Annotated in this window: 52 protein-coding genes (1 of these 52 running past the window's edge); 21 read left to right on the top strand and 31 right to left on the bottom strand. The window is 69.4% G+C overall.

Annotated elements, in window-relative coordinates:
* Both VNE60_13260 and VNE60_13255 read left to right on the top strand, forming a co-directional pair.
* Positions 1–1056, top strand: partial view of an amidohydrolase family protein gene (locus VNE60_13260; GenBank protein ID HVB32488.1) — the end only. Its footprint begins 2394 nt before the window's first position; the window shows 1056 of its 3450 coding nt (coding positions 2395–3450); its start codon lies off the left edge, out of view; its stop codon occupies positions 1054–1056.
* Entirely contained in the window at positions 1056–1784 is a 729-nt protein-coding gene (locus VNE60_13255) for a peptidylprolyl isomerase (protein ID HVB32487.1), read from the top strand. Before VNE60_13260 ends, VNE60_13255 begins: the two co-directional genes overlap by 1 nt.
* A gap of 12 nt (positions 1785–1796) precedes the next feature.
* Here the strand turns inward: VNE60_13255 and zwf are convergent, their stop codons facing one another.
* The 4 genes from zwf to VNE60_13235 are packed head-to-tail and all read right to left on the bottom strand — an operon-like array spanning position 1797 to position 6745.
* The gene (gene zwf, locus VNE60_13250) at positions 1797–3398 is read right to left on the bottom strand and encodes a glucose-6-phosphate dehydrogenase (protein ID HVB32486.1); all 1602 of its coding nucleotides are present in this window, start codon (positions 3396–3398) and stop codon (positions 1797–1799) included.
* The gene (gnd, locus tag VNE60_13245) at positions 3395–4309 is read right to left on the bottom strand and encodes a decarboxylating 6-phosphogluconate dehydrogenase (GenBank protein ID HVB32485.1); all 915 of its coding nucleotides are present in this window, start codon (positions 4307–4309) and stop codon (positions 3395–3397) included. The genes zwf and gnd overlap by 4 nt, the downstream gene beginning before the upstream one ends.
* Before the next feature lie 26 nt (positions 4310–4335).
* Positions 4336–4968, bottom strand: coding sequence for a cyclase family protein (locus VNE60_13240; protein ID HVB32484.1), 633 nt, complete (start codon positions 4966–4968; stop codon positions 4336–4338).
* A gap of 1 nt (position 4969) precedes the next feature.
* A complete protein-coding gene (locus tag VNE60_13235) occupies positions 4970–6745 on the bottom strand; it encodes an acyl-CoA dehydrogenase family protein (GenBank protein ID HVB32483.1) in 1776 nt (591 codons plus the stop codon).
* A 138-nt stretch (positions 6746–6883) separates the two neighbouring features.
* Here VNE60_13235 and VNE60_13230 point away from each other — a divergent pair, with 138 nt between their 5' ends.
* The 4 genes from VNE60_13230 to VNE60_13215 are packed head-to-tail and all read left to right on the top strand — an operon-like array spanning position 6884 to position 10923.
* Positions 6884–8608 carry a HAMP domain-containing sensor histidine kinase gene (locus VNE60_13230; protein ID HVB32482.1) on the top strand — a complete coding sequence of 575 codons (1725 nt, stop codon included), beginning with the start codon at positions 6884–6886 and terminating at the stop codon, positions 8606–8608.
* Positions 8605–9291 carry a response regulator transcription factor gene (locus VNE60_13225; protein ID HVB32481.1) on the top strand — a complete coding sequence of 229 codons (687 nt, stop codon included), beginning with the start codon at positions 8605–8607 and terminating at the stop codon, positions 9289–9291. The genes VNE60_13230 and VNE60_13225 overlap by 4 nt, the downstream gene beginning before the upstream one ends.
* Positions 9292–9334: 43 nt before the next feature.
* Entirely contained in the window at positions 9335–10099 is a 765-nt protein-coding gene (locus tag VNE60_13220) for a hypothetical protein (protein ID HVB32480.1), read from the top strand.
* Positions 10090–10923, top strand: a complete 834-nt coding sequence (locus VNE60_13215; GenBank protein ID HVB32479.1) for a hypothetical protein — start codon at positions 10090–10092, stop codon at positions 10921–10923. Before VNE60_13220 ends, VNE60_13215 begins: the two co-directional genes overlap by 10 nt.
* Positions 10924–10948: 25 nt before the next feature.
* Here VNE60_13215 and VNE60_13210 read toward each other — a convergent pair whose 3' ends face one another.
* Positions 10949–12997, bottom strand: a complete 2049-nt coding sequence (locus tag VNE60_13210) for a thioredoxin domain-containing protein (protein ID HVB32478.1) — start codon at positions 12995–12997, stop codon at positions 10949–10951.
* A gap of 185 nt (positions 12998–13182) precedes the next feature.
* Here VNE60_13210 and VNE60_13205 point away from each other — a divergent pair, with 185 nt between their 5' ends.
* Both VNE60_13205 and VNE60_13200 read left to right on the top strand, forming a co-directional pair.
* Complete coding sequence (locus VNE60_13205) at positions 13183–14433, top strand: hypothetical protein (protein ID HVB32477.1); 1251 nt, start codon at positions 13183–13185, stop codon at positions 14431–14433.
* Positions 14430–15980 carry a glycosyltransferase family 39 protein gene (locus tag VNE60_13200; protein ID HVB32476.1) on the top strand — a complete coding sequence of 517 codons (1551 nt, stop codon included), beginning with the start codon at positions 14430–14432 and terminating at the stop codon, positions 15978–15980. The genes VNE60_13205 and VNE60_13200 overlap by 4 nt, the downstream gene beginning before the upstream one ends.
* Before the next feature lie 29 nt (positions 15981–16009).
* On the opposite strand, the gene VNE60_13195 is transcribed toward VNE60_13200, so the two are convergent.
* Both VNE60_13195 and VNE60_13190 read right to left on the bottom strand, forming a co-directional pair.
* Positions 16010–16507, bottom strand: a complete 498-nt coding sequence (locus tag VNE60_13195) for a MarR family transcriptional regulator (GenBank protein HVB32475.1) — start codon at positions 16505–16507, stop codon at positions 16010–16012.
* A 6-nt stretch (positions 16508–16513) separates the two neighbouring features.
* A complete protein-coding gene (locus VNE60_13190; GenBank protein HVB32474.1) occupies positions 16514–17410 on the bottom strand; it encodes an MBL fold metallo-hydrolase in 897 nt (298 codons plus the stop codon).
* A 150-nt stretch (positions 17411–17560) separates the two neighbouring features.
* Here VNE60_13190 and VNE60_13185 point away from each other — a divergent pair, with 150 nt between their 5' ends.
* On the top strand, positions 17561–18943 hold the full coding sequence (locus VNE60_13185) for a dipeptidase (GenBank protein ID HVB32473.1): 1383 nt from the start codon (positions 17561–17563) through the stop codon (positions 18941–18943).
* A gap of 36 nt (positions 18944–18979) precedes the next feature.
* On the opposite strand, the gene rho is transcribed toward VNE60_13185, so the two are convergent.
* Entirely contained in the window at positions 18980–20464 is a 1485-nt protein-coding gene (rho, locus tag VNE60_13180; protein ID HVB32472.1) for a transcription termination factor Rho, read from the bottom strand.
* A 542-nt stretch (positions 20465–21006) separates the two neighbouring features.
* Here rho and VNE60_13175 point away from each other — a divergent pair.
* The gene (locus VNE60_13175; protein ID HVB32471.1) at positions 21007–21600 is read left to right on the top strand and encodes a hypothetical protein; all 594 of its coding nucleotides are present in this window, start codon (positions 21007–21009) and stop codon (positions 21598–21600) included.
* Positions 21597–21968: a carboxymuconolactone decarboxylase family protein gene (locus VNE60_13170; GenBank protein ID HVB32470.1), complete on the top strand. Its 372-nt coding sequence runs from the start codon at positions 21597–21599 to the stop codon at positions 21966–21968. Before VNE60_13175 ends, VNE60_13170 begins: the two co-directional genes overlap by 4 nt.
* 68 nt (positions 21969–22036) lie before the next feature.
* On the opposite strand, the gene VNE60_13165 is transcribed toward VNE60_13170, so the two are convergent.
* The 3 genes from VNE60_13165 to VNE60_13155 form a co-directional block, all read right to left on the bottom strand.
* Complete coding sequence (locus VNE60_13165; protein HVB32469.1) at positions 22037–22429, bottom strand: response regulator; 393 nt, start codon at positions 22427–22429, stop codon at positions 22037–22039.
* Positions 22430–22464: 35 nt separating this feature from the next.
* Entirely contained in the window at positions 22465–23169 is a 705-nt protein-coding gene (locus VNE60_13160; GenBank protein HVB32468.1) for a helix-turn-helix domain-containing protein, read from the bottom strand.
* A 435-nt stretch (positions 23170–23604) separates the two neighbouring features.
* Positions 23605–24837 carry a hypothetical protein gene (locus tag VNE60_13155; GenBank protein ID HVB32467.1) on the bottom strand — a complete coding sequence of 411 codons (1233 nt, stop codon included), beginning with the start codon at positions 24835–24837 and terminating at the stop codon, positions 23605–23607.
* A 235-nt stretch (positions 24838–25072) separates the two neighbouring features.
* Between VNE60_13155 and VNE60_13150 the strand changes: the two genes are divergently transcribed.
* Positions 25073–25819, top strand: a complete 747-nt coding sequence (locus VNE60_13150) for a YIP1 family protein (protein ID HVB32466.1) — start codon at positions 25073–25075, stop codon at positions 25817–25819.
* A 75-nt stretch (positions 25820–25894) separates the two neighbouring features.
* On the opposite strand, the gene VNE60_13145 is transcribed toward VNE60_13150, so the two are convergent.
* From VNE60_13145 to VNE60_13135, 3 genes are all read right to left on the bottom strand, one after another.
* Entirely contained in the window at positions 25895–27022 is a 1128-nt protein-coding gene (locus VNE60_13145) for a hypothetical protein (GenBank protein HVB32465.1), read from the bottom strand.
* 82 nt (positions 27023–27104) lie between these two features.
* Positions 27105–27950, bottom strand: coding sequence for an AraC family transcriptional regulator (locus VNE60_13140; protein ID HVB32464.1), 846 nt, complete (start codon positions 27948–27950; stop codon positions 27105–27107).
* 20 nt (positions 27951–27970) lie between these two features.
* Positions 27971–28813: a polysaccharide deacetylase family protein gene (locus tag VNE60_13135; protein ID HVB32463.1), complete on the bottom strand. Its 843-nt coding sequence runs from the start codon at positions 28811–28813 to the stop codon at positions 27971–27973.
* 303 nt (positions 28814–29116) lie between these two features.
* On the opposite strand from VNE60_13135, the gene VNE60_13130 reads away from it, so the two are divergent.
* The gene (locus tag VNE60_13130) at positions 29117–31249 is read left to right on the top strand and encodes a PBP1A family penicillin-binding protein (GenBank protein HVB32462.1); all 2133 of its coding nucleotides are present in this window, start codon (positions 29117–29119) and stop codon (positions 31247–31249) included.
* A gap of 136 nt (positions 31250–31385) precedes the next feature.
* On the opposite strand, the gene VNE60_13125 is transcribed toward VNE60_13130, so the two are convergent.
* Together VNE60_13125 and VNE60_13120 are read right to left on the bottom strand one after the other, a co-directional pair.
* Entirely contained in the window at positions 31386–32645 is a 1260-nt protein-coding gene (locus tag VNE60_13125; GenBank protein ID HVB32461.1) for a DUF1501 domain-containing protein, read from the bottom strand.
* Between the two features lie 11 nt (positions 32646–32656).
* Positions 32657–34549, bottom strand: coding sequence for a DUF1800 domain-containing protein (locus VNE60_13120; GenBank protein ID HVB32460.1), 1893 nt, complete (start codon positions 34547–34549; stop codon positions 32657–32659).
* Positions 34550–34761: 212 nt separating this feature from the next.
* Here VNE60_13120 and VNE60_13115 point away from each other — a divergent pair, with 212 nt between their 5' ends.
* From VNE60_13115 to VNE60_13085, 7 genes are all read left to right on the top strand, one after another.
* Positions 34762–37794, top strand: a complete 3033-nt coding sequence (locus tag VNE60_13115) for an AAA family ATPase (GenBank protein ID HVB32459.1) — start codon at positions 34762–34764, stop codon at positions 37792–37794.
* A gap of 203 nt (positions 37795–37997) precedes the next feature.
* Entirely contained in the window at positions 37998–38606 is a 609-nt protein-coding gene (locus VNE60_13110; protein HVB32458.1) for a hypothetical protein, read from the top strand.
* A gap of 257 nt (positions 38607–38863) precedes the next feature.
* Positions 38864–39421: a hypothetical protein gene (locus tag VNE60_13105; protein HVB32457.1), complete on the top strand. Its 558-nt coding sequence runs from the start codon at positions 38864–38866 to the stop codon at positions 39419–39421.
* A gap of 235 nt (positions 39422–39656) precedes the next feature.
* Positions 39657–39827 (top strand): hypothetical protein, encoded by a 171-nt coding sequence (locus VNE60_13100; protein ID HVB32456.1) that lies wholly within the window; start codon positions 39657–39659, stop codon positions 39825–39827.
* Positions 39828–39845: 18 nt separating this feature from the next.
* Positions 39846–41948, top strand: a complete 2103-nt coding sequence (locus VNE60_13095) for an elongation factor G (GenBank protein HVB32455.1) — start codon at positions 39846–39848, stop codon at positions 41946–41948.
* 39 nt (positions 41949–41987) lie between these two features.
* Entirely contained in the window at positions 41988–42392 is a 405-nt protein-coding gene (locus VNE60_13090; GenBank protein HVB32454.1) for a hypothetical protein, read from the top strand.
* 17 nt (positions 42393–42409) lie between these two features.
* Positions 42410–42811, top strand: coding sequence for a hypothetical protein (locus tag VNE60_13085; protein HVB32453.1), 402 nt, complete (start codon positions 42410–42412; stop codon positions 42809–42811).
* A 57-nt stretch (positions 42812–42868) separates the two neighbouring features.
* Here the strand turns inward: VNE60_13085 and VNE60_13080 are convergent, their stop codons facing one another.
* The 6 genes from VNE60_13080 to VNE60_13055 all read right to left on the bottom strand — a co-directional run bounded on the left by VNE60_13080 (position 42869) and on the right by VNE60_13055 (position 49479).
* Positions 42869–44041 (bottom strand): KamA family radical SAM protein, encoded by a 1173-nt coding sequence (locus VNE60_13080; protein ID HVB32452.1) that lies wholly within the window; start codon positions 44039–44041, stop codon positions 42869–42871.
* A gap of 5 nt (positions 44042–44046) precedes the next feature.
* Positions 44047–44559, bottom strand: coding sequence for a GNAT family N-acetyltransferase (locus VNE60_13075; GenBank protein HVB32451.1), 513 nt, complete (start codon positions 44557–44559; stop codon positions 44047–44049).
* A complete protein-coding gene (locus VNE60_13070) occupies positions 44559–45626 on the bottom strand; it encodes a hypothetical protein (protein ID HVB32450.1) in 1068 nt (355 codons plus the stop codon). The genes VNE60_13075 and VNE60_13070 overlap by 1 nt, the downstream gene beginning before the upstream one ends.
* Entirely contained in the window at positions 45623–46624 is a 1002-nt protein-coding gene (locus VNE60_13065; GenBank protein HVB32449.1) for a hypothetical protein, read from the bottom strand. Before VNE60_13065 ends, VNE60_13070 begins: the two co-directional genes overlap by 4 nt.
* A 298-nt stretch (positions 46625–46922) precedes the next feature.
* The gene (thyX, locus tag VNE60_13060) at positions 46923–47690 is read right to left on the bottom strand and encodes an FAD-dependent thymidylate synthase (protein HVB32448.1); all 768 of its coding nucleotides are present in this window, start codon (positions 47688–47690) and stop codon (positions 46923–46925) included.
* A gap of 145 nt (positions 47691–47835) precedes the next feature.
* Complete coding sequence (locus VNE60_13055) at positions 47836–49479, bottom strand: FAD-binding oxidoreductase (protein HVB32447.1); 1644 nt, start codon at positions 49477–49479, stop codon at positions 47836–47838.
* 80 nt (positions 49480–49559) lie between these two features.
* On the opposite strand from VNE60_13055, the gene VNE60_13050 reads away from it, so the two are divergent.
* Complete coding sequence (locus tag VNE60_13050; GenBank protein ID HVB32446.1) at positions 49560–50669, top strand: phytoene/squalene synthase family protein; 1110 nt, start codon at positions 49560–49562, stop codon at positions 50667–50669.
* Here the strand turns inward: VNE60_13050 and VNE60_13045 are convergent.
* From VNE60_13045 to VNE60_13005, 9 genes are read right to left on the bottom strand one after another with little or no spacing between them, the layout of a single operon-like run.
* Positions 50663–51475, bottom strand: coding sequence for a hypothetical protein (locus VNE60_13045; GenBank protein HVB32445.1), 813 nt, complete (start codon positions 51473–51475; stop codon positions 50663–50665). The genes VNE60_13050 and VNE60_13045 overlap by 7 nt on opposite strands.
* Positions 51476–51503: 28 nt before the next feature.
* Positions 51504–52595: a hypothetical protein gene (locus VNE60_13040; protein HVB32444.1), complete on the bottom strand. Its 1092-nt coding sequence runs from the start codon at positions 52593–52595 to the stop codon at positions 51504–51506.
* On the bottom strand, positions 52592–53194 hold the full coding sequence (locus VNE60_13035) for a zinc ribbon domain-containing protein (protein ID HVB32443.1): 603 nt from the start codon (positions 53192–53194) through the stop codon (positions 52592–52594). Before VNE60_13035 ends, VNE60_13040 begins: the two co-directional genes overlap by 4 nt.
* Before the next feature lie 11 nt (positions 53195–53205).
* Positions 53206–53847 carry a ribonuclease H gene (locus tag VNE60_13030; GenBank protein ID HVB32442.1) on the bottom strand — a complete coding sequence of 214 codons (642 nt, stop codon included), beginning with the start codon at positions 53845–53847 and terminating at the stop codon, positions 53206–53208.
* Positions 53844–54062, bottom strand: coding sequence for a hypothetical protein (locus VNE60_13025; GenBank protein ID HVB32441.1), 219 nt, complete (start codon positions 54060–54062; stop codon positions 53844–53846). The genes VNE60_13030 and VNE60_13025 overlap by 4 nt, the downstream gene beginning before the upstream one ends.
* Entirely contained in the window at positions 54050–55234 is a 1185-nt protein-coding gene (locus VNE60_13020) for an ArgE/DapE family deacylase (GenBank protein HVB32440.1), read from the bottom strand. Before VNE60_13020 ends, VNE60_13025 begins: the two co-directional genes overlap by 13 nt.
* Positions 55207–56166, bottom strand: a complete 960-nt coding sequence (locus VNE60_13015) for a hypothetical protein (GenBank protein HVB32439.1) — start codon at positions 56164–56166, stop codon at positions 55207–55209. The genes VNE60_13020 and VNE60_13015 overlap by 28 nt, the downstream gene beginning before the upstream one ends.
* 19 nt (positions 56167–56185) lie before the next feature.
* The gene (locus VNE60_13010; GenBank protein ID HVB32438.1) at positions 56186–56656 is read right to left on the bottom strand and encodes an SgcJ/EcaC family oxidoreductase; all 471 of its coding nucleotides are present in this window, start codon (positions 56654–56656) and stop codon (positions 56186–56188) included.
* A 16-nt stretch (positions 56657–56672) separates the two neighbouring features.
* On the bottom strand, positions 56673–57149 hold the full coding sequence (locus VNE60_13005) for a hypothetical protein (protein HVB32437.1): 477 nt from the start codon (positions 57147–57149) through the stop codon (positions 56673–56675).
* Positions 57150–57671 lie beyond the last annotated feature (522 nt).

Raw genomic sequence — 57671 nt, 5'->3', positions numbered from 1 at the left:
GTGTGGCAGTACCTGGCGATGCTCGCCTACGGCGTCACGACGACGCGCGATCCGCAGACCTCGACCACCGACGTCCTCACGTATGAGGATCAGGTGGAGACGGGAGCGATGGTGGGCCCGCGCATCTACTCCACGGGACCGGGCGTGTTCAGCTCCGAGCACATCAAGACCATGCAGGATGCCCGCGACGTGCTCAAGCGGTACGCGGAGTACTACGACACGCACACGCTCAAGATGTACATGTCGGGCAACCGTCTCACGCGGGAGTACATCATCATGGCGGCCAAGGAGCTTGGCCTGATGCCCACCACCGAGGGCGGCCTCGACTTCAAGCTCGAGATGACGCACGCCATGGACGGCTATCCGGGGGTGGAGCATGCGCTCCCGATCGCGCCGCTGTACGACGACGTGGTCAACTTCTGGGCCAAGAGCGGCACCACGAACACCCCGACGCTGATCGTCTCCTACGGGGCGCCGTTCGGCGAGAACTACTGGTTCACCAACACGAACGTGCACGACGACCCCAAGGTGCGCCACTTCCACCCGGAAAACGACATCGACGAGAAGACGCGCCGGCGTGGCAGCGGCGCCGGCGACAGCCCGGGGCCCGGCGGCTGGTTCCGGCCCGAGGAGTATGCGTTCCCGCTGCACGCCGCGTTCTCCAAGGGCGTGGTGGAGGCGGGCGGCCGCGTGGGCGTGGGCAGCCACGGCCAGTTCCAGGGGCTGGGCTACCAGTGGGAGATGTGGATGATCGCCATGGGCGGAATGCAGCCCTACGACGTCCTCCGCTGCGCTACCATTCTGGGAGCCGAGGGCATCGGGATGGAGAAGGACCTCGGAAGCCTCGAGCCGGGTAAGATGGCGGACCTGGTCGTGCTCGACGGGAATCCGCTGGACAACATCCGGAACACCAACACCATCGAGTACGTGATGAAAAACGGCAGGCTCTACGACGGCAACACGCTCGACGAGGTATACCCGCGGGTGCGCAAGCTCCCGCACTACCTCTGGCAGGACAAGGTGCCGCACGTGGAGGCTGGCTTGACCGGAAACTGATGCGACCCACGGCAGCATTGATGGTCTTCGCGGCGAGCGTGGCGGTGCTGGGGTGTTCGCACCGCTCGCCGCTGCTCGCGCCCACGCCCGAGGAGTTGCAGATCCCCGCGCCCGACAGCTTCCGCGTCGAGTTCCGGACCACGCGGGGGCCGTTCCTCGTCATGGCGCACCGCGACTGGTCGCCGTACGGCGCCGACCGGTTCTACTTCCTCGTGTCCAACGGCTATTACGACGACACGTACTTCTTCCGGGTCGTCAAGGGGTTCGTGGCCCAGTTCGGGATCTCCGGCAACCCGCTGGTGAACCAGGCCTGGCGCGGCCGGAACCTGCCCGACGATCCCGTGCTGCGCAGCAATCAGCGCGGCACGATCGCGTTCGCGCGCAGCGGCCCGCACTCGCGCGGCGTGCAGCTCTACATCAACGAGCGCGACAACGCGCGGCTCGATACGCTCAGCGGGTTCGGCTTCCCGCCCTTTGCGCAGGTCGTCCAGGGCATGGGCGTCGTGGACTCGCTGTACAGCGGCTACGGCGAGGGCCCGCCGCGCGGGAAAGGTCCGTCGCAGGATTCGCTCCAGACGGCGGGCAACGCGTACGTCGCGCGCCACTTCCCGCTGCTCGACCGGATCCTCACCGCCCGGGTCACCGAGACCTGGGGCGACACGCTCAGCGCCAGCATGTCGCTGCGGCGGGGGATGGGTCCCGTGCGCCGCCCGGATCGCGACCGATAACGGCCGTGCCCGCTACTCGCGCTCCGGCACGCGCCACACCGCGCCGTCCTGCGCGATGAGTTGATTGGCCGACGCCGGCCCCCACGATCCGGCTTCGTACGTCTCCATGCGCGCCGGCGGGTGCGCGGCCCAGTAGTCGAGGATCGGTTCCACCACCTTCCACGCCGCCTCCACCTCGTCGCTGCGCGTGAACAGCGTGGCGTCGCCGAGCATCACGTCGAGGAGGAGCGTCTCGTACGCCGACGGGTTCACGTCGCCGAACGCGTCGCGGTAGGCGAAGTCCATCGCCACCGGCGCCACCTCGATCTGCCGTGCCAACTGGTACGCCGCACCCGGCGTCTTCACCTGGAACGAGAGCGAGATGCCCTCGTCGGGCTGGATGCGCATCACGAGCGTGTTGGGCGCCATCAGCTTTCGGGTCTCGTGGCCGAACATCAGGTGCGGCGGTTCGCGGAACTGGACGGCGATCTCCGACACGCGCTCGGCCATCCGCTTGCCCGACCGCAGGAAGAAGGGCACGCCGTTCCAGCGCCAGTTGTCCAGGAACACCCGCAGCGCGGCATAGGTGGGCGTCACCGAATCGGGCGCCACGGTGGGCTCGTGGCGGTAGCCGGCCACGTCGGCGCCGCCCACCGAGCCGGCGCGGTACTGCGCGCGCACCGCCGACCGCTCCACATCGGCCGGCCCCATCCAACGCAGCGAGCGCAGCACCTTCACCTTCTCGTCGCGCACGGCATCGGCGCTCATCGTCACCGGCGGCTCCATGCAGGTGAGCGCCAGCAGCTGCATGATGTGGTTCTGGAACATGTCCCGGACCACGCCCGCCTCTTCATAGTACGCGCCGCGCTGCTCCACGCCCACCGTTTCGGCCACCGTGATCTGCACCTGCGCGATGGACTGGCGGTTCCACAGCGGCTCGAAGATCGCGTTGGCGAAGCGAAACACGAGAATGCTCTGCACCGTCTCCTTGCCCAGGTAGTGATCGATGCGGAACAGCTGGCATTCGTCGAACAGTTCGAGCACGAGCTCATTCAACGCCTGGGCGGTGGCCAGGTCGTGCCCGAACGGCTTCTCGATCACCACGCGGCGCCAGGGCCGCACCGCCGCGCTGCCCACCTTGGGCGCGAGCTGGCTCTCCGACAGGTGGCGGGCGATCTCCTCGAACACGCTCGGCGGCACGGCCATGTAGAACAGGCGATTGCGCGCCTCCTCGGCGCGCGGCGCTTCGAGCTCGGCCAGCCGGCCCCCGATCGCCTGGTACGTGCGGGCGTCGGCGAGATCGCCCGATACGAAGTGGAGCCGCGCGCTCAGCGCGCGCCACACGGCGTCGTCCACATCCTCGATCTCCTCGGACCGCTCGAGCTCGGCGCGCACCAGCGTGCGGAACGCCGCGTCGTCGTACGCCGCGTGGCCCACGCCCAGCAGCGCGAACGGCTCGGGCAACAGCCCGTCCTTGGCCAGCTGGTAGAGGGCCGGCATCAGTTTGCGGCGCGACAGGTCGCCCGAGGCGCCGAGCACGACCATCGTGCAGGGATCGGGGATGCGGCGCTCGGGTCCGATGGCGCGCAGCACCTGGCTGGGCCGGACCGCCACGTGCGTTGTCGGCGCCGTCATTCAGCCTTGATGGCGTGCCCGCCGAACTCGTTGCGCAGCGCGGCGATCACCTTGGCCGAGAAGCTGTCTTCCTGCCGCGAGCGGAATCGCATCAGCAACGACAGCGTGATCACCGGCGCCGGCACGTCGAGCTCCATCGCTTCGGCCACCGTCCACCGGCCCTCCCCGGAGTCGGCCACCCAGCCCTTGATGGCGCCGAGCGACGCGTCCTTGGAGAACGCCTGCACGGCCAGCTCGTTGAGCCACGACCGCACCACGCTCCCTTGCTGCCACACCGAGGCGATCTGCTCCAGATCGAGGCCCGGGAACGTCTTGGAGGCGTGCAGCACCTCGTACCCCTCGGCGTACGCCTGGAGCATGCCGTATTCGATGCCGTTGTGCACCATCTTCACGTAGTGACCGGCGCCCACCGGGCCCACGTGCGCGAAGCCGTCGGGCGGAGCCAGCGTCTTGAAGATCGGCTCGCAGTACGTGACGGCGCGGCGCGATCCGCCCACCATCAGGCAGTAGCCGTTTGCCAACCCCCAGATGCCGCCGCTCGTGCCGGCGTCGATGAATTCGATCCGGCGCTCCACCAGCGCCGCGCCGCGGCGCATCGAATCGTGGAAGTTGGAATTGCCGCCGTCGATGATCACGTCCCCATCGCCCAGATGCGGGAGCAGCTCGGCGATCGTGTCGTCCACCGGCGCGCCGGCCGGCACCATGATCCAGATCACGCGCGGCCCCTTGAGCTGCGCGCAGAGGTCTGCAAGGTCCTTGGCCGGCGCGGCGCCCAGCGCCGCGTACCGCTGGACGGCGTCGGCGCTCCGGTCATACACCACCACCGTGTGGCCGCCGTGCATCAATCGCTCCACCATGTTCCCGCCCATGCGGCCAAGGCCGATCATCGCCAATTGCATTGCACCAGTCACCGGAAAGAGAAGACCTGTCGAGTGGGTCAGGACGCGAGCAGCACGGCGCGCGCCGGCGCGCCGTCGAGCCCCACGAGTCGCAACGGCAGGCAGCGCAGCTCGTAGATCCCCGCCGGGGGCTCGCTGAGATCGAGCCCCTCGATGATGATTACCCCGCGCTCCAGCAACGTGCGATGTGTACGATGGTGGCCGGAGTGGAACTGCTCCACGGAGAGGTAGTCCACCCCCACGAGCTTGACGCCGTGATCCACCAGATACGCCGCCCCGTCGGGCGAGAGGTAGGTGAAATCGGGGTGGAAATCCCGCTCGCGGAGGAACGCCGAGTTGCGCGTGCGGATGAGCACGCGCGTGGCATGCGTCAGATCGTGCGGCCGCAGATGCTCCTCGGTCACGGCCATGACGTCCGGCGCCACCGCGATCAGGAGCGCCGGGCCCATCAATACGTCCAGCGGCAGCGTGTCCACGCCGGCGCCGTCGTCGAAGAAGTGGCGCGGCGCGTCGACGTGCGTGCCGGTATGCGACCCCAGCTCCAGCCGCGAGACGTTGGCGCTGGCGCCGTCGGCGATCGCCTGCTGCAGCGCGATGTGGATCTCCGGATTGCCCGGATACACCAGCCCGCCCGACTCCAGCGGCACCGAGATGTCGTAGATGTGTCGCATGTCACTCCGTCCGTTGGGGCCAATCCAGCAGCGGGTCGTCCACCGCGTAGCCGTGCGCTATCCGTATGGACCTCGCCACCGCGCGCCGCGTCTCATCCTGGATGGACAACAGCGCGTCGCGGGCGGCGCGAAACCGGAGGCCGGCCTCCACCGCGAACAGATCGCACAGGTCCACCTCGTGCGCGCACGCCGCGATCCCGCGCTCATCCACCAGGCGCTGCGTGCGCGACAGCACGGCCGCCGTGGCGAACAGCTCCACGGCCATGTCGGCCAGCCGCTCCAGCTCCTGCTGGCGGTCCACGATGTGCTCCCGGTACACGTCAAGCAGGCGCTGCCCGGCGTCGGCGAGCTCGCGCACGTGCCGCTCGAAATAGCGCCGGTGCCCCTCGAGCCGGGGATGCAGCACCACGTCCAGCGTGCCGGTGGCCCCCAGCCGGCTCTTGAGCCGCGACGCCGCGAAGCCGCTCACCAGGCCCAGGTGGCGGACCGGATGCTTGAGCGCCGCCGCGATCTCGCGCATCTGGCCAGCCGGTCCCTGGATGCCGTTGAGGGCGATGAACAGCCGCAGGATCTCATTCGTCCCCTCGAAGATCCGGTTGATCCGCGCATCGCGCAGCATGCGTTCGTAGGGATACGGCTTCACGAATCCCCGTCCGCCCGCCACCTGCACCATCTCGTCCGCGGCACGCCACAGGAGCTCGCTGGCGAACACCTTGCAGCACGCCGCCTCCAGCGCATCGTCGCCGTCCGGCGCGGCCGCCATCGCCGTCAGCACGCCCAGCATCGCGTCGGCGGCGTAGGTGTCGGCGGCGATCCGCGCCAGCTTGCGCTGCGTGATCTCGAACTCGATGATCGGCTTCCCGAACTGCACCCGCTCCTCGGCGAACGTCGTCATCTCGTGCAGCAGGTGCTTGGCGCCGGCCGTGCACCCGGCGGCCAGCGACAGGCGCCCGCCGTTGAGCACGCGCACCGCCACGGCGAATCCCTTGCCCACGGTGCCGAGCACATGGTCCAGCGGGACGGTGAGGTCCTCGTACAGCAACTCGGCCTGCGTGGACCCGCGGATGCCCAGCTTCTGCACCGTGCCCAGCACCGTGAAGCCCGGCATGTCGGGCCGGACGATGAACGCCGTGGGCCGCGAGACGCGGTCGCCGCCCCGCTCCACGGGGGTCTGCGCGAACGTCACGATCACGCCGGCGCGCTGCCCGTTCCCGATCCACTGCTTGTGCCCGTTGAGGATCCACGCCGTGCCGTCGCCCGACAGCTCGGCGCGGGTCCGGATGTTCTGCGCATCCGAGCCGGTCTCAGGCTCGGTGAGCGCATAGGCGGCCAGCGTCTCGCCTCGCGCCAGCATCGGCAGGTAGCGCGCCTGCTGGTCGGGCGACCCGTACAGCACCAGCGCCTTGCACCCCAGGCCGCAGTGCACCCCCACGAGCACGGCCAGGCTGGCGTCGATACGCGATACTTCGCCGAACACGCGCGCGTAGCCGGCGGGCGATAGGCCGGCGCCCCCGAACGCCTCGGGAATCGTGAGCCCCAGGAGCCCGCCCGCCGCCAGCGCCTGCACGACCGGCTCCGGTATCGTCTCGTGCGCGTCCAGTTCCGCCGAGTCCACCAGGTCGTGCGCGATCTCGCGCAGGCGGTCGATCAGCCGACCCACCCGCCGCGCCTCGCCCGGATCCCGGCGGTCGAGCGGGTCAGGGTAGGGGAAGATCAGCGATTCGTGCACCGCGCCGCTGAAGATCCCGCGGACGAAGGAAGCCGTGACGGAATGCATGCTCTGGAGTTTGACCCCTTGTCCCCCACAGTCAAGACGATCATACCATGTTGTGACACGCCGTTCGCTGTAAGTCTTTGGTAAGACAGCCCCCGCTCGCTGGCTGGCCCCGGCGGCGAGCATTTCATTTCCTTCACCATGACCCCTCCCCGCCCCTCCCGCGTCGTCGGCACGGTGGTCGTCCTCGGGCTCGCGCTCGTGGTCACCGCCCTGCTGGTGTACCAGGCCGAGGTGGCGGCTCGCGGCCACCGCCTCACCGCCGAGCACACCCTCCACGACTACGCGTCGTTCGCCGACTGGCAGTTCGAGCAGCAGGTCAAGAACGAACTCCTCACCAACATCATCCCGTCGCTGGCCCAGGCGGCGATGCGGGTGGATCCCACGCGACTGCCGGCGTCGCTGCTCAGTCCCGAATCGGTGGGCGCCATGGCCCGCGACTACGCCGGCTGGTGTGGGTGCCTGGACAGCGTGCGGTACTACTTCCGCATCGACTGGCCCAACGGCCAGCTCCTCACCACCCGGAACCGTGCGTCCACGGCGGAACTGCGGTGGGTGCGCGATACCGTGGTCACCTACGTCAAGCAGCTCAAGCCGCTGTCGGAGATGCTCCCCCAGTCCTACGGCTCCACGGACAGCAGGTCCCGGCCGCAAGCGTCCATGCGCGTGATCGTCACCAACGACTCGTACGTGATGATCCTGGGCGGGATCGACGAGCAGCCGATCCTGCTCGTATTCCTCGTGTCGCGGAACCTCAAGGGCCAGCCGGTGGTCATCTACGGCTACCAGACGGCGCCGCTCCAGTTCCTCACCCCGGCGTTCCGTTCGGTATACCACCGCAACGCCCTCCTGCCGCCGTCGCTCGTCGGCAGCCTGCCCGTGGATTCGGTGCTCTCGCTCGCCGTGGACGACGTCCACGGCGAGCCCCTGTTCGGCTCGCCGGGCCAGTACGATCTCACCTACAGCGTCGCCGACACGCTGGAGCCCAACTTCGGCCGGCTCGTGCTGCGCGTGGCGCTGCGCCCCGACGTCGCCGGCCGGCTGATCGTGGGCGGGCTCCCGCCGTCGCGGCTGCCGATGCTCATCTCCCTGCTGGTCGTGATGGCCATCCTGCTCGCCATCGCCCTCGTGCAGCTCCGCCGCGAACAGGAGCTGGCCAGGCTCCGCACCGAGTTCGTCTCGGGCGTGTCGCACGAGCTCCGCACGCCGCTCGCCCAGATCCGCTGGTTCTCCGAACTGCTGCACATGGGCAAGCTGCGGTCGGAGGAGGAGCGCGTCCGCTCGGCGGGGATCATCGACCAGGAGGCCCGCCGCCTCACCTATCTCGTGGAGAACGTCCTCAACTTCTCGCGCGGCGAGCGCAAGCAGAACCGGATCTCGCCGGCGCCCACCGACCTCGAGCGCGAACTGCGCGAAGCGCTCGAACTGTTCGCGCCGCTGGCGCGCTCCCGCAAGATGAAGCTGCGCGCCGAGCTCGCCGTCGACCTCGTGGCCCTCGTGGACCGCGACGCCTTCCGCCAGGTGATCCTCAACCTCCTCGACAACGCGGCCAAATACGGCCCCGAAGGGCAGACGATCACCATCGGCTCGGCGCGCACCGGCACCAAGGCCCGCATCTGGATCGACGACGAGGGGCCGGGCGTCGCCGTGGCCGACCGCGATCGCGTGTGGGAGCCCTACGTGCGCCTGGCCCGCGATACCGAGCGCGGCACCGGCGGCAGCGGTATCGGCCTCTCGGTCGTACGCGAGTTGGTGGAGATGCACGGCGGTACCTGCACCATGGAGACCTCCCCCAGCGGCGGCGTGCGCGTCGTCGTGAAATTGCCGGCCGCCGGCGCCGCCGCGATCAAGGAGCCCGCCATATGAACCGCATCCTCATCATCGAAGACAACCCCGATCTCGCCTACGGCCTGCGCACCGGCCTCGAGATCGAAGGCTACGACGCGGACGTGGCCGGCGACGGCGAGGTGGGGCTGGTCCGCGCCCGTGAGTGGAATCCCAACCTCGTCATCCTCGACCTCATGCTGCCCGGCATGGACGGCTACCGGGTGCTGCGCACCCTGCGCGACGAAGGACTCGAGATGCCGGTGCTCATCCTCACCGCGCGCGGCGAGGAGACCGACAAGGTGCTCGGCTTCCGCCTCGGGGCCGATGACTACGTCACCAAGCCGTGCGGCGTGCTCGAGCTGCTGGCCCGCGTCGCGGCGCTCCTCCGCCGCGCCCGCCGGTCCGACGTCCGCGACGCGGCGGCGCTGGAACGGTTCGGCGCCGTGGAGATCAATCCGGCGTCGCGCACCGTCACCCGCGGCGATCACCCCGTGGCGCTGAGTCCCAAGGAGTTCGACCTGCTCCTCACCCTCGTGCGCCGCCGCGGCGCCGTCGTCTCGCGCCTCGAGTTGCTCAAGGAGGTCTGGGGCTACAGCGCCGACGTCATGACGCGGACGGTGGACATCCACATCGCCGAGTTGCGCCGTAAGCTCGAAGACGATCCGTCCAAACCCAAGCACATCCTCACCGTGTGGAAAGCGGGCTACCGGCTCGAAGCCTGAGCAGCTTTCCCTCCGCGCTCGCCTCTCCCTCTCCCCCCAATCCATGCGCCGCTTCGCGTTCATTCCGGCACTCGCCCTCGCGAACCTCGTCGTCGCCGCCCCGGTTCGCGCTCAGTTGCCCAGCGATGGCCCGCAGCTCATCGCCGCGATGCACGATCGGTACGCCGACACCTGGTACCGGACGCTCACCTTCACCCAGAAGAGCACCTGGTTCGCGGCCGACGGCGCCGAGGCGCGCGTGCAGACGTGGCACGAAGCGGCGTCCATCCCGGGCAAGCTCCGCATCGACATGGGCGAGGCGGCCGCCCGCGACGGGATGCTCTATGTGGGCGACAGCACCTATCTATTCAAAGGCGGCAAGCTCACCGGCGCCGCGGCGGAGCGGAACCCGCTCATGATCCTCGGGTTCGATGTGTACCGGCAGGCCCCGACGCACACCGCGGACGTGCTGGGCCACGAGGGAATCGACCTCACGAAGTTCCACCGTGACACTTTCCAGGGCCGGCCGGTGTACGTCGTGGGTGCGGCCCCGGGAGATACGGCGAGCAAGCAGTTCTGGGTGGACGCCGAGCGCCTGCTGTTCGTGCGGCTCATCCAGCCCAACCCGCGCGGAACGGCCACGCAGGACATCCGCTTCAATCGCTATGTTTCCAGACCCGGCGGCTGGCTGGCTGAGCAGGTGCAGGTCTGGTCGGGCGGCAAGCTGGCCTATCAGGAGGATTACACGGACGTGCGCGTGAACGACTCGCTCGACCCGCAGCTGTGGAGTCCTGCGGCGTGGGCCACGGTGCCCCTGTGGTGGAAGTAGCCCGGCCGCTGCGCGCGCTCACGCTGGCGTTCGCCGCGCTGGCGGCCGCCGCCGGCGCGCGGCCGGCGTACGCGCAGCGCCTGGCCAGCCTGCCCGGTCGGGACTGTTCGGCCACCGCGTTCGTGCCCCCGCTCGCGCCCGACACGATCGCGCAGGACGTCCTCGATTCGCTCGGCACGATCACCGTGGCGTCGCGGCCTGGCGTGAGTCTGCTCAAGAACGTGATCGCCGCCAGATTCGATACGTCGGCCACCCAGATGCAGCGCCAGGCCGCCGTGGACCGCGTGTGCGGCGTGGTGATCGGCGGCGACCGCGGCGGCGATGCCGACGGCTACTACCTCGTGCGCCTGCATGGCGCCGGGAACGTGGAGATGCTCGACGCCGCGGCCGACGTGGTGCGCCATATGCCGGGCGTGGCCAGCGCGCAGACGCTGTCGCTCCACCGAACCGATGTCGCCGACGCGCCCCCCGCCGACGCGTCCGGCCCGGCGGAAACGTCGTGCGCCGACGGCTCCACCGGCGGTCTGCTGCGCATCGATGCCGTGAAGGAGATGCTCGCCTCGCGCGACGCCGGCGAGATCCGGTTGATGAACGACCTCGGCCTCGGCGGCGTGGACTCCAGCGCGGTGCGGGTGGTTGATGACGTCGGGGTGTGCGCTCGGGTGGCGTCCGCCATTTTGCGCGCCGCGCACTTCGAGTTGACCGACTCCCCGTACGTCGTGCTCCGCGCCGGACCGCGCTACGTGGCCTTCGACCCGCGCGGCTACAACCGCGCCTTCTTCCTCGTCGATTCGACCTTCAGCTTCCGCACCGTGCTGCGCTGACCGGCGCCGAGCACGGCGCGCGGCCTTACCCGGTTCGCGTCTCCTCCAGTTGGACCGCCAGCAGCCCCGGCGCCGTCACCGGCGCGTTGCACGCGTACGCGCGGCACAGATACGCCGTCGCCAGGCCATCCCGCAGCGGCCGGTCCGCGAGCAGCGGGACGTCCGCGTTGTCCGCGGCCGCCCCGCCGGCGATGACGAGCGACGGCACGTATTGCCGCGCCGATTCCCGCGCCAGGGCGCGGAACGCATCGCTCGACGGATCACCCACCACCGCCAGCTGCACCGCGCCGTACACCGCGAGGTCGGCCGCGCTCAGCAGATGCCCGAACGCCAGCGGATGCCGCGCCATCGGTTCGGCGAGCGAGGCCAGCACCCGCTCGCCGCGTTCGCGGTGCTCGGGGTCGCCGAACAGTTCGGCCAGCCGCAGCGACAGTTCCACGGCCAGCGACGTGCCCGACGGCGTGGCGTTGTCGCTCACGTCGCGCGGCCGCGTGATCAGCGACTCGTGGTCGCGGGCGGTGTCGAAGAAGGCGCCGGTCTCCTCGTCCCAGAACCAGCGGACGATGGCGCTGCCCAGATCGCGCGCCCGGTCCAGCCATATGCGATCGAAGGTCAGCTCGTAGAGCGACAGCGCGCCCAGCGCCACCGCGGCGTGATCCTCGAGGTAGCCGGCGAGACGCGTGACTCCGTCGGTGTGCACGCGCATCACGCGCCCGTCGCGCACCATCTCGCGGAACAGGAATTCGCCGTTGCGCAGCGCGAGGTCGCGGTACGCGGTCGACTCGAAGGCCCGCGCGCCCTCGGCCACCGCCCGCAGCATGAGCCCGTTCCACGCGGCCAGGATCTTCTCGTCGCGGGCCGGCCACACCCGGCGGCTCCGCGCGTCGTAGAGTGTGCGCCGGGCCCGGTCCACGGCATCGCGCAGCGCGGCCGGCTCCACCGCGGCCCGCGCCGCCGCGGCGCCGAGGTCATCGGGCACGTGCAGGATCGAGCGGCCTTCGAAATTGCCGCCCGCCTCCACGCCGTAGTACGCACGCACGAGCGGGGCGTCGGCGCCCAGCAGCGCGTCGAGTTCGTCCGCCGTCCAGAGATAGAACTTGCCCTCCTCCCCTTCGCTGTCGGCGTCGAGCGTGGAGTAGAAGCCGCCGCCCGGCGCCGTCATCTCGCGGGCCACCCAGTCGAACGTCTCCTCGCAGACGCGACGTACGCCGTCGTCACCCGTGGCCTGCCACAGGTGCACCGCCAGCCGGCCGAGGAGCGCGTTGTCGTAGAGCATCTTCTCGAAGTGCGGCACCAGCCACCCCGCGTCGGTGGCGTAGCGCGCGAAGCCCCCGCCCACCTGATCGTAGATGCCGCCGCGCGCCATGGCGCGGAACGACCGCGCGGCCACCTCGAGCGGGAACGGCTCGCCCGTTCGCGCCCACACGGCGAGCATGGCGTCGAGCGACATTGCCTGCGGAAATTTCGGGGCGCCGCGAAACCCGCCGTACCGCGCGTCGTACTCCGCGGCGGCCGCGCGGTAGGCGCGTTCGAGCAGCGCCGCGTCCAGCGCACCGGTGGCCGTGGCGGGCGCCGCCGCCGCATCGTAGATCTGCCGCAGCATGTCGGTGGTCTTGCGCACGTCGCCGCGCCGATTGGCGTACGCGTCCGACACCGCCTCGAGCACGCGCCGGAACGACGGCATGCCGTGCCGGTCGTCGGGCGGGTAGTAGGTGCCGCCGTAGAACGGCTCGCCCTCGGGCGTGAGGAACACCGTCATCGGCCACCCGCCGTGCCCGGTGAGGGCCTGCACTGCCTGCATGTAGATCGCGTCAAGATCCGGACGCTCTTCGCGGTCCACCTTGATGCACACGAACCGCGCGTTCATGAGGGCCGCGGTGCCCGCGTTTTCGAACGACTCGCGCTCCATGACGTGGCACCAGTGACACGCCGCGTACCCGACGCTGAGCAGGATCGGCCGCTCTTCGCGGCGGGCCCGGTCCAGTGCCTCGGCCCCCCACGGGTACCAGTCCACCGGGTTGTGCGCGTGGTGCCGCAGGTACGGGCTGGTCTCGTGCGCCAGTCGGTTGGCCATTGGTGCGCTCTGGGAAAAGTGACGCTACCTTAGACGTGGAACACTAACCATTCGGCAGCTGGACCCACGCCCACCCAACCGGACCCGCCGTGGCCGCCGACGATCGTTCTCGCCACTCCACAAAGCGCCGCACCGCTCATGCCGGTTCCCCCGCATCACCGGCGAGTCTTCCCACGCTGGGCCGCGTGCCCTGGTGGGCCGTGATCCTGTCGCTGCTCGTGCTGGTGTCGGCCGACTTCGCCGTGGATCCGATCCGGAACGCCAGCACCTTCCAGCGCGTGCCCGACGTGCACCTGGTGCTCTCCACGGGGTATCTGCTACTGGCCCCCATCTGCAGCGTGTTGGACACGCTGTCGCTGATGAGCGTGCGCCAGCACATCGCCATCCTCATCACGCTGGTGGCGCTGTTCGCCGCGTGCCGGGCGTGGCGCGGATTCCGCCATGGCACCGGCTTCCTTCGTGAATTGAAAGCGGCGGCCCTCGCGTTGGGCGGGCTGGTGCTGGTCTACGCCGTCGGCGCGCTCGTCCCGCGCCCGATGGCCGCAGTGTCGGTCGACACTCCGTTCAACGACGCCGTGCTCGTGGCCGACTTCCATTCGCACACCAAGTTCTCCCATGACGGCGCGCCCTGGTTCAGCCCCGAGGCCAATCGCCGCTGGCATCGCAACGCAGGGTTCGACGTTGCCTACATCACCGACCACCGCACCGTGCAGGGCGCCGAGGATGGAATCGCCAACAATCCGCCGGTGGCGGGCGAAGGCACGATGATCCTGCAGGGGCTCGAGGTGGTGTGGCGCGGCGCGCACGTGAACCTGCTCGGGGCGGAGCGACGGTACCGGGGCCTCACCGATCCGGCGCTGCGCGATCTGGACGACACGTCCCTCGCGCTCGCGAGCGCCATTCCCAACAGCGAGCCGATCGTGGTGTACACCTTCCCCGATCTCATGCGGAACCTGCATCCCGCCCACGGGCCCGGCACGCCCGGCGCGCGCGCCATCGAGATCATCGACGCGTCGCCGCGCGGGCTGGGAGACGTCCGCCGCCTCCGGACGGTGATCAGTTACGTGGCTGACACGTTCAACCTCGCGCTGGTGGCCGGCAGCGACAATCACGGATGGGGATTCACCGCGGCCGGCTGGACCCTCGTGTCCCTGCCCGGATGGCGCGGCATGTCCACCGACTCGCTCGCCGCCGCCATCGACGACGTCATCCGCACCCGGGGCTTCGAGGGCACCACGGTGGTCGAGCGCCGCGTGGCCAATACCCGCGGGTCCACGTGGCGCCTGATCGCCACCGCGCCACTCGTCGTCAGCCGCATGTTCACCATGCTCACCAACGACGAGCGCGTGTCATGGCTGCTCTGGATCTGGGCGATCGCGCTCGCGCCGGTGGCTTGGCGCCGGCGCCGGCCCCGGGGAGCGGCAGGCGCGGCATGACCGATCCCGGTCCGCCGCGCGCGGCGGGTAGGCACATTCGGAATGCGTGGCACCTGGCCCTGTTCGTCCTTGCCGCAGCGGCGCTCGTCCGACTCGCGTTCGCCGCGGTCATCCCCCTCTTCCCCGACGAGACGTACTACTGGGAGTGGTCCCGGCACCTCGCCGCCGGCTACTTCGACCATCCGTGGGGCATCGCCGCTCTCATCCGCGGCGGGACCGGGCTCGCCGGCGCTGCCGGCATCGGGCCGTCTCCGATCGCGGTCCGCCTGGGCGTCGTCGTCGCCGGATTCCTGGCGGCACTGTTCGCCTCGGCCATTGCCCGACGCCTGGGCGGCGACCGCGCCGGCCTCCTCGCGGCGCTCGTCTTTTCGCTCATGCCGCTCGCCGCCGCCGGACTGGTGCTCGCCACCCCCGACGTGCCGCTGCTGTGCACGGCCGCCGCGGGCGTGTACTGCGTGGTTCGCGCCGTCGAATCGAAGATCCACTCCCCGGCGTCGCTCGCCTGGTGGATCGCCGCCGGGCTCGCGCTCGGCCTCGCCTTCTCGTCCAAGTACACATCCATCCTGTTCCCCGTGGGCGTGACGATCGCCGTGCTCACGCGCCGGAGTCTGCGCGCACGGCTGGGCGAAGCCGGACCCTGGGCCGCCTGCCTGGCCGCGCTGACGGTGTTCGTTCCCGTCTTGGCCTGGAACTCACGCCACGGCTGGATCTCGTTCACGTTCCAACTGCACCACGGATTGGGGGCGCCCAGCGGCTCGCCGCTCGTGCGCGAACTCGCCCTCGTCGGCGGGCAGGCCGGTCTCGCCACCCCGATCCTGCTCGTCCTTCTGAGTATCGCCGTGTGGCGCGCGGTCCGCCGTCCGGCCGGCGACGCCCACTACCTGCTGGCAGTCGTGGCCCTCACGTGCGTCGGCATGTTCCTGTTCAGCGCCTTCCGCCGGCCGGTGGAGGCCAACTGGCCGGCGCTGGCCTACATCCCGGCCGTCCCGCTCCTGGCCGCCACCGATTGGGGCGTCCTCGGCCGCCGCTGGCTGCGCTGGGGCCTCGCACTTGCGGCTGTCGTGTCGTGCGTCGTGTACGTGCAGGCGGTCGTTCCGGTGCTGCCGCTGCCGGCGCCGCGCGATCCCGTGGCGCGGTCGGCCGGGTGGGGCCAGCTCGCCGACAGCGTCGCCGCGGCGCAACGCCTCGTGGCCGGCGATCGCGTGCACGCGTGGGTGGCCGCCGACAAGTACCAGGACGCCTCCGAGTTGGCCTACCATCTGGCGGGGCATCCCGTCACCTTCTCGCTCAACCTCTCCAGTCGTCCCAATCAGTACGATCTGTGGCCCGGCTTCCGGGCGCTCGCGCACGTGGGCGACGACCTGCTGCTCGTGCTGGACGAGGTGCCGCAACCGCACCACACGGCCGTCGTGCTCGCTGCCCACTTCGCGTCGGTGGAGAAGGGCGCGCTGGTGCCGCTCACCCGTCGCGACGGCGGAGTCGCCACCCGGCGGCGCATCTGGATCCTGCGCGGGTGGAAGGGAACGTGGCCGGCGACCGAGCCGTGAGACGCTGAACGGCCGACCGTCCTACCCTCCTACCCTCCTACCGTAGTCTTCCGAATCGCGTCCAGCATCCGGATCAGCTCGCGCTTCTCGGCGGCCGAGAGCATCTCCACCACCACGTCGTCGTATGCGCTGATCGGCGCGTCGAGTTGGGCGAGCAGGGCCAGCCCGGCGGCCGTGATCTGGCACATGACCTGTCGCCGATCGGGCGCGCTGCGCTCGCGGCGGGCATACCCCGCCGCCTCCAGCCGGTCGAGCAGTCGGGTGACCCCCGGCGACGCATCCACCATCCGGCCGCGGATGGCCAGCGTGGGAATGCCCTCGTCGCCGGCGCCGCGCAGGATGCGCAGCACGTTGTATTGCGGTTGCGTGATGCCCATCGGTTCGACGATGGCGCTGATCTCCCGCTGGATCAGCGCCGCGGTGCGCATGATGCCGATCATCGCTTCGGCGCCGATCGAGTGGAACGGTCGGGTCTGCTGCAGCTCCCGCTGGATCGCGCTCTCGCGGCTGGATTTCGAGGTCGCCATGGGGGATCAGTATACCCCTAAGTCATGGGCCGACACCACCCGTCCGTGAAATTGCGTCTCCACCTGCCGGACGAGGTCGGCGTCGGTGCCGCCCCAGAATAGCTGGTGCACCAGCAGCAGGAGCTTGGGCTTGGCCCGCGCCGCCAGCGCTCCCAGCTGGTACGTGGATGTGTGGTACCGGGAATGATAGGCCTGCCACGCGGGCGAGCGCTTCTTGAACTGCTCGGCGTCGTACACCTCGTGCACCAGCACGTCGCATCCGTTGCAGGCCCGCACCACGGCGTCGGTGGGGCGCGTGTCGCCGCTCACCACGATCACGCGATCCGGCGTCTCGAAGCGGTACCCGAACGAATAATCCCAGGCGCCGTGCCGCACGCGAAAGGCGCGCACGGTCACGTTGGCGTCGTGGTATACCACGCCGTCGTCGGTGAATTCGTGCACGTCGGTGCGCCAGCCGGTCTTGTTCGACGGCTCGCCCCCGTGCAGCCGGATGTCGATGTCCTTCACGTAGGCGGAATCGATGAACCGGACCATGTTCGCCGTGCCCGGGGGCCCGTACACGCGCAGCGGCGCCGTGCGCTCCAGCACCCACGGGGTCAGCATGAGGTCGGGCAGTCCGAGGGTATGGTCGGAGTGCAGGTGGGTGAGGAAGACGATGTCCAGCTTCGGCATCGCCAGCGCCGTCACCCCCTCGCGCACCGCCGCCGCCGCCCGGCGTACGATCCCGGCCCCCGCATCCACGAGGTACGCCTGGCCGTTGGTCACGATCGCGATCGCCGGCCCGGAGCGATCGGGGTCGGCGTTGGGCGTGCCGGTGCCCAGCACCACGACGCGCGTGTTCTGGGCCCCGGCGATGCTCGACATGGCGATGAGCGCCGCAAGCGCCATCCGGAACGGTCTCATGGATTCGGTGGTCTCGGGAATGTCCGCCGCGCCAACAGTCCCACAGTCTGCCGGTCCGGCCGTCGGACAGCAAGACGGCCCCCGTCCCGCCCGCGTTCTCGCCGTATCGGTCTTGCGCCGTTTCGGTCCTGCCCCGTTTCTTTAACCACCATGTCCAACCTTCCTCCCGACCTCGACGCCTTCTTCGTCGCCAACGAACACCGCATCCGCGACGAACTGTTCGACCTCCTGCGCATCCCCAGCGTGAGCGCCCGCTCGGAGCACGACCCCGACACCGCCCGGGCCGCGCAGTGGGTGGCCGACAACATGAGCAATGCGGGACTCCGTGCCACCGTGCACCCCACCGCCGGCCACCCCATCGTGGTGGGCGAGTGGCGGGGCGCCGGCGCCGATGCCCCCACGGTGCTCATCTACGGCCACTACGACGTCCAGCCCGCCGAACCGCTCGAGTTGTGGCACAGTCCGGCGTTCGAGCCCACCGTGCGCGACGGCAAGCTGTTCGCGCGCGGCTCGGTGGACGACAAGGGCCAGCTGTTCATCCACATGAAAGCGCTCGAAGCGCACCTCAAGGTGCGCGGCGCCCTCCCCGTGAACGTCGTCGTCCTCGCCGAAGGGGAGGAAGAGGTGGGCAGCGACCACCTCGCGGCATTCATCGAGGCCCACAAGGCCGAGTTGGCGTGCGGCGCGGTGGTCATCTCCGACTCGTCGATGTTCGCGCCGGGCCTGCCGTCCATCCTCTCGTCGCTGCGCGGGCTCGCCTATTTCCAGATCGACGTCACCGGCCCCACCACCGACCTGCACTCCGGGAGCTACGGTGGCGCCGTCGTGAATCCGGCCATGGCATTGGCCCGCATTCTCGCCACCATGCACGACGCCTCGGGCCACGTGGCCATCCCCGGCTTCTACGACAAGGTGCGCGATTGGGGAGACAAGGCCCGCCGAGAGATCAAGGCGCTGCCGTTCGACGACGAGCAGTTCCGCGCCGAGACCGGCGCTCCCGTGCTCGGCGGAGAGGCCGGGTACAGCTCGCTCGAACGCATCTGGATGCGCCCCACCTGCGAGGTCAACGGCCTGCTCAGCGGCTACACCGGCGAGGGCGCCAAGACGGTGCTGCCGTCGCAGGCCATGGCCAAGGTGAGTTGCCGCCTCGTGCCCGATCAGGATCCGCGCGAGATCGAGCAGCTCATGAAGGCCCATGTCGAGCGCGTCGCGCCCGGCGGCGTGACGGTCACGGTCCGGGCGCTGCATGGCGGCAGGCCGTGGCGCGCCGAGCTGGACGGGCCGCTCTACGACGCGGCGCGCAAGGCGCTCGCCGCGGCGTTCAACAAGCCCCCGGTGATCACCGGCGAGGGCGGTTCCATTCCCGTGGTGGGCGACTTCGAGCGCATCCTCGGCGCCCCCGTCCTGCTCATGGGGTTCGGACTGCCCGGCGAGAACGCCCATGCCCCCAACGAGTGGCTGAGCATGGACAACTTCACCAGAGGGCTCAGGGCCGTGGCCGTGCTGTATGAGGAGTTGGGCAAGAAGAGCTGAGGGCCGGACGCCTTCAGCCGCCCGTCCCCGGTTCGCTCACAGCCCTTCCAGCAGCGCGTCGTTGTTCGGCGTGGCCGCGATGCGCTTGATCAGCCACTCCATCGCCGCCTGCGGCGGCATCTGCGCCAGCCCGCGGCGCAGCGTGAACACGTTGTCCAGCTGGTCGGGACGGAACAGCTTCTCCTCGCGCCGCGTGCCGCTGGTCGCGATGTCGATGGCCGGATAGATCCGCTTCTCGGCCAGCGGACGGTCGAGCTTGATCTCGCAGTTGCCCGTGCCCTTGAACTCCTCGAAGATCACGTCGTCCATGCGCGAGCCGGTCTCCACCAGCGCCGTGGCGATGATCGTCAGCGATCCGCCGCCCGCCGCCGGCGCCACCGAGCGCGCCGAGCCGAAGAACGCCTTGGGCTTGGCCATCGCCGTGGCATCGAGGCCGCCCGACAGCGTGCGTCCCGTGCCGCGTTCGGCCGTGTTGTGCGCCCGCGCCATGCGGGTGAGCGAATCGAGCACGATCACCACGTCGCGGCCCAGCTCCACCTGACGCCGCGCGTGCTCCAGCACCATCTCCGTCACGTCCACGTGCCGCTGCGCCGGCTGGTCGAAGCTCGACGCGATCACCTCGCCCACCCCCCACGAGATCGCTTCGCTCACTTCCTCGGGACGTTCGTCCACGAGCAGGATGAGCAGCACCACGTTGGGATGGTTGATCGCCACACCCTCGGTGATCGCGTGCAGGAGCGTGGTCTTGCCGGCGCGGGCCGGGGCCACGATCAACGCCCGCTGGCCGAACCCGATCGGCGCCAGGAGGTCGATGGCGCGGCGGATCAACTCGGCGCCGCCCTTGGCCGGCCGTCCCGTTTCCAGGAACAGCTTCCGCTCCGGATACGACGCCGTGAGCGACTGGAAGTCCGGACGCTTGGCGCTGGCCACGGGGTCCTCGCCGTTCACGGTGCGAATCTCCATCACCGTCAGCCGGCCACGATGGTCGCGCCCCAGCGCGCAGTCCAGCGTGTCGCTCTTGCGCAGCCCGAACTGCCGCGCCAGCTGCGGGGGCACGTACGGATCGCTGGCCTCGGTCAGATAGCTCGCCTCGGCGCGGCGCACGAACCCGCCTTCGCGCTGCGGATCGTACCAGCCTTTGAGCTCGCCGGCCGGCGTGAGCACCGCGGGCGCCTGCGGCGTCGCCGGCTGCTCGCGCACGTCCCGCACCTCCCGGCCATCCCGCGTGTCGCGCACTTCGCGGCCGCGGCCCCGCCCCCGATTGCGACGATGGCGCCGCCCGTTGCGTTCGTGGCGGCTGAAGCCCTGGTCTGGACGCTGGGCCCCATATTCGCCGGTTCCGTTCGACGATGCGCCGTCCGGATTGATCGCCGGCGCCGCCGGCGCATCCCGCCCGTTCGATTCCTCGGGTGGCGCGCTGTCCGACGTGGCGGCGGGCGCCGCCTCGACGGACGGGGCCGGAGCCGGAGCGGAGGAGGGAGCGTCGGCGGTGCTGCCGGCCGCGTCCCCTTCAGGGAGCATGTCCATGGATCCGTCCCGGTACGGGTTGGGTTCGCCCGACGCGTCGCCATTGGGGCGAGGCGGACGAGGGCCACGGCCACGACGAGGTGGGCGGCTACGTTCGTTCATTCGGCTGATGGTTTGGGAAAAGAGAAGCTCACTGTCTGGAACGCCCACGCTCAGCGGTGGGCCGGCTCTGCTGCTCACGCGTCACACGCGCTCCATTGCGCAAGCGCTCGAATCTGACCCGGGCGAATGAATTCGCAGCGCGGTCGAGCGCGAACTGACGGGATGTGGTGCGACGCGACTCTGGCGTTGATTTGTCTCGCTCGCGGCGCGGATGCCTCACGCGTCGGCGGGCGGGGCCCTGCGGGGCGCGGCCTCCTCGCCATCATCCACTCGCACGTGAGGGACGGGCTGCCACGCGATCGGCCGGAAGGACCGTACTGGTCGTGCCAGCGGACGCATGGAGTATCGGCAACTTGCCTCGTTCGCGCAACCCTGGAGTGGTCCGGGCGGGCCGGGACGGTAGGCGGCCGGGCCTCGGCCCCATATTTTCAGGCATGATTTCTCCAGCCATGGACGCGGCCGCCGAACTCCGGGCCGCGGTGCAGGACTACCAGCGCCACGACAACGTGGGCGTGCTCATGGATCGCGTGCGCGCGGTGGCGGAAGCCGTTTCGCCCGCCCAACTCCAGGCGGCCTGCGTCCCGTTCCGCGACCTGCCCGAGGTGATCATACCCGCGTACGAGCGAATCGTGTCTCAGGTGCCGGAAGACGCGCAGGCCTTGGTGATTCTCGCCAATGCCTACTGGCTCACCGGCCGCGGACCGGACGTGGTGGGCGATCTCGCGTCGCGCGCCATTGCCGTGGACGCAGAGAATCGCGGCGCGTGGCACCTGTGGGCGCTGTCGGAATCCGACATCCGCGAGCGCATGGGACGGTGGCAGCAGGTGGCGCAGCGATTTCCGCAGGATCAGTTGGCCCGGGCGGCGCTGGCCGACAACGCCACCAGCCTGGCTGGCGCCGAGCACGATCCGATGGCGCTGGAGCTCGCGATCCGCACCTACGAGGGGCTGCTTGGTGAAGGGCCGGCCGAGGCGCAGCGCGCGGCGCTCGAGTCGACGCTCAAGACGCTGCGGGGGTGGAAACTGTGACCGGGGACACACACGAGCATGGCGCCTCGCTGGCCGAATTCCGCGCCTACCGGGAGCGCATGAACGCCGAGATCCTGGGCGAGAACAACCTGGTGATCAATCGCTTCTTCGCGCTCGACACGCGGGCGTATGAGGCCGGCGCGCTGGACGTGAAGACCAAGGAGTTGCTGGGGCTCGTGGCCTCGCTGGTGCTGCGGTGCGACGACTGCGTCACCTACCACCTGGTGCGGTGCGCGGAGGAAGGGCTGTCGCGCGACCAGGTGTTCGAGTCGCTGTCCATCGGGTTGATCGTGGGCGGGTCGATCGTCATTCCGCACCTCCGGCGCGCCGTGGACCGGTGGAGCGAACTGGAGCGCGCCCGGCCCTGACCAATGCACGGCGGCGCGCCCCCCGAGGGGAGCGCGCCGCGGACCGCCAGCTGGGCATTGCCGGACGTTCAGGCCGAGACGTCGCGGGCCTTGGGTGCCATGGCGCTGACGATGTTGGTCAGGTCGCGCAGCTCGAATGGCTTGCGAAGCAGCGGACAGTCGCAGTTGCGGATGATCCGGTCCGCCTTCTCGGTGATGTCGCCCGTCATGAACAGCGTGCTGTGCTTGAGGTGCGGCTGCTCGGCTTTGGCCAACTCGAACATGACGTCGCCGCGCATGTCTTGAAGGCGCAGGTCGAGGACGAGGACGTCAACGGGCTCCTTCTTGAGCACGGCAACGCCAGCGTCTCCGCTGAGTGCGGTGCGGACGTCGAATCCAGCGCGCGTGAGCGCGATGGAGAGTGCTTTGCAGATTGCGGCCTCATCGTCGACGATGAGTACTCGAATTGGCGTCCCGTGCACCGCTCCGTCCTCCAGCTGTGGACGGGAGCGCCTGGTCAGGGCTCGCCGTCCTCGTCATGCTGCGCCGCCCGCACTCGCGTGGCCAGCAGCTTTACGAACTCTTCGGGGGGTAGCGCGTCCCGCACCTCGCTGGGCGTGTACCCCGTGAATTCACGCATCTGTTTTGTGAGCAGCCAGGGCCGGTTGTAACCCACCCGGGCCGCGATTTCCTTGATCGATCTTCCGGGGTCCCGCAGGTAAGCATATGCCCGGATGAGTCGTGCCGATACCACCACCGCCTTCACCGAGGGCATCCCCGCGGCCACCATGTACCGGTAGAGTCCGCGAGTGTTGGTGCCGCCGGCTTCCGCCAGCTCCCGGGCGCCATGGAAGCCGGCCGGGGACCGGTACAGCTGTTCGATGGCCCTGCCAACCGTCACGGGCAGCTTGGCGATGGGCTCGCGCAGTGCGCGCAGCATCCGTTCGCCGAGGGCGTGGGCCGGCACTCGCTCGAGGAGTTCGAGAAAGCGCTTGGGGTCGTCGTCAAACCGGTTGAGCACGATGTGCTCCACGCCGTGTCTGGCGAGTTGGACCACGCCCTGCATCGCGGCCGCGCTGAGGGTGGAGTAGAGCACGATGGGGAGGGACGGGAACAGTTCCCGGATCTCGGCCAGCGTGTCCACGTGCACCACTCCGTCGAGCGCGGGATCCGCGACGACGACGTCAACGATGCGGCTCTGCACCGTAGCGCGAAGCTCCATCCAGTCCGCCGAGGCGGAGAGGGTGTGCTCCGGGCCGAGTACGAGTCTCAGGTGAGTGAGAAGATGCCGGGGAAGGAGGGCGACGACGTCCACGCCTCAGGGGGCCGAGTGTCATAAAAACGCTATCCGATGACACAAAATGCGAGTTTACGCACCGGCTGGCGACCCTAGCTTCTCGATCAGTCGTTCCCCGTCACGGAAACTTCTGCTCAAATCTGGGAGATCGCCCCATGTCGCGCCGCAAGAAGATCACCTACCTCGTCCTGGCCGTTGCCTCCGTTGTGATGGCCGCCTGCGCGAGCCCGACGGCTCCGAAAAATGATACCTGCGTCCCGTCCAGCACGGTGACCTGCTTGGGTGGATACATGGGATCGGGCAGCTAGTCCCAACGCTTCACCCCTACCGAGGGCCACGGTTCGCGCCGTGGCCCTTTGTCTATCTCGTCGACACGGTCAATTCGCGCATACCGCGTACGGCTTCAACGATGTCGGCCACGGTGTCAGGCGTGGTATTCGAACTGCTTGGTTCTGGGCTTGACGCTGCGAGCAGCTGCTCAGCTTCGAACAGCAGCGTGTTGAATCCGTGATGCTCCGCCAGTTGGACGGCCTTGGCAAATGCGATCTGGCTGGGGTCGTCCTGGCCCAGCGCGCGGTGCGAACGTCCCAGCCGAAGGTAGTATTCCGTCCGTAATTCGGGCGGCAACGGCGCGCTCGCGAGCGAGCGCCGAAACTGCAGGAACACGGGCTCGAATCCATCTTCGGCCGCGATCGTCATCAACGACAGCATGGCCATCCAGCGCGTGTATTGCTCCTGCGCCGTGGTGGAGAGGACGAGAAACGCATCACGAGCGGCGCTCCTGATCCCGAGCATATGGAAGGCCGTACCGATATCGCTGAGAATGCGATCACGTTCCGCGGGGGTTTCAGACTCCCGTAGTGCCTCATACGCGAGCTGAATGGTCAGCTCATGATTCCCTCGAAGGCCCGCCACCATCGCGCGGTCGTGTAAGGCGCGGGAGTGGACGGCCGTCACGCCATGCTGGGCCGCTGCCGCAATGGTCTCGTCCAACACGGTCTCGGCGTACGGGAGATTTCCGCGTGCCACAGCGAGCTTGGCGTCGCCGATCCGCCCCCGCAGCACACCGATCATGTCGCCCACGCTCTCTGCGACCGCGCCCGCGGCGGTGTATGCCACCTGAGCTTCCTCGAACCGACCGAGCGTCCTCAGGCAGAAGCCGCGCTGCAGGTTCGCCGCGATGGCGGTGTCGCTTTCCTCCACCGGGTGGGTGTGGGCGATGACGCTATCGTAGACGTCAACTGCGAGGGCCCATCGACCGTCATACTCCAGCGCCCGACCATACGCCATCAAGCGCGGCATGGCCTCGTGCGTGTTCGCTCCCTTGCTGGTTTGCATCGCGTCAACAATGCTGCCCAGGATTGCGCGCATGGGCGTACCGTCGTCCATCTCCTCGATCGCCGTGCGCACGGCGCGCACGTTCCACGAATCCGGCACCACGGCCGATGCGCCCTCTTCCAGCCAGGCATCGAAAAGCCGCAACACGACGAGGCCGGCCGTCGCGGCCCGCCACTCGGCTTCGTGCTCTTCGTGCGTCGCTACTTCCTCGAAAAACGGAAGGTGGCGCAGGCTGCTCTCATTCCCGAATACCAAGTCTTGCCTCCGTTGAACTGGAGATCACATTCCAATGGGCGAAGAATTGCTCTGCCGAACGCGCAGAACAAGTGCAGTTTTGTGTCATCCGATGTCGCGTTTTGTGACAGGGCTCGGTCACCATGATACCCCCATAGGGCGGCTCACATTGACGGAGCGGGTGCCATGGGGGATGTTTGCGGAGGCGTTAACAGTCTCCTGATTGGTCCACCTCCTCTATCCGAGTGAGAATCGCATGGACTCCCCCAACGCGATGCACCCCGACGCTCCCCCTGCCGTGCAGGACAAGACGTCGGTCTGGGAAGACTTCCTCGACATCTTCTACGCTCCCTCCCAGGTGTTCGGGCGGCGCGCCAACGGAAATTTCTGGATCCCGCTGCTCGTAGTCACGGTCCTCCTGGCTCTGTTGGGATTTGCCAACCGGCACGTGGTGGAACCGATCTTCGACGCCGAATTCCAGCGCAACATGGCCACCGCGATGAAGAACAACCCGCAGCTCACCCCGGCGATGCTGGAGAAGTCGCGATCGGTGGGCCTGATCGCCGCGCAGATCGGCGCCGTGGTCTTCGTGCCCATCATCGTCGTGATCTCAGGATTTGTCGCGTGGGTGGGCGCCAAGCTGGTGGGCACCAAGATCTCCTGGAACGCCGCGCTCGTCGTGGCGGCCTACGCGGCCGTGCCGCGCGTGCTGCAGGGCGTCGTGATCTCGATCCAGGGCCTGCTCATGGATCCGTCCGCGTTCGTCTCACGGTTCAGCATCGAGATCGGACCCGCCCGGTTCTTCAACGCCGACACGGTCTCGCCGATCGTCGGCGTTCTGCTCGACCGATTCGAGCTGTTCAGCCTCTGGGGAGTGGTGCTCCTCACGATCGGTGTTGCCGTGATCGGCAAGGTGCCCAAGGCCAAGGCGTGGGCGCTCGGCATCGGATTCTGGGTGGTGATGATGCTGCCCTCGCTGATCGGTGCGTGGCGGGCCTCGTAACGGCCGGTCGCTGCGATCCCTAACCACGCAGGCCGCGCGCCCGGGGGTGACCCTCCGTGCGCGCGGTCTGCGTGGTTAGGCGCCCGCCCCGGTGGACTCGCGGAGCGCGCGAATGGCGTCGGCGATCCGCGCAATGCGCGGCGGCAACAGGCCCATCGCTCCCGCGTTCTCGCACGGGTCGAGCGAACCGGGCTCCGTGCCGAGCTCGCCAAACTCGAAGCCGTGTCGTTGGGCAAGCTGGACTGCCTCAAGGAGGAGTGAAGCCGCGATCTCCGGTTCACCCAGGAGCCTGTGGCTCGCAGCGAGTTGCCCGAGAAACTCGAGTCTCAATTGCGGAGGAAGCGCCGCCGAGTCCAGGGCCGACCGATGCTCCTCGAACACCGCAGCCTCACCATCTTGAGCGGCGATCAGCATCAACTGGATCTCGCCGAACCATCGCATGTATTGCTCCTCGGCGGTGCACGACAGGACGAGAAATGCGTCACGCGCGACCGCTCTCACGCCCAACCTTCGGAATGCTTCGCCGATGTTGTGCAGGATCCGATCGCGCTCGGAGGGGATCGGATTTTCTCGGAGGGCCGCATACTCGAGCCGGATGACGGAGACGGTGTCTCCCCGCATGCCGGCCACCGCTGCCCGCCCGTTGAGCACCATGGACCGTATCGAGACGCGGCTGTCGCGCGGGGCCCGGCGCAGGATCGCTCGCAGCTTGGCGTCAGCCTCGATCAGGTGGCCTTGAGCCATCATCCCCATCGCCACGCCCAGCTCCGCCCGCAACTCCCCCTCCAGATCACCGGCCTTGATGGCCAGCCGCCGCGCATACTTGCACAGCGTGAGTGCCTCGTCAAACCGCCCCTGCATGCGCAGGCAGAACGCCTGCCGGATGAGCGCCAGAACCACAGCGTCGTTTGGGGTCGGCGGTCCGCCGTTCGCGATCACCGTTTCATACACCGCCAGGGCCAGCGGCCATTGGGCGGCGTACTCGAGCACCCGCGCGTACGCCATGAGCTGCCCGAACGCTCCGCCGATCTCCTCCGGGCCGCCCCGGGCGATCGCCGACAGCACCTCGCCCAGCATCCCGCGCGCAGGATTGCCCGTGTCCATCGCCTCCACCGCCGCGCGAGCACCCGCCACATCCACGGGCGCGCGGCACCCCCCGGTCACCCATCGCTCCACCAACCGGAGCACCAACAGTCCGGCCACGGCCGAGTGGGTCGCCGAGTCGTCCGCGCCCGGCCGGCCGATCTCGTCCAGGAAGGCCCGCGGGATGCTCCGCGACCGGGGATCAGGCATGGCGCCGCCCGTCGTTCCCCGCCCGGTCTGCCGCCCGCGCGTGCGCGCCACCGGGCTCCCCGTCGCGCCTCTGCCGGGGTGCCAGACGTCCCACGGTGTGTTCCACGAACTCGTCGGCCGTCACCGACTCGCGCAACTGCGCCACCGAACGACCGGTCCACCCGCGAAGGCGCGCGGACAGTTCCTGCGGCCCCCCATACCCGACGGCGCCTGCCACGTCGCGCACCTGACGGGCCGGATCGCGAAGCAACGCGAACGCCCCGGTAAGACGAGCCCCCTCGATCCAGTCATGCACGGCGTGGACACCCACGCGCTCGAGCCGGCGATACACCGACCGCCGCGTCAGCCCCGCGGCGGCCGCCATGTCGTCCACCGTGTGGAACTTGCACGGCGCGCGAAAGACACCCTCCAGGACGTCCCGCAACGGACCGCCCACCTGTTTCAACGTCGGCCCCAGCGCGGCGATCGTCCTCGTCACCGCATCGCGCACCGCAGCGCGAGCCACCAGATCTCCCCACCGGCCCGGCGCGTCCTCGTAACCGAACAGCACGACGTCCGTGACGCCGGCCGACGCCAGCCGCGTGAGCACCTGCGCCACTCCCGGCTCGAGCACCGTGTACAGCGTGATGTGGACGGCGGGAAAATCCGTGGCCAGCCAGAAGATGTCGGTCGCGTCCGACGCCGCGCCCGCCACGGGGTCGCAGATAACGCCGTCCACTCTCATGGTGCGAATGCGGGCGCGAACCTCCGCCGGTGATCCCACGCGGATGAGGTCAGGGATGCCGGACTGGGCCGCGGCAAACAGTGCGTCGGGAAGGTACGCGAGAAACGTGGACACGAAGAGTCGATGAGCGGGTGCTACCGGCGAGCCGCATTCCCGCTCCGCGGCGGCGTCCCCGCCACGAAGCGCGTCCTGGTCCGGTCGAGCAGGTCGAGCACCCGCGCGAGCTCGCCGCCATACATCTGCACGCGATAGAGTCGCAACGGATTGAATTCGGGATCGTACGGGCTGCGATTCGGACCGCCCGCCACCTCCAGGATCGCGTCGAAATCGTAGCGGTACACACGGCCGGTCTTGGGATCCTTCCACGACCCCTGCTTGGCGAGCGCGCGGTTCTTGGGCCAGACCCCAAGCGGCAGCGCGAACGTGCGCACCCGGTACCCCGGCACCGCGGAATCGATCGCCATCGCGCCCCGCGCGATCTGTTCCTGCACCACCGCGTCGCTGTACTTGGCCAGATCGGCGTGCCAGAGCGTGTGGTCGCACAGCTCGAACCCCTGCTGTGCCAGGAACTGCACCTTCTTGAACCGCCACGCGCTCTTCTGCCCCTGGATTCCCTTCTCGCCGAAGAACGCGTGGCCCGCCGCCGCCGCCGGCAGCATGCAGAACGTGGCCCGATTGCCCCAGTCCGGATGCTTGGCGTGGAACGCCAGCCAGATGCCCACCGCGCTCGTCGAATCGATCTCCAGCTGGCCGTTGCGCTCGATGTAGCGGAACTGGCTGGGAGAGGCGTCGTCGAACGTGAATACCACCGGGGAGGTCCCCGCCGGGATGTCGAGCTGCCTGTCCACGAGCTGCGACACGGTCACGGGACGGTAGCCACGCTCGTAGAGCAGCTCCAGGTCCTGCGCAAAGTGACGCCAACTCCGTCCCCAGCGGGAATCGCTGTCGGCCACGAGGTGATACTCGAGAATCGGCACCCGGCCCATGGAATCGGGCGCCAGGGCCGGCGGCCGCTGCCCCCCAGTTGCCCCCCGGTGAACCCCTGGGCCGGGTTCCGGTGTCGAACTTGGACCAGCTTGCGCCCGCGCGCTGGCCGACTGAAACACGAACGCGGCCGTCGCGCACGCGCGAATGAGCCGCTTCACCTGGGTGGAAGACATCGCGATGGATCCGGGTCTGGACGTGGGGTTGGGCCTGCACGTGAAGTCTAATCGGGCCGGGAGAAACCTGCGAAGCCGGCCGGCGTACGACTCTCAGGAGCCACTCACCACCCCATCGGCATGAACGTCACGGGCGCCATCGCGGCGCGCATCCACGGTCTCAGGCAGCGAGTGCGCGGGGCGACCGCGCGCTGGCGGTCGTTCATCCCGGTCGTCCCCCTGGCCGTGGTGCTCGCTCTGCTCGTGGGCTTCGATGTCTGGCTCGGCACCTGCGGATTCGCCGGCTGCCCCTCGCGGGCCGACGTGCGCGCCTACCGGCCGGACGAAGGGGGGCGGATCCTCGATCGGTCCGGCCGATTGATCGGCCGCCTGGCGTTCGTGCGCCGCGTGAACGTGCCGCTCAGCCGGGTGCCGCAGCACGTCCAGCAGGCGTTCATCGCCACGGAGGACCGCCGCTTCTACACCCATCACGGCATCGACTGGCGCGGATTCGCGCGGGCCACGGTGCGCGACATCGCCGCGCGCAGCTTCCGCCAGGGGTTCAGCACGATCGACATGCAGGTGGCGCGCAACACGTTCCTGGCCAACCGCTACGACGGCCATTCCATCAGGCGCAAGCTGCTCGAGTTGCGCTATGCGCGGCTGCTCGAGCGCGACCTCACCAAGCATCAGATTCTCGACCTGTACCTCAATGCCATCTACCTGGGTGATGGGGTCTACGGCGTCGAGGCCGCGAGCCGCGACCTGTTCGGCGAACACGTGTCGCAACTCTCGGTGGCGCAGGGCGCGATGCTCGCCGCGCTCCCCAAGGGGCCCTCGGTGTACACGCCGCGCCACGACAAGGCTCGCGCCATGCAGCGGCGCAACCTCGTTCTCGGACTGATGGCGGAGCAGGGCTATATCTCCCGGGACCAGGCGGAGCACGCGGCGGACGAACCCCTCGACGTGTCGGAAGACGGCTGGCGCCCGGATGAGCGCGATGCGTCCACGGCGGTGGATGCCGTCCGCGCCGTGGTCGACTCCGTCCTCCCCGCCGGGCGTCGCATGGGAGACCTCGTGGTGCGCACCACGCTCGACTGGCCGCTGCAGCGCGCTGCCGACCGCGTGGTGGCGGGGCAGGCGGCGTACATCGAGAGCCAGACGGACGACGCGTACGGATCGGCGCCTGGCCCGGTTGAGGGCGCGTTCGTGGCGCTGGATGCCGCCACGGGTGGCATCCGCGCGCTCGTGGGCGGCACCCGCGTGGCGCGCGGCGCGTTCAATCGCGCGCTCGAGGCGCGCCGGCAACCGGGCTCGGCGTTCAAGCCGTTCGTGTACACCGCGGCGCTGGAGGCCGGACTCTCGCCGGCTTCAATGGTCGAGGACGAGCCGGTGAGCGTGGACGTGGGCGGTCGCATCTGGAGCCCGGCCAACTACAGCGACGATTACCAGGGGCCGGTGACCTTTCGCCGCGCGCTCATGATCTCGTCCAATGCCGCTGCGGTGCGCGTGAGCCACGGCGTGGGCGAACGCCAGGTGATCGCCGCGGCGCGCCACAACGGGATCACGAGCCCGCTCTCCCCGGTGCCCTCGATCGCGCTCGGGGCGCTCGAAGTGACGCCGCTCGAACTGGTCACTGCGTACGCGCCGTTCGCCAACGGCGGCACCCGGGTGACGCCGCGCCTGGTGACGCGGATCGAAGCCCCCAACGGGAAGGTCCTGTGGAGGAGCGCGGTGCAACGCGCTCCGGCCATGGATCCGCGCGACGCCTACGAGATGACGTCGATGCTCGAAGGCGTGGTGAACTTCGGCACCGGCCGCGTGGTGCGGGAGATGGGCATCACCGGGCCGGTGGCGGGCAAGACGGGCACCACGAACAACAATGACGACGTCTGGTTCGTGGGGTATACGCCCACGCTCGTGGCGGGCGTCTGGTTCGGCTACGACACGCCCCATGCGATCGCCGCCAACGCCACCGGCGGACGGTTGGCCGCGCCGGCGTGGGCGGCGATCATCCGCTCGGCGTGGCGCGAGCCCGCGAATTCGGCGTGGACGCCACCGCCCAACATGGTGTCGGCCGTCATCGATCCCGAGTCGGGGCAGCTCGCCGGTCCCTGGTGCCCCCAGCGGCAGCGCGAATGGTTCAAGCCCGGCACCGCACCCACGGATACCTGCACCATGCACACGGCGCCCGCCGAGCCGAGCATCGCCGACGGATTCGGCGGCTGGGTGCGCGCCCTCGCGCGCGGCCTGGCGCGGGTCATCCGGTTCTGACGGCTCGCGCCGGACCGCGGACCCGGGCCCACGCCCGGTAGCCATGAAATTCGAACGGCCTCGGCGATGCTCCGCCAAGGCCGTTCTGGATAGTGGCTGCTTCACTCACTCAGACGCTTTCGCGTCTCCCCCTCGATCACAGCACCCCTACCCATGTGCTCTTATCCACCGCGAATCCCGGAAAGATCCGCTCGAACGCCGTGGCGCCGAGATGCTTGCCCACGACTTCGGAGAACAGACTCCGGAAATCCGTCGTCAACGCCAGATCGCGGTCTTCGTTGAGCTGCTCGGGCTCGAGGCCCGGCCACTTGCCGTGCACCTTGTGTCCCTTCACGTCGCCGCCGATCACGAACATTGAACTCGCGTGACCGTGATCTGTTCCACCATTCCCGTTCTGACGCGCGGTGCGGCCGAATTCAGACATCGTCAAGATCGTCACGTCGTCCATGCGATCGCCCAGGTCGGCGACCAGTGCGGCGAGCGACGTGGAGAAGTCGTCCAGACGCTGCGCCAGCTGGCCGGTGGATCCACCCTGGTTCACGTGCGTGTCCCAGCCGCCCACGTCGGCGAACGCGATCTCGAGGCCGACGTCGGACTTGATGAGTTGGGCGATCTGCTTCAGATGCTGGCCGAATGGCGAGTCGGGATACCGGGCGCCGTTGCGCGGTTGGTACTGCTCGGGATTCGCGGCGCGCAGCACCTTCATCGCCTCGAACATGTCGCCGCCCGCGGCGTGCACCACGTCCGACGAGCCGGTCATGTACAGCGCTTCGAGCTCGGCGGCGGCGCTGCCGCCGGTGCGGATGGTGAATTCATCCAGGTCGTTCATCGCCACCACCGGCGACTTGCCCTCCAGAATGCGGGGCGTCTGCGGCGTCATCGAGACGGCGCGGAACGGCGGCGGCGCCTTCACCTCGCACTCGGCGCACGTTCCGCGCGCGGCGAGGTACCGGTTGAGCCAGCCGTCGGGCGTGCCCTTGTCGTCGGGCGTGCCGCTCTCCATGTAGTCCTGGGCGTCGAAGTGGGACCGGGTGTTGCTCGGGCTGCCCACGGCGTGCACCGCGGTGAGCAATCCGCGATCCCACAGCGGCTTGAATGGCGCCATGGCCGGATGCAGGCCGAAGAATCCGTCGAGGTCGATCGCCGCGCCGGGCGTGTTCCGCGTCGGCTGTGGAATCGCGATCGTGGGCCGCATGCGATAGTAGGCCGCTTCGCCGTGCGGCACGACCACGTTGAGCGCGTCGGCGGCGCCCCGCTGGAAGATGCAGATCAGCGTCTTGCCCTTCCGCGCCCGCGGAAGCTCGGCGGCGAACACGCTGCGCCGCAGAAAGCTCGGCGAGAGGCCCATGGTGACGAGCGCCAGCGCGCCCGATTTCACGAATACGCGACGATGCATGAGTGCCCCCGCTACCTGCGTTGAAATTCCGGTGCGCCCAACGCGAGGCCCACCACCAGCGGCAATCCGGACAGATTCACCGGCCGCGTGAGCGCGTTGTATCCGCCGCGTCCGCCCCGACCTCGTTCCATCGCGTTCGACGCCACGGCGCCTCCCATGTTAGCGAGAGAGTCGCTTTGTGCTTTCTTGAGGAATGGATTCTCGCCCGTGAGCAGCACGTCGCGCGTGACCTGCGACACCTCCCCGCCGAGGATCGCATGGATCACGCCGTCCACCTGCTGGGCGTGGGGCGCGCGACGCAGTTGCTGGGCGTACGTCCAGTTGGCGAGCGGCGCACCGGGCAGCCGGCTGCTGGCCAGCAGCAGGCCGAAGTTGATCCGATCGAGGATCGCGCCCGTGTTCATCCACGCGTCGCCCTGATCGGGCCACCCGTCGGGCGTCTGTCGGCCGAACTCCGGCTCGCCGAGCAGCGCCACGAGCCCGGCCAGCCGCGGCGTGGTGTCGGGCTTGGCGTTCACGGCCCGGAGCGCGCTGGCCACCAACTCGAACGGCGTCTTCACCTTCGCGCGATAGGCCGCGTTGCTGAAGAACTCCGGCGACGTGACGATCGTGCGCACCACCTCGCGGATGTCGCCGCCGGTGTGCAGGAACGTCTGCGCCGCGCGTTCCACGAGCGCCGGCGGCGGGCTGTCGCTCACGAATCGCACCACCAGCTTGCGAGCGATGAAGTGCGCCGTGGCCGGGCTGCTGGCGAGAATGTCCAGCACCTGCTCGCCGTCCTCTTCGCCGCGCCCGGCGGCGATCCGGTGCCCGAGCACGACCTTGGCGTCGGCATCGTGCATCTGCGGTCGGAAGATGAACTCGCCGGTGCGCAGATCGATGCTCCATCCCGTGAGGCACCGCGCCACCTCGATCACGTCCTGCTGCGTGTAGCCGCCGTCCACGCCCAGGGTGTGCAGTTCCATCAGCTCGCGGGCGTAGTTCTCGTTGAGGCCGCGCTTGCGCGACTGCTGCATCTGCTGGATGAGTCTCCGCCGCTGCTCGGCCGACATGTTGCGCAGCCGCGGTGGAAGCTGATCGGGCCGCGCCCGCTCGATCGTCTCCAGCACGCGGCGGCGCTGCGCCGCCGTGGCCACGCGACCGTTGGCGGCGAGCGTGGCATGCGTGCTGTCGGCCTGGCTCTCCCAATTGTCCAGATAGAACAGCATCGCCGGGCTGTGCGCCACCGCGCCCAATAGATCGCGGAACTTGCCCAGCACATGGGGACGGATCACCTCGCGGTCGTAGGCGTTGAGAAAATTCCGCGTCTGGCCCTTGCCCACATACACGCTGAAGTGGTTCTCCCAGAACTCCACCATCACTTCGTCGAGCTGTCGCTCGCTGAGCACGGCCCGCGCCAGTTGCGCCGACATCAGTTGGTTCACCGGGCCCTGCACCCGCTGCTGCAACTCCCGGAGCTCGGGATGGGCGCGCAGATATTGCTGCCGCGCGTTGCGCTGCGTTGCCGTGTCGTCGTCCGCCTTCATCGCGAGCTGTTCCTCGCGGCGAGCGCGCTGTATGTCCTGAAACGACTGCACGATGTCCCGCGTCGGCGTGTCGAGCATGTGATATCGGGCCAGCGCCGAATCGGCCACGTGATCGTCGATGCGATCCGGGGTGAGCTGGCGCGCGATCCACTGGTCCACCCCCATGGCCCGCACCTGCTCGACATCTCCGGGGCGCGGCCCATAGGCCAGCCGATTGAGAACCTGCAGGATCTGCTGCTCCGGTAGCTGCTCGCGCAGCTCCGCCACCGGTGCCATGGCCGGTGCCGCCGCCGCCGTGGCCGAGGGCGCGCCGCTGGCGCAGGACCCCAGCGCGCCAACGGCGGGCAGCCACAACCATATATAGGAACGGAACCGCATCTCGCGCTCTCCCGGTTGGGGGATGGTGCTCGTCAGACGGGCGTATGGGAGCCGCTGTTAACCCGACCGACCCGGAGTGTGACGCTACCGCACCAAAAAGTGACAGTCCCGCTTGCGGGACCGGGGCGAACGTGCGTACGGTTCGCCGGAGCCGGTCAAGGTGTCTTGTTCCTACACCGACCGGTGATCTGCGACCCCCGTCACACACCCTCATGCGCGAGCTGATAGACGTCGTTTCGGCGACGCTGGCCGAGACGAGTGCCACGGCGCGCCCGGTGTCACTCGTCTCGATCGAGCTCGACCGCCTGCAGGCCCTGCGTTCGGCGCTGGGTCCGTCGGGCGCCGATGACGTGTGCGAGCAGATCGCGCGCATGTTGCAGCGCATCCTGCGCACCGGCGACTACGTGCAACGGGTGTCGGACGGCGAGTTGGTCGTGATGCTCCTTGGCGCCGGCGTCACCGACGCGCGCCAGGTGGCGCATCGCATCGGGGCTGCCGTGCGCGGGCACGAATTCAGCCCCGGTCAATCCATGCGCGCCGTGCCCGCCGCTCCCCGCGTGACGATCTCGGCGGGGGTTGCCGCGGCCCCGGATCATGGGGCCGATCCGGAGCGACTCGTCTCGGCGGCGCGGCAGGCCTGCGCCGGCATCGCCCAGCGAGGCGGCGACGGCGTGGCCGTGGCGCGCGACGCTGCGGACAGCGCCGCGCTCGCCGTGCCGGACGTGGGCCGGTTTGCCGGTCGCCTGACCGAGCGTCGCACACTGTTCCGCCTGCTCGACGAGGCGGCCGCCGGACACCCGCGCATCGTCTCGATTGTCGGCGAACCGGGCAGCGGCACGCTCACGCTGGCGCGCCAGCTGGAACCCGAAGTTCGCCTGCTCGGTGGATCGACCGTGTATGGCCGCGGCCGGATGATGTCGGTGCGCCAGCCGTACGGGCCGTGGGCCGGCGTACTCCAGACCGTTCGCCGCGTGGCCCCGCCGCCGGATCAGGTGTGGCGCGAACTGCCGAAGCTCGTGCCCACCCTGCCGCGCGATCCGGCGATTCCGGCGGGAACCAAGTATCGGCTCATGGAGGAGATCGCGGCCTACCTGCGCATCGCCACCGCCAAGTGGCCGTTGGTCGTGGTGCTGGACGAGATGCAGTGGGCCGACGAAGCCTCGTGGGATACGCTCGACCATCTGGTGGAGCATCTGACCGACGAACGGCTGCTCGTCTGCATCACGATGCGCACGGGCGTCGAGCACACGCCGGCCGCCGAGCGGCTGGCGGCGCTCCAGCACCATGCCGGCTACCAGGAGCTCCATCTGTCGCGTCTGACGCGCGAGGAGGTGAAGCGCTGGCTCGAAGCCGCCCTGGATCACCAGGAGGTGGGGCGCGACCTCCTCGCGTTCGTGTATCGCCACACCGAGGGCAATCCGTTCCTCCTCACGCAACTGGTGCGCTGCCTGACCGAGGAAGGTTCGTTGTGGAACGACGGCCAACAGTGGCAATGGAAGGCGGTATCCGGGCTGCGGATGCCGTCGGACGCGGAGGGGATTCTGTCCCGCCGCCTCGAGCGGTTCTCGGCGAGCACGCACGCCGTGCTCTCCACCGCCGCGGTGATCGGCCGCGAGTTCGACGTGCCGCTGGTCGAGGCGGCGGGGGCCGGCAGCGCGCGCGCCGTGGAGGTGGCGGTGGAGGAGGGCCTGGCCTCGGGGGTGTTGCAGTACACCTACGAGCGCCGGCGCAAGGCATTCCTGTTCACGCACGAATCGATCGCCGACGTGCTGGCGCGCTCGCCGTCGCCCGAGCAGGCGCGGCTGCGGCACGAGCGCGTGGCGCGCGCCATGGAGGCGCGGGGCGACGGCACGATCGCCGAGATCGCCCAGCATTACGACGCGGCCGGCGTCGCCGTCGACGCCTACCGCACGGCGCTCGACGCCGCGACGCAGGCCGAAGCGTTGTACGCGCTCACCACGGCCGGCGACTTTCTGCAGCTGGCGGCGCGCAACGCGCCGTCGCCCGGTGATCTGGCCGAGGGGCGGGTGCGGCTGGCGCAGATCGCCGAGGCGCTGGGCCGGTACGACGAGGAAGAGGAACTGTGCGACCTCGCGCTCGACTGGTTCGCCGGCGAGGGCGACGAGCGGCGGGCGCTCACGTTGCGCCGCATGCGCGAGCGGGCGCGCAAGGAGTTGGGCCAGCCGGCCCGCCGGTCCCTCGATGCGCTGCGGGTGCTCGACGACGCGGCCACGCAGCTCGGCTTCGACGAGGAGCGCGTGGCCATCCTCACGCTGCTCTCGCAGGTGCATGGTCGGCTCGGCGAACCCCGCGAGGCGGCGCGGATCGCCGCCGAGTGCGTGGAGATGGCCGAGCGCATCGGCGATCCGCTGTTGCTCGCCGAGGCGCTCACGCGGTTCGGCATCACGGTGGAGACCGAATCGCCCAAGCGGGCGCGCGAGTGCTACGAGCGCGCCCTCGGCCTGGCCCGGGCGGGCGGGGACATCCGTGCTCAGGTGCGCTGCTACAACAATCTCGGCATCGTGCTCCAGCTCGAGAGCCAGATCGACGCGGCGCGTGAATCGCTCGCCACGGCCATCACGCTGGCGCGGGCGGCCGGCATGGCCGACCTCTGGGCGGCCGCGGCGCTCAATCTCGGACTCATCATCCAGAAGTTGGGTGATTATGACCGGGCGCGGGAACTGTTCAGCGAGGCGCTCGGGCTGTCGGCCTCGCTCAAGAACACGGAGTACCAGTTGTACGCGCTGTTCAACATGGCGCACGCCGCCCGGGAGAGCGGGCAGCCCGCATCGGGGGCCGAGCTGTACGACGCCACGGCGTCGCTGGCCCAGCGCATCGGGCAATCCGACGTGGAGATCGGCGCGCGGGCGGGCGAGGGGCTGTGCCTCCTCGCCATGAACCGCGGCGAGGAGGCCCGGCGTCCGCTGGCCGAAGCCGAGAGCCGGATGGCCACGCGCGCCGAGTGGTTCCAGGGGCGGGAGCTCGTGGAGACGTTGCGCGTGCTCGTGGCGGCGGCGGAGGGACGCCGTACCGACGCCCTCGAGCAGTTCGAGCAGGCGCGGGCCCTCGCCGACGCCACCGACCTCTACAGCGCGGCGTGGTTCACCGCCGCCTGCGCCGATGCGATCTTCCGGATCGACCGCGGGGTGGCCCGTGCGGCGGTGGAGCGCTACGCATCCCGCGTGGCGGGTTTGGGATTCACTTCGCTCACCGACCGATATGCGATTCTCGCCGCGATTTCGTGATCTGAGTCACAACTTCTCTAATCCTGGCGCAAATATGGCGCCAGGCATACGTTTTCTCTGAGTACCCGATTCCAAGCGTAAGGCCGCTCGCCGCGGGGTGGCCGACGTCCGAGACTCCTTCTTTACGGTAGGGTTCAATGCGCCGGATCCCCTCGGCTCTCGCAGTCGCAGCGCTCACCTTGGCCGCCAGCTGCGGCGACAGTGTGTCTCCCACGGCTACGGCACCGGTCGCTGCCGGCCCGTCGGCTTCGCAGTCGCGCGGCGCTTACGGTGGAGCCGCGTACACGTTCGACATCTCCACCCGCGGCGGGGTCTACACGCTGGGCCAGTACCTGCTCGTCGTTCCCCCCCGCGCGGTGTGCGACCCGACCACGTCGACGTACGGCCCGGGCACCTGGAACGATCCGTGCACGGCGGCCAGGTCGCCGATCCACGTGAGCGCCACGGTGACCACGATCGACGGCCGCGATTACGTGGACTTCACCCCCGACATCCGATTCGTGCCCAGCAACGATCCGTCCCGCTGGGTGACCATCCACACCCTCCGCCTGGCGGCCATCGGTGGCCATGGCGACCTGCGCCGGTTCGCGGTCCTGTTCTCGGCCGTGCCGGGCGGCCCGGTGGTGGACGAGTCGGCGACCGACTCGACGCTGGCCACGCACGTGAACATCCGCACGGGGGCCGTGTGGCGCCGCGTGGAGCACTTCACGGGCTACAACGTGCACACCGGGCTGGTGGATGACTGCACGCCGGGCGTGGACGATGGCTGCTACGCCATCGGCACGATCATCATCGGCGGCACGCCGCAGTAGTCGCTTGGTGATGGCGATCACGAGAGGGCCCCGCGAATCGCGGGGCCCTCTTGCGTTGCAAGTGACCCGATCTTACGTCCGCGAGTTGAGAGGGAAACGCCGTGACGGCGCGGCAGCGCGCTGGAACGATTTCGCGGCGGGTGTGTTTGTACGGACGAGGGCTGGGCGGCGCGTGGTCGGAGGTGAAACTCCATGCCGCCGGCCGTCGTTCGAGGGAGCAAGGCGATGGTGCAGCAGCACTTTATTCAGGAGGGGGTATGGATGTCCTCGTGATGCTCGAGGAGAACCCCGACCACTCGCCGGTGCTCGCGCACGTGAACTCCGTTCCGGCGCCGCTCGACTCCGAGCGGCCGTCACGGGACATCGTGACGCTGTATGGCGCCCCGACCACGGAGTCCGTTGCGTTGGCGTTGGCGGCGGCGGTGGAATGCCACCGTACGGGGGAGGAGGGGGAGGGGGGAGGCGAGGGAAGTCTGGAGTCCATCCGCCATCTGGGCGTGTGGGCGGAGCGCGGCGCCGTGGGTGACGCGGCGTGGCGCGACAGCACCGGACAGCTCGTGACCCGGGACCTGGAGATTCCGCTGGAGATTCTCCACGCCACGGCCACGGAACTGATGCGGGAATGCGGCCAGGTGATCGGTCGCCTCGTGGCCGGACTGTCGATGCCCGACTGGCCCGAAGGGGCACGGCGGGCGATTACGGTGTCGTTGGGGCCCGTGGGGGGGCTGACGGCGCCGGTTCTGAAGCCGCTGGAGTCGGTGCTGGAACGGTGGCGGGAAGCAGACAGTCTGGCCTTCGACTTTGAGGGGGAGTGAGACACGACACCTGATTCGTCCGAGCAGTCCAACCCACCGGGGAGCGCCTAGTCGCTCCCCGGTGGCGTTTCCGGCCGGCACACCTTGACGAACCCCTATGCAGGGGGTCAGGCTTTGAAGTACAGAGGAGCATCGAAACGTGCCCAGGCAGTCTATCCGCACCTCCTTCCGCCGCCCATCAGGCGGCGAGCGCGTCTTTACGGACGCCCTCGGCCGCACATGGAGCGCCGCATACGTGAACGGTGAGGCCGGCGGCAACAATGCCGTCGTGTTCACCTGCGTCAGCGAGGTGCGTCAGTCGGGCCGTGCGATCGCTGTGGACCTGCCGGGCAGCGTGGGGGATGTCGAGGACGACACACTCCGCGCCTGGCTGTCGATCGCCCCCCGCATCGGCACACTCACTTGAGGTGATGAGGACCGGCACATGCCAGAATATCGAGGGTCAGAAATCCGGAACGTGGCGGTAGTGGGACACGGGGCGAGCGGCAAGACCAGCCTGGTCGATGCGCTCGCCTTCGTGTCTGGATCCAGCAAGCGCCACGGCTCCGTGAAGGACGGCACGTCGCTCACCGACACGGCCCCTGAAGAAGTGGAGCGCGGCTACTCGATCAATCTGGGTTGCGCGTACGCCGAGTGGATGAACACCAAGATCAATCTCATCGACACGCCGGGATACCTCGACTTCCAGGGCGACGCGGTCGCCGGACTCGCCGCCGCCGACGGCGCGCTCTGCGTGGTGAGCGCCACGGCGGGGATCGAGGTGGGCACCGAACGCATGTTTCGCGAGGCCGTGCGGCGGCGCGATCCGGTGCTGTTCGTGGCCTCGATGATGGACAAGGAGCACGCCAGCTTCGACGACGTGGTGGACCAGATCCGCGCCCGCCTCACCAACAAGGTCATTCCGGTCGAGGTGCCGATCGGCGAAGGGCCGGAGTTCCACGGGATCATCAACCTGTTCACGAGAAAGGCGCATCTGTACAAGCGCGGGGTGAAGGGCGGGAACTACGACGAGGTCGAGATCCCGGCCGAGCACCGGCCGCAGTTCGACAAGTACTACGAGCAGCTCATCGAGACCATCGCCGCCACCGACGACTCCCTGCTGGAGCGGTACCTGGAGGGCGGCGAGATCCCGCGGGAAGACGCCGTCGCCGCGATGAAGGAAGCGATGAAGCAGATGGAGCTGTTCCCCCTGTTCTGCATATCCAGCGAACTCAACTACGGGACCCAGGCGGTGCTGAGCACGATCGTCGAACTGATGCCCACGGCGTGGGAGATGGAGGAGCTGCACGCCTTCAAGGGCGCCGAGGGCGATCGCACGGTGGAGATCCACGCCATCGACGACGCGCCGTTCGCCGCGCTCGCCTTCAAGACGACGTCCGAGCCGCACGTGGGCGAGGTGACGTTCTTCCGCATCTTCTCGGGCCGGGTGGAGAACGGGGCCGAGGTGTTCAACGCCACCCGCGACGGCGTCGAGAAGCTGAACCATCTGTCGATCACGCAGGGCAAGGATCGGACGGAGCAGGCGGTTCTCCATGCCGGCGACATCGGCTGCGTGGCCAAGCTCCGCAATACCCACACCAACGACACCCTGTCCACCCGCCAACATCCGGTGCGGCTCCCGCAGATCGCCTTCCCGGAGGGGGCGCTGCAGATGGCGGTGCACGCCGCCGCCCGCGCCGACGAGGAGAAGCTCCAGGCCGGACTCCACAAGCTGCACGACGAGGATCCGACGTTCGAGATGCACTACAACGCCGAGACCCACGAGACGATCGTATCGGGGCTGGGCGAACGGCACCTCGAGGTCACGCTGGCCAAGCTCAAGCGTCGGTACGGAGTCGAAGCCGACCTCACCAAACCCAGCATCGCGTACCGCGAGACGCTGCGAGGCACGGGTGAGGGGCAGGGCCGGCACAAGAAGCAGAGCGGCGGCCGCGGCCAGTTCGGCGATTGCTGGGTGCGGTTCTCCCCCCTCCCCCGCGGCGGGGGATACGAATTCGTGGATCGCATCGTGGGTGGCGCGATTCCCAGCAAGTTCATCCCCGCCGTGGACCGGGGCGTGCAGGAAGCCGCCGTCCGTGGCATCCTGGCCGGATACCCGCTCGTGGATTTCAGGGCCGAGGTCTACGACGGTTCGTACCACACCGTGGACTCCAACGAAATGTCGTTCAAGATGGCGGGCATCCTGGGGTTCAAGGCGGTGGCGCCAAAATGCAAGCCGGTGCTGCTCGAGCCGCTGGACGATCTCGAGATCACCACGCCGGACGAATATCTGGGCGACGTGCTCGGCGATCTGTCGTCGCGGCGCGGGCACATCATGGGAACCGACAGCACGCCCGACGGCGCCCGCGTGCGCGCCGTGATCCCGCAGGCCGAGCTGCACATGTATGCGAGCGCGCTGCAGTCCATGACCCAGGGACGCGCCATGTTCATCCACCGGTTCCACGGCTATGAAGAGATGCCGCCCGACGCCGCCCAGCGCGTGATCGCGGAGTCGAGCAAGGAGCATGAAGAAGCGCTGGCGCACTGAGGCCGCCCGCGACCCGGTTCCCGTCATGGAGGAGATGCGATGTTGAAGTCACGAACACTGCTGGGACTGACCGCCGGACTGTTGCTGTCCGCCTGCGCCACCACCGGGACGAGCGCGGGATCGGCGTCCGGCGTGCGCGATCGGAACGTGATCACGCAGCAGGAGCTGGCGGCCGAGAATTCAACCACGGTCTACGAAGCCATCCAGCACCTGCGTCCCGAGATGCTCCGGGTGCGGCCCGCGGAGCAGACGTCGTCGCTCACCCAGTCGGCGGGCTACACCCTCAACGTGTACCAGGACGACAACAAGATCGGGGACATCTCGGTGCTGCACGGCATGCCGCTGGGGTTGATCCGGGAGATCCGCTATCTGAGTCCATCGCAGGCCATGCAGCGATTCGGCTCGGGCAATCCGGGCGGCGTGATTCAGCTGATCACCCACTGACCGGCCCCGGAGCGACGATGCGTCCTTCAGCCCTGGCGCTCTGCCTGATCCTCGGTCTCACCGCCGGTGCCTGTGCGAGTGCCGGCGGCGCCGCCTCGTCGGGCGCGACGCGAGCGCCGCGCAATCCCGACGTGATCACGAGCGCGGAGTTGGCGCAGGGCGCGTACAGCAACGCCTACGACGCCATCCGGCAGCTCCGGCCGCAGATGCTCATCATGCGCGGGGGGGCCTCGTCCATCACCCAGCAGCAGTCGTACACGATCCAGGTGTACCTGGACAATGTGAGCGTGGGCCTGAGTCGCCTGCGCGAGCTGCCGGTGGACGGCATCCGTGAAATTCGGTACCTCGACGCCACCGACGCGACCCAGCGGTTCGGCACCGGCAATGGCGCCGGCGCCATCGTCATCTCGATGCACTGACCAACGCGGCGGAACGCCGTGGGCAGTAGGCCGTCCCTGCCCACGGCGGACTCTTGATTACGAGCCCGCGCTGCGCCGGCGCTTGGGCCGCGCCGCCTTCTTCGGCCGCGCGCCGCTCTGGATGGGTAGCACGCCGGGTTCCTGCTCCGCGGCCGCGCCGCATGCGCTGGCCGTCACCGGCTGGCGCGGCTGCTTGTAGGTGAAGCGCTTGCCCTCGTAGTTGCGGAAGATCACTTCTTCGTCGGTGATCTTCTCCACGTACTCGGGCAGCAGCGGCACCTTCCCCCCGCCGCCGGGTGCGTCGATGCAGAAGTGGGGTACGGCCAGCCCCGACGTCCAGCCGCGGAGCGCCTTCACGATCTCGAGGCCGGTCTCCACCATGGTGCGGAAATGCTCGCCGCCCGCCACCTGGTCGGCCATGTACAGATAGTACGGGCGCACCCGCGCCTTGAGGAGCTTCTGCATCAGCTCCTTCATCGTCTCCGCGTTGTCGTTCACCCCGCGGAGGAGCACGGTCTGGCAGCCCAGCGGCACGCCGGCGTCGGCCAGGCGCCCCAGCGCCGCCACGGTGGCCGGCGTGAGCTCGCTGGGATGGTTGAAGTGCGTGTTCATGTACACGGGATGGTACTTCTTGACCATCTCGCAGAACTCCGGGGTGATCCGCTCCGGCAGATGCGAGGTGATCCGACTGCCGATGCGGATGATCTCGACGTGCGGGATCTCACGCAGCCGCTGGAATAGATATTCCAGCCGGCGGTCCGAGAGCATCATCGGATCGCCGCCGCTCATGATCACGTCGCGGATTTCCGGGTGGCTCCGGATGTACTCGAATGCCGATTCATACTGGTTGAGCGGGATCTTCTCCGGGTCTCCCACCTTCCGGCGGCGGGTGCAGAACCGGCAGTACGACGCGCACACCGGGCTCACCAGGAAGAGGACGCGGTCGGGATACCGATGCGTGATGTTCGGCACCGGCGAATCTCCGTCCTCGTCCAGCGAGTCGATCACGCCGTCCACCACGTCCAACTCCTGGATGGTGGGGACGTACTGGTTCCAGATCGGGTCTCCCACTTCCTTGATCTGCGCGAGAACGGCCGGCGTGAGGCGCATCTGGAAATTCTCGAACGCGGGCTGCAGGGCCTCGACGTCGATGACGTCGGGTCCGAACCGCTCGGCCAGCTTGTCCAGCGTGTCGATGCCGGTATGGAGGATTTGCTGCCAGTCGCTCATGGCCGTCAGGCTCCGCGATCTGCGGGTAAGGGGGAACTGCCGAGCTGCCTCGTGAATACCACCCGGTCGTCCGCCGGGGCGTAGAAATCGCGGAGGCGTGCCGCCGCGCGGTAGCCGCGCGCTCCGTAGAACCGCCGTGCCGAGTCGTAGCCCTCGCGGGCCGACGTCTCCACCACCACCAGCCGCGCTCCACGGTCCCGGAGCCGACGCTCCACCTCGGCGAGCAGCGCCGATCCCACTCCCGCCCCCTGATGCGACGGGTGCACCGCAATCCAATAGACGTCGTACGTCCCGTTGGTTCCCGGCGTTGGGCCGTAGCAGCAGTATCCCGCGAGGCGTCCCGCCGCATCGAGCGCCGCCACGAACTCGTAATCCGCGCTCGGTGCCGGCGGTCCGAACGCCTCGTCGAACAGTTCGAGCGCCACGCCGATCTCGTCCGGACGGAACGACCCCGTGGCGTGAAGCAGGTCGCGCAGCGCCGCGCGTTGCGACGCGTCCATGGCACCGATGGTGATCATCACGAGGCCTGGCGCGCGCCGTCGAACAGATCGGTCTCGAGCGTGGGATCCACGCCCCCCGAGAGCTGGAACGCCAGCGCCCACAGCCGGTCGGCCTCGCCGACATCGATGCGATGGTGCAATCCCAGCTGGCACACGGTGCGGATGAGCTTCGCGTAGCTGATGCCCGCCACTTTGGCCATGCGGGCGAGGCCGGCGTCCGGCGCGATGTCCGGATTCGCGTTGACTTCCAGGATCCAGGGCCGGCCGTCGGCGTCGATGCGCATGTCCACCCGCCCGTAGCCGTAGCCGCCCACCAGCCGCCACGCCTCCAGCGCGATGCGGCGCACCTCGGCCTCCAACTCCGGCGAGAGATCGGCCGGGCACCGTGGCGCCGTGCCGAGGTCTTCTTCACTCCCCGTCTCCCACTTGGACCGATAACTCACGATGCGCCACAGGCCCTCGGGCATCTGTTCGAAGTCGATCTCGGCCACGGGGAGCACCGTGTCGCCCACGATCCCGACGTTCACCTCGCGGCCGTCCACGTACCGCTGCACCAATACCTGATTCCAGCGTTCGAGCATCGCTTCCAGCCGTTGGGCCAGCGCGCGCTTGGTCCGGACCACGGATTTCTGCTCGATGCCGATGGATGCGTCCTCGGCGGTCGGCTTGCAGATGGCCGGATAGCCGATCGACTGCACCGGGTCTCCGCTGCGGAAGGTGGCGAACCGGGGCACCGGGAGGCCGGCGTTGGCGAGCAGGGCGTTCACCACGTGCTTGCGCAGGCAGAGCGCCGTGGTGTAGCTGGAGCTGCCGGTATACGGAATGGCCAGCAGTTCGAGCACGGCGATCACGGGGGGCTCCAGCGCGGCGATGCCGTCGATCCCCTCGCACATGTTGAAGACGAGCTCGAACCGGCCCTTGCGCAGGCGCTCGATCCAGCGGCCGTCGGGGTGCACCGGCAGCCGCGTCACGGTGTTCCCCTCGGTCACGAGCGCGTGCTCGATGGCCTCGACCGTTGCCAGGATCTGCAGGTCGGGGAAGGCGGCGATGGCCGATGCTCCATCGAACAGGATGGCGATTCTCACGGTATGCTCCCGCGCTCGAGTGCAACGCCCTGGCGCTCTGCGGCGTGGATGAGACAAGCCTGGATCAGCCTGTCGTACGACAGCCCCGCCGCGCGCGCGGCCTTGGGCAGGCAGGAGTGGTCGGCCGGATCCGGCAGGATCCCGGGCAGCGGATTGACTTCGATCACGTGGGGGGCGCCGGCGGCGTCCAACCGGACGTCGATCCGCGACCAGTCACGGCAGCCCAGGGCACGGTACGCCCCCAGCGTGACCGCCTCGATGGCCGAACGAAGCTCGGGCGCGATACGCGCCGGGCATTCGAAGATCTCGAGCGGATGGTCGCGCGTGTCCCAGACCCACTTGGCTTCGAACCCGTAGATCGGCACGGCGCCGTCAGGGAGCGTGTCGAACCGCAGCGCCACGATCGGGAGTACCCGCGCGGCGCCGCCGTTGCCGAGCACCCCGCACGTGAATTCGGCGCCCGGCAGATACTCCTCCACCAGCACCGGCTGGTCGTAGTCCCGGAGCAGTTCGCGTCCGCGCATCAGGAGCTCGTCGGGGCCGCGCACGAGATTCCGCTCCGTGATTCCCTTGGACGAGCCTTCCTGGACGGGCTTGAGGAACAGCGGGAACCGCGACGGCGAGCCGGGAAACCGCGGATGGCGGCCGGCGGCCAGAGCCTCGAGCTCGGCATCGGTCTCCACGAGCGCGAAGCCGGCCGTGGGAATGCCGTGCGCGGCCAGCATCTGCTTGGTGCGGGCCTTGTGCAGGCAGAGCGCGAGGGTGAACGGGTCGCTCCCCGAATAGGGAATCCCGAAGAACTCGCAGATCGCCGGCACGTGCGACTCGCGGTTGGGGCCGGCCAGCCCCTCGGCGATGTTGAACACGATGTCCGGCCTGGCGTCGCGCAGCCGCTCGGGGAAGTCGGGGGTCGCCTCGAGCCGGATCACCTCGCCCATCGCCGAGAGGGCGTGGGCCACGGCGTCGATCGTCTCGGCGGAGTCCCATTCCGCGAACACGTCGTCGGTGACGGCCGGCGCGGGAGAGGCGGGGACGACGAGTCCCGTGCCACCGCCTGCCGTGGCGAATGGAGTGGACGGGACAGAGTAGAAGGTCCGGGCGCTTTCGTCCCGGCGCGTACTGGGCGGCTCGTCGTCGGCGTCGACCGCGTCGGATGCAGCATGCGACGCGGGAGTCGACTCTGGCTTTTGATTGTACGCGAAACCGATGCGCGTCATCCGATCTCGAAAGGACGCGCCAAGATACGTAGCCTGAATTCGTCGCGCAACGGGAAAAAAGGCGCGGCGCGCGGTTCGCTCAGACTTTGTGGTATGAGATGCGCGCCGCCTCTCGGCGGTCCTCGGCCATGTACACCTCGAAGTCCGAGAAGAAGCCCGGCGCCTCGGCCTGCAGCATGCGGAGGATGGCGATGGCCGCGCGGCGAATCTCCATCTCGGCGCCCTCGCCCGATCGAAGCTCGAGCATGGTGCGCCAGGCGCGGGCGTTGGCGGTCACCACGATCTTCGTCTCGGTGGAGTTGGGGAGCACCGCGCGCGCCGCTTCCCGAGACATCTTCCGCCGGTGGACCTTGTCGGCCACCCACCCGTATCGCTCCATGAGTTGCTCCACGAGCGCCACGTAGGCCTGCTGGGCCGATTCCACCTGAGCGCGCCATGCCGCCTCGAGCGCCGCGTCGCCGATGATGGCGGGAGGGACCACGAATGCCGCGTGGGACTCGTCCACGTACCGCTGCGAGAGCTGCGAGTAGGCAAAGCCGGCGCGGTGCCGCACCAGCTCGTGGGTGAGCGACCGGCTCACCCCCTCGAGGAGGACGGAGTAGTTGGCGTGCTCCAGGACACTCCCATGCCCCTGCTTCTTGATGTTATCCAGATACTCCCGCGTGGCCCGCTTGGCCGGATTGTGCTGGCTCATGTAGCACAGCCGGCCGGCGAATTCCGCCAGCCGCTCGCCGTCCGTGCTCTCTCCCTGCCACTCGACCGGAAGGTGCGCCGGCTCCGTGAACGCGGGCCGGGCGAGGAGCGTCACGCGGGGGGCGGTGAAGAGCTCGGGAGTCTGGGGAGTCATGGACATTGGGAGTAGGACAGTAGGACGGTAGGACGGTAGTGCGTAAACGGCGTTCGGCAGGCATCCGTCCTTCCCTCCTACCGCCCTACCGTCCTACAGCTAGTCTGCAACCGAGTCTGCACTGGGGCGACCTCTCACATCTGAATCAAGACTCGGCGTGCGCATCCAGCAAGCCGAGCCGGAATTCTCCGTACGCGCGATCGCGCTCCACCACTTCCAGCGCCCGGGCCGCGGCGGCGGGAATCGGCGGCAGCGACGGATCGTACTTCACGTCCTTCACGGCGCGCTGTCCCGGGAGCGGCACCTTCACGCCCGGATTCAGAATTCCGCGGGGGTCGAAGCAGCGCTTCACGAGCGAGAACCGCTCCCGGGCGGCGTCGCTCCACACCCGCGACAGCAGCGGCGTCCGCAGCCGGCCGTCCCCATGCTCGCCGGTGAGCGTGCCGCCCAGCGACGCCGTGAGCGCCACCACGCCGTCGAGGATCCCGTCGAACTTGGCTCGCCAGTCGGGCTGGCTGACGTCGATCAGGGGGTTCACATGGATGTGCGCGTCCCCGGCATGTCCGAAAATCACGCCGCGTACCCGATGGCGCTCGAGCACCGCGCGCACGCCGCGCACATAGTCGGCCAGATGCTCGGGCGGCACGGCGCCGTCTTCGATGAACTGCATGGACTTGAGCGACGGATCGAGCCGCGACAGGATGGGGCTCACCGCGTGGCGCAGCTCCCACAGGTCGTGCTCGGCGGTCGGCTCGAGCGCCAGCGTCACGCCGGAGGCGCCGAGGCGCCGAAACACCTGCTCGATGGAACGGGCCCGCGCCCCTACATCACGGGCAGACTCTCCCTCCAGCTTCACCAGGAGCACGGCGTCGGCGCCCGCGGCCACCGGGAGCGGCGCGGTGCCCGTGCTCGCCAGCTCCAGAAACGTCCGGTCGAGCAGCTCGCAGGCGGTGGCGCCTGTCTTGCGTACCTCGACCGCGGCCCGGACCGCCGTGTCGAGGGACCGGAATTCGCCGAGCAGACTGGCGCTCGATGCCGGGATGGGCTCCAGACGAAGCTCGACCTCGGTGAACAGCGCCAGCGTGCCCTCGCTGCCCACGAGCAGATCCACGAAGTCGCCGCTCGCGGCGTAGGCCGCGGTGGCGTACCCCGACGAGTCCTTGTACACCCGCGGATGCACCGACGGCGTGGCTCGCTCGCGACGCGCGATGGCGTCGTGCGCTTCGCGCATGAACCGGTCGATGGCCGCGATCTCCCGCGCCGGCGCCGCGCCGCGCCGGATGTCGGCCACCGAGCTGTCGTCGAACACGCAGCGGAGTGCCTGCACCCAGGGCCGCATGGGACCCTGACGCATGGAATTGGCGCCCGCCGCATTGGTGGCCGCCATGCCCCCCACCGTGCAGAACTCACCGCTCGACGGATCCACCGGAAAGCGCAACCCCACCGCGCGCGCGGCCCGATCCGCCTCGCCGCGCAACACGCCGGCGCCCACCCGCACAGTGCGCAGGGATTCGTCCACCGCGCCCATGGTCCGGAATCGCGAGAGGTCCACGGCCACGCCGTCGCCCAGCGCCCCGCCGGCCACGCCGCTGCCCGATCCTCTCGGGACGAGGGGCACGCCTTCGCGATGCGCCCACCCCACGAGGGTCTGCAGGTCGCGCTCGTCGGCGGGCACGGCTACGGCGCTGGGCCAGTTGCGGGTGATCCCCGCGGCCTCGCCGTACACGGCGCGCGCCGCGTCGTCGGTACGGAACGTTCCCCTGAATCCCGGCGGTGCAGTGATGCTCACGCGAACGATGTCCTCTCCAGAGACGTGCCGGCGGGCAGCGCCGGCGCTTCCGGCGCGGTAGGTTTCTCGGCGAACCGGCAATGCAGAAGTTTAACGAAACCACTCCGCTCACGACGACCCCGCAGGTCCCCGTGTCGCCGCCCGATCCTCGCCTCGAGAGCGCGCGCCGCTTCTCGCACGATATCCTGCCGGCCGTGTCCCGGACGTTCGCCCTCAGCATCCGGGTGCTGCCGGGCGTGCTGGGGCAGGCGGTGAACTGCGCGTACCTGCTCTGCCGGATCGCCGATACCATCGAGGACGAGCCGGTGCTCCCGGCGGCCGAGAAGGCGGCGCTGTTCGACCGCTTCCTCGCGTGTTTCGACGACCCGGCCCTGGCCGACGGGTTCCCGGCCCTGATCGAGCGGATGGCGGGCGAGCCCGCCCACCTGCGCCTCGTACATCACGCCGATCTGGTGTTCGTGGTGTTCCGGCAACTCCCGCCGGCCACCCGCGCCCACGTGCAGCGGTGGGTCACCGAGATGGCGGTGGGCATGCGCAAGTTCGTGCTGCGGTACCCGCACGGCATCCGCATCCAGACTCTGGACGAGTACCGCGAGTACTGCTACTACGTGGCCGGCACGGTGGGCTACCTGCTCACCGACCTCTGGCACGAGCACACCCCGAGCATCGGCCAGCGCGAGTACGCCGCGCTCCGCGAGCGCAGCCGGTCGTTTGCCGAGGCCCTGCAGACGGTCAACATCCTCAAGGACGTGGCCCCGGACGCGGCGCACGAGAACTCGATCTACATCCCCGAGCAACTGCTGGCCGAGTATGGCAGCAGCCACGCCGCGATCCTGGCCGGCGAGCGGGTGGAAGGCACGCAGGCCGCCCTCACGTCGCTGATCGAGATGGCGTGGGAGGACTTGGAGCATGCCAAGGACTATCTGCTGCTCGTCCCGCGGCGTGCCGTGGCTGTCCGGCTGTTCTGCGCGCTGCCACTTCTGTTCGCCTACGCCACGCTCCGCGACCTCACGCGGTCGCCGACGGCACTGGCGCGACGCGAGGTGGTGAAGATCTCGCGCGCCGAGGTGAAGTCGCTCATCGCGCTGAGCGTGATCGGGATCCTGAGCAATCGGGTGCTCAACGGGCTGGCCGAACGCGCCCGGCGCCGGCCGGTGAGGCTCGTGCCCCGATGGGGCGGACGTCAGTAGCGCCGCGGAACGGCGCCCGCCGCCGATGCGAGGAGCTTGAGCAGCGACGGATTCTCGGCGCGCTCGCCGCGCTCCAGCCGGTCGAGTAGCTGCTCCAGGGTGAGCTGGGCCCGGTTCACCGCGTTGGCGTGCAGCTCCCGGGCGCCGAAGAATCCGAGTGCCCCCAGGGCCACCACGGGCGCCACGGCCACGAGCGCAGCAAAGTGCAGCAGGAGCGCGGCGCCGCTGGCCGCCGCGCCGATCGTGGCCACCCCGATCATCCGGCCGGTGGCGGCGCGGAGGTGGGAACTCAGGTCGGCGTCCAACCGCACCAGCAGCCGGCCGTCATCCACGGGCACCACCGTGGCGCCCACGTCACTCGCCTTGGACAACGCATACCCGCGCCCGCCCACGTTGAGCATGCGGCGGATGCCGCCTTCCAGATCGCGGCGGGGTTCCCAGACGATGCGGTCCGGAAACTGGCGCTTGATCTGCAGCCACTCGTCTTTCTGCAGCCACACATCGAGCGCCGAGAAGACGTCGGCGGCGGTTCCGCGAACGGTGCGCTCCGCGCTGACCAGCGACGGGCCGATGAACCGGCCGGGTCGGTGTTCGCGATCGCGGCCGGCGCGCTCCTCGGCCAGCGCCTGCCGCAGGTGCAGCGGCGACAGGCCCACCTCCTTGCCGAGATCGAGGATCTGATCGTCGGTCATCATATCTGCGGAGTCGCCGGTGCGCGCCTGCAACTCGGCGGCGCGCGCCAGCACACGTTCCAGCGCGGCGCGATCGAGCGGGGTTCGCGGGACGGGAACCTGCGGGTCGGCCATGATCTCAATATACGGCGCGAAGGCCGGGTCAGCTTCCGCCGAGTGCCTGGTTGATCTGGCGGGCCAGGTCGGCGACGATGGCCGTGGGGAGCGGGAACGTGCTGGTGAACACGGCCTGCACGCCGGTGGCCGGGGGCGTCACGCCGGCCTGGCTCAGATAGAAGCGCATGAAGCCGTCGCCCAGTTCGGGCGCCACGCGCTCGATCAGCATCTCGCCGCCCCGCACGGCGGCGGTGGGTGCGTATCCGGCCGCCACCCCGTTGCGCTGCTCGGCCGGCGAGGCGTTGTCGTTGATCGCCGCGGCGGCGATGGTCTGCACCAACTCGTGCGCCACCACGTAGATGGGTTCGGCCACCGTGGCGGGCGATGCGGGCAGCGTCACCACCATCACGTTGTGGTCGGGCGCCGCGTTGAGCGTGCGGCCCTCGCCGCCCAGGACCAGCGACAGCACGATCTGTCCGTCCAGCTGGTGCGTATTGGTGAGAAAGCGCTGGAAGCGCGGCCGCAGCGATTGCCAGAGCGAGTCCACCGACCCGGCCACGGGGCCGCGCGCGCGCTGCTGCGCGATCCAGTACTGGTGGTAGAAGTGCTCCGATTCGTCGCCCAACGACTGCATGAACAGCCGCAGCCAGTTGCGGTCCTGCACGGTGGGGAAGATCGACGCGAGAAGCGCCACCTGACCCCGCAGCGACGGCTCGGCGCTGCGGGGGTCGCCGTTGGCGCCGAGGAAGGCGGTCGTGGCCTGGACCACCTGGTCCCACGAATCGAAGTACAACGGCACGAACTGCCCGCTGGAGATCTCGGGGTTCTGCGCCATCAACGCGCTCAGTTGTTCATGATTGGCGTCGAGGCCGGTGAGCACGTTGGCGCGTTGCCGGATGACGGTCATCGAGTCGCGATAGCCGCGGCGGAATACCGGCACCTGCGCCGCGTCGCGCGTGAGCATGGCGTATCCGTGAAGCCACAGATCCACGTCCTCCCGTGTGACCACGGGCCACGCCCGCGCCGGGGCGGCCGCGGGCGTGGCGCCCCCGCCGGCCGTGCGCCGCGCTCCGGTGGCGCATGCCGTGCACGCCGCGAGCGCGACCAGGGCGCCGCTCCGCCAGACGCGCCGCATCATGCGTTCTGGCCGGACGACCGGCCGCACGCCACGCAGAACTTCCATCCCACCTCCAGTTCAGCGCCGCACGCGCTGCAATTCATCACCGTGAGGTTCTGGCCGCAGTGCGGGCAGAACACGACGCGACGCCCCTGCGGCAGTCTCCCGCTGCAGTACCGGCACCGCAGCTCGTCGGCGGCCGCCGCGGCCGCCGCCACCGACGCCGGCGTGGACAGCCGGACCGTCGATCCGCCTGCCGGCGCCGGTTCGGCCGCCGCCCCCCGCCCATGCTGTTGCAGCGCGGCCGGCGAGAGCGCCACCTGGGCGTCGGCATACTGCCGGAACACGCCCAGATCGGGGTTGGGCGACGCCAACTCGCGCGCCAGCGCGTCGCGCATGCGATCGTCCACGATGAGATACCCGCGGGCCCCGGAAAGGAGCTGCATCAGCGCGAGTTCGTAATCCTCGTTGGTTTCGATCGCCAACTCCCGTCGGAAGTGGCGATACGGCAGGAGCGTCTGGTACAGCTCCGCCACCTCGAACGGCTGCGTGAGGTATCGCGGTTGCGTGTCGCGCACCGTTTGCGCGAGCACGGTGAACATGCGGTCGATGGCGTCCATCCCGGCCTCCACTAGTCGAGCATCGTCGCCTGCGCCACGGGCAGCGGCCGCGACGCCTTGAATCTACGAGGATCGGGAAACGGCGCCGGGTCGGCGTGCATCCGGCGGGCGGCCCGCTCGGCCGCCAGCCATTCGCCGAACCGGGACGGCTCGGCGCCCACCGAAGCCGTCTGCTCCCTTGCTGCCCGGATCGCGAGATGGTTGGCGTACTCGTTCTGCACGTGGCCGTCGTGGCCCCGCACCCATTGCCACTGGACCGCGTGCGGGCGGACCCGCTCCACGGCCTCCTTCCACAGGGCCAGATTCTCGATCGGCCCGGTCTTGCGGCGCCAACCGCGCGCCATCCAGCCCGGCACCCATTCGCTCATGCCCTTGATCAGATATTGCGAATCGCTCGTGAACAGGACGCGGAACCGGCCCCCCTTCTGCGCGATGAGCTGGAACGCCTCGATCACGCTCAGCAGCGCCATGCGATTGTTGGTCGTTGCCGGCTCCGAGCGCCAATAGTCCCACCGCTGCACGGCGCCGGACTCCGCGCCGCGGAATTCGATCACGCCCCCGGCGGCTCCCGGGTTGTCTCCCTCGCGCCCGTTGCCGAGGCACGATTCGTCGGCATAGATGGCGATCAGGGGCAGGGGAGCGGGCTCGTTCATCGCACGACCTCGATGGTGTCCATCTCGTCGATGAACAGCGTCAGGTGGTCTCCGGTGGTGGGGTTGCGAGCCTCGATGGCCTCGCGGCGGTCGTGCAGGCACAGCCGTTCCGGCACGACGATGAATTCCGTACCCCGGCGGTACACCACGAGCCGTTGCGAGTTCGCCACGGCCCGCTCGAGCGTGTCGTACTGGGCGGCGGTCAGTTGCGCCATGGCGCTTCCACTCCGTTGGTCGCGCCGCCGCACCACCCGCGCGCCAGCCGTTCGAGGACGGCGGCGGCGCGCCGGATCTGTTCCGTCTCCACGTATTCCTCATGGGCGTGGGCGAGCGACATGTCGCCGGGCCCGAAGCAGACGGCCGGGATGCCGGCCTCGTTGAGCACGGCGCAGTCGGTCCACGCGCTCATGCCCTCGGTGCGGACGTCGATGGCCTGATGCTCCAGCGCATCCCGCAGGGCGCGCACGATCGGCGCGTCGGTGGGCACGTCGCTCGGACTCTGCGCCAGCGACAGGCGCGCATCCACGCGCAACGCGGGCCGCCGGGCCCGCACCCTGGCGCAGATGGCTTCCACTTCGGCCATCACCTGGGCCGGCGTCTCGCCCGGAATCGTGCGCCGCTCGATCTTGAGTTCGCACCGGTCGGGATACGTGGACATGCCCGAGCCGCCGGCGATGAGCGAGGCGTGGACCGACGGATGGCCCAGCAGCGGATGGGAACGCCGCGGCAACTCGTCGGCGTCGAACGCATCCAGCTCGGCGAGCACCAGACCGGCGTGGCGGATGGCATCCACGCCGAGGTCCCACCGGCTGCCGTGCGCGGCGCGGCCGTGGAAGACGAGGTCCACCCACACGAAGCCGCGGTGCGCGGGCATGATGGCCAGTCCCGTGGGCTCGGTCACGACGGCGGCATCGGCCCGGATGCCGGCGGCCACGAGGGCGCGTGTGCCGCGGCTCTCGAACTCCTCGTCCACCACGCCGGCCACGACCACCTCGCCGTGCGTGAGGCCGTCGGCGGCGAGGGCGGCGGCCGCGCACATCGCCGCCACGCCCGCCTTCATGTCCGACGACCCGCGTCCGTACAGGCGACCGTCGCGCTCGTCGGCGGCGAACGGGGCATGCGTCATCCCGTCCACGCCCACGACGTCGAGGTGGCCGTTGAACATCAGCGCGTGCGGGCCGGGCGTGCCGATCCGCGCCACCACGTTGGGGCGGCCCGGCGCCACCTCCTGCAGCTCCACGCGGAATCCCCACGCGTCGAGCACGCCGCGGAGCACGGCGGCCACGTGGCCTTCGCCCGGGCCGCCGGGCACGAGCGACGGATTGCGCGAATCCGTGCGGATGAGCGCCCGGGCCAGGCCTACGGCGTCTCCGCGTTCCAGTCGCATGCGATCAGTCCTGTTTCATCCACCGTGAATGGCACCAATGCACCCAGCGCGCCCATGGCCCGGCGCACCGCCTCTTCGTCGCCCGCGCGCGCGATCGCCACCACGCACCCGCCGCCGGAGGCCCCGGTGGCCTTGGCGCCCAGGGCGCCGGCGTCGTGGGCGCGCGCGATGACGGCATCGATGCGGGGCGTGGGAATGGCGGGATGCAGCGCCCGTTGGTGCGTCCAGTGTTCGCCGATCTGCATCCCCAGCGCATCGACGTCGCCGTCCTCGAGCGCCGCGATCATCGCCCTGGCCAGCTCACGCATCCGCGCGAGAGCGAACGTTACACGCTTCTCCCCGCGGTGGTAGCCCTCGAGCACGCCGGAGATCGTGTCGCCCGAGACGCGCGATTCGCCCGTGTACACGAGCACGCAGCGGCGCTCGAGCTCGGCGCGCAGCGGCGCTGGCAGCGGGATGCGGTGGACGGCCACCGCGGCGCCGAAGGTGAGGCCGAGCAGTCCCCCATGCGTGGCGGCGTAGTGATCCTGCCGCCCACCGGCCACGCCCAGATCCTCGACCTCGATCGTGCGCCCCCGTTCCGCGATGTCCGCGCGGTCCAGCGGAACCCCACGCCAGCGATCGATCGCGCCGAGCAGCGCGGCACCGGCGGCGGACGACCCGCCGAGGCCGGCGCCCACGGGGAAGTCGCTGGTCAGGGACGCGCGGACGGATCCGGCCAGATGGGCGCGTGCGAGTGCCGCGCGCACGAGCGGCGCGTCGGCATCCATCGCCTCGCCGGCGCGGCAAGGTGCGGGCGGTGTGTCGTCCCGGAGCACCGCCGTGGCGTATCTCGCGATCGCCACGCTGCACACCACGCCCCCCTCGCGTTCGCAATACGGCGGAACGTCGGTCCAGCCGCCGCCGAAGTCCACGCGCGTGGGAGCGCGCATGGCCACCACCCGCGCCACGCTAGCTCGAGTGGTCGTGCACGATGAGCCAGCGGCCGCTCACGCGGCGCATGACGAGCGACGTGGGTCCGCGGGCCGTGATGGAATCGCCACGCGTGAGCACGTACCAGGCGATGGTGTTCACGAGGTCGGGGCCCAGCACGTCCACTTCCACGTTCTGGAAGTGCAGCGAGTCGCGCCGGGCGCCGGGCGCGAAGCGGGCGGCGTACACGTTGCGGATCGCGGCGATGCCGTGGACCACACCCGTCTTGGTGATGAACGTGGTCTCGGTGTCGGGGAGATAGTCCGAGACGAAGGCGTCCAGATCGCCGCGGTCCCAGGATTGGGCCCCGTGGTCGAGCATGGCCATGATCTCACGCTGGATCTGCATGGGATCGGGAGGCGCGGGCGGCGCCGAGGCGACGCGGCGCAGCGCGAACCACCCGGCGACGACCGCGATGAGCAGGAGCACGAGGTGCCGCGAGCGAAGCATGCGCCGATCTCCGGAACTACCGCTTCTTTTTCGCGGCAGCCTTCTTGGCCGGCTTCTTGGGCGCCGGTTTGTGCGCCTTGGGCGCGGCCTTCTTGGCCGGCTTCTTGGCCGGCGCGGGCTTCTTCGCCGCCGGCTTGGCGGGCTTCTTGGCGGCAACCTTCTCGCCCTTCACCGGCTTGGGCATGAACACCTTGGACGGGGGCTTGGGAGGGCGCGGCGGGTGGAGTTCGGCGAACGCGGCGGCGGCGATCTCCGCGGCCCGCGCGGCCTGCGCCTTGGCCAGTGCGACTCGCTCAGCGGTCACCTTGGTGGCCGTGGGCCGAACGCGCTCGGCCGCCGGCCGCTTGGCGTGCGCCGCTTCTGCTTCGCGCAGCAGCTTGTCCGCTTCGTCCTGCGTCATCTGTCCGCGGCGAACCATGTAGTTGGTCAGGTCGCGCGCGCTCTCGATGGCGAAGCCGGCAATGCCGACGGAGGCGCTGATCACGTCCTTCATGGCCGCTGCCACTTTGCTCCCGGCCTCGAGGCTGATGAGCTGTGCCTTTTCGGCGAGTTCGGCGACTGTATCACGCGCGTCGGCGCGATGCCCCGGGCCGCGGCGCGGAGCCGGCGGGGCCGGCGGGGCCGGCGAGGTGGCTGGGGTGGTGGGCGGGTGGTCTGTGGCGGGTTTGGCGGGACCGCCCTGCGCATTGTGCGGCATCTATCGCGTCCACTCGTTGGTAAGGGGGAAGTGCGCCCCGTTTCATTTGATGGACAATCGGCGGCGCGCTATGTTCGCGGGCCCCGAATCCCACACCTGTGGGAGAATTCGCCGCAAGTATATGATTTTTCGACAGCTATGCAAGGACGCCGGCACCATTTCGACGCATATGAGCGCTCGGCGAGAACCGACCGATATGATCTAAATCAGCAACACTATACAGTCATATTCAAGCCATCATATGCTCACTGGACTAAAAATACTCGATCTTTCCAGAGTACTTGCCGGCCCGCTCTCATCGATGCTGCTGGCCGACCT

It is taken from the genome of Gemmatimonadaceae bacterium (genome assembly GCA_035533755.1).
Taxonomy (GTDB): Bacteria; Gemmatimonadota; Gemmatimonadetes; order Gemmatimonadales; family Gemmatimonadaceae; genus JAGWRI01.
Note: the sequence above shows the minus strand (reverse complement) of the source record. Positions and strands in the feature narration are given on the sequence as shown.

Excerpts from the sequence above, each read along its gene's own strand:
- VNE60_13255 (HVB32487.1), top strand. The coding sequence starts at position 1,056 with ATGCGACCCACGGCAGCATTGATGGTCTTCGCGGCGAGCGTGGCGGTG.
- zwf (HVB32486.1), bottom strand. The coding sequence starts at position 3,398 with ATGACGGCGCCGACAACGCACGTGGCGGTCCGGCCCAGCCAGGTGCTG.
- VNE60_13240 (HVB32484.1), bottom strand. The coding sequence starts at position 4,968 with ATGCGACACATCTACGACATCTCGGTGCCGCTGGAGTCGGGCGGGCTG.
- VNE60_13235 (HVB32483.1), bottom strand. The coding sequence starts at position 6,745 with ATGCATTCCGTCACGGCTTCCTTCGTCCGCGGGATCTTCAGCGGCGCG.
- VNE60_13230 (HVB32482.1), top strand. The coding sequence starts at position 6,884 with ATGACCCCTCCCCGCCCCTCCCGCGTCGTCGGCACGGTGGTCGTCCTC.
- VNE60_13225 (HVB32481.1), top strand. The coding sequence starts at position 8,605 with ATGAACCGCATCCTCATCATCGAAGACAACCCCGATCTCGCCTACGGC.
- VNE60_13220 (HVB32480.1), top strand. The coding sequence starts at position 9,335 with ATGCGCCGCTTCGCGTTCATTCCGGCACTCGCCCTCGCGAACCTCGTC.
- VNE60_13210 (HVB32478.1), bottom strand. The coding sequence starts at position 12,997 with ATGGCCAACCGACTGGCGCACGAGACCAGCCCGTACCTGCGGCACCAC.
- VNE60_13200 (HVB32476.1), top strand. The coding sequence starts at position 14,430 with ATGACCGATCCCGGTCCGCCGCGCGCGGCGGGTAGGCACATTCGGAAT.
- VNE60_13195 (HVB32475.1), bottom strand. The coding sequence starts at position 16,507 with ATGGCGACCTCGAAATCCAGCCGCGAGAGCGCGATCCAGCGGGAGCTG.
- VNE60_13190 (HVB32474.1), bottom strand. The coding sequence starts at position 17,410 with ATGAGACCGTTCCGGATGGCGCTTGCGGCGCTCATCGCCATGTCGAGC.
- VNE60_13185 (HVB32473.1), top strand. The coding sequence starts at position 17,561 with ATGTCCAACCTTCCTCCCGACCTCGACGCCTTCTTCGTCGCCAACGAA.
- rho (HVB32472.1), bottom strand. The coding sequence starts at position 20,464 with ATGCTCCCTGAAGGGGACGCGGCCGGCAGCACCGCCGACGCTCCCTCC.
- VNE60_13175 (HVB32471.1), top strand. The coding sequence starts at position 21,007 with ATGATTTCTCCAGCCATGGACGCGGCCGCCGAACTCCGGGCCGCGGTG.
- VNE60_13160 (HVB32468.1), bottom strand. The coding sequence starts at position 23,169 with ATGGAGCTTCGCGCTACGGTGCAGAGCCGCATCGTTGACGTCGTCGTC.
- VNE60_13150 (HVB32466.1), top strand. The coding sequence starts at position 25,073 with ATGGACTCCCCCAACGCGATGCACCCCGACGCTCCCCCTGCCGTGCAG.
- VNE60_13130 (HVB32462.1), top strand. The coding sequence starts at position 29,117 with ATGAACGTCACGGGCGCCATCGCGGCGCGCATCCACGGTCTCAGGCAG.
- VNE60_13125 (HVB32461.1), bottom strand. The coding sequence starts at position 32,645 with ATGCATCGTCGCGTATTCGTGAAATCGGGCGCGCTGGCGCTCGTCACC.
- VNE60_13120 (HVB32460.1), bottom strand. The coding sequence starts at position 34,549 with ATGCGGTTCCGTTCCTATATATGGTTGTGGCTGCCCGCCGTTGGCGCG.
- VNE60_13115 (HVB32459.1), top strand. The coding sequence starts at position 34,762 with ATGCGCGAGCTGATAGACGTCGTTTCGGCGACGCTGGCCGAGACGAGT.
- VNE60_13105 (HVB32457.1), top strand. The coding sequence starts at position 38,864 with ATGGATGTCCTCGTGATGCTCGAGGAGAACCCCGACCACTCGCCGGTG.
- VNE60_13095 (HVB32455.1), top strand. The coding sequence starts at position 39,846 with ATGCCAGAATATCGAGGGTCAGAAATCCGGAACGTGGCGGTAGTGGGA.
- VNE60_13090 (HVB32454.1), top strand. The coding sequence starts at position 41,988 with ATGTTGAAGTCACGAACACTGCTGGGACTGACCGCCGGACTGTTGCTG.
- VNE60_13085 (HVB32453.1), top strand. The coding sequence starts at position 42,410 with ATGCGTCCTTCAGCCCTGGCGCTCTGCCTGATCCTCGGTCTCACCGCC.
- VNE60_13080 (HVB32452.1), bottom strand. The coding sequence starts at position 44,041 with ATGAGCGACTGGCAGCAAATCCTCCATACCGGCATCGACACGCTGGAC.
- VNE60_13075 (HVB32451.1), bottom strand. The coding sequence starts at position 44,559 with ATGATCACCATCGGTGCCATGGACGCGTCGCAACGCGCGGCGCTGCGC.
- thyX (HVB32448.1), bottom strand. The coding sequence starts at position 47,690 with ATGACTCCCCAGACTCCCGAGCTCTTCACCGCCCCCCGCGTGACGCTC.
- VNE60_13050 (HVB32446.1), top strand. The coding sequence starts at position 49,560 with ATGCAGAAGTTTAACGAAACCACTCCGCTCACGACGACCCCGCAGGTC.
- VNE60_13045 (HVB32445.1), bottom strand. The coding sequence starts at position 51,475 with ATGGCCGACCCGCAGGTTCCCGTCCCGCGAACCCCGCTCGATCGCGCC.
- VNE60_13040 (HVB32444.1), bottom strand. The coding sequence starts at position 52,595 with ATGATGCGGCGCGTCTGGCGGAGCGGCGCCCTGGTCGCGCTCGCGGCG.
- VNE60_13035 (HVB32443.1), bottom strand. The coding sequence starts at position 53,194 with ATGGACGCCATCGACCGCATGTTCACCGTGCTCGCGCAAACGGTGCGC.
- VNE60_13030 (HVB32442.1), bottom strand. The coding sequence starts at position 53,847 with ATGAACGAGCCCGCTCCCCTGCCCCTGATCGCCATCTATGCCGACGAA.
- VNE60_13025 (HVB32441.1), bottom strand. The coding sequence starts at position 54,062 with ATGGCGCAACTGACCGCCGCCCAGTACGACACGCTCGAGCGGGCCGTG.
- VNE60_13020 (HVB32440.1), bottom strand. The coding sequence starts at position 55,234 with ATGCGACTGGAACGCGGAGACGCCGTAGGCCTGGCCCGGGCGCTCATC.
- VNE60_13015 (HVB32439.1), bottom strand. The coding sequence starts at position 56,166 with ATGCGCGCTCCCACGCGCGTGGACTTCGGCGGCGGCTGGACCGACGTT.
- VNE60_13010 (HVB32438.1), bottom strand. The coding sequence starts at position 56,656 with ATGCTTCGCTCGCGGCACCTCGTGCTCCTGCTCATCGCGGTCGTCGCC.
- VNE60_13005 (HVB32437.1), bottom strand. The coding sequence starts at position 57,149 with ATGAAGGACGTGATCAGCGCCTCCGTCGGCATTGCCGGCTTCGCCATC.